56 protein-coding genes and 1 tRNA gene (1 of these 57 only partly in view) are annotated in these 55,557 nt (G+C 67.5%); 20 read left to right on the top strand and 37 right to left on the bottom strand.

The window, feature by feature from the left end; all coding sequences use genetic code 11:
• The 5 genes from soxB to AC1DEL_RS19875 form a co-directional block, all read left to right on the top strand.
• Positions 1-1,064 carry the 3' portion of a thiosulfohydrolase SoxB gene (soxB, locus tag AC1DEL_RS19895; protein ID WP_454757400.1) on the top strand. 658 nt of this gene lie to the left of the window's left edge, so the window shows 1,064 of its 1,722 coding nt (coding positions 659-1,722); the start codon falls outside the window, past its left edge; the stop codon is at positions 1,062-1,064.
• 91 nt (positions 1,065-1,155) lie between these two features.
• Positions 1,156-1,231: transfer RNA gene (locus AC1DEL_RS19890), tRNA-Ala, on the top strand.
• 142 nt (positions 1,232-1,373) lie between these two features.
• A complete protein-coding gene (locus tag AC1DEL_RS19885; protein ID WP_144202032.1) occupies positions 1,374-1,628 on the top strand; it encodes a FitA-like ribbon-helix-helix domain-containing protein in 255 nt (84 codons plus the stop codon).
• The gene (locus AC1DEL_RS19880; RefSeq protein ID WP_477105917.1) at positions 1,625-2,053 is read left to right on the top strand and encodes a PIN domain-containing protein; all 429 of its coding nucleotides are present in this window, start codon (positions 1,625-1,627) and stop codon (positions 2,051-2,053) included. Before AC1DEL_RS19885 ends, AC1DEL_RS19880 begins: the two co-directional genes overlap by 4 nt.
• Entirely contained in the window at positions 2,050-3,072 is a 1,023-nt protein-coding gene (locus AC1DEL_RS19875; RefSeq protein WP_477126158.1) for a cation diffusion facilitator family transporter, read from the top strand. The genes AC1DEL_RS19880 and AC1DEL_RS19875 overlap by 4 nt, the downstream gene beginning before the upstream one ends.
• Here the strand turns inward: AC1DEL_RS19875 and AC1DEL_RS19870 are convergent.
• From AC1DEL_RS19870 to AC1DEL_RS19855, 4 genes are all read right to left on the bottom strand, one after another.
• On the bottom strand, positions 2,974-3,603 hold the full coding sequence (locus AC1DEL_RS19870; RefSeq protein WP_092300131.1) for a LysE family translocator: 630 nt from the start codon (positions 3,601-3,603) through the stop codon (positions 2,974-2,976). The two genes, AC1DEL_RS19875 and AC1DEL_RS19870, sit on opposite strands and share 99 nt — an antisense overlap.
• Positions 3,604-4,011: 408 nt before the next feature.
• Positions 4,012-4,638, bottom strand: coding sequence for a DNA-3-methyladenine glycosylase I (locus AC1DEL_RS19865; RefSeq protein WP_092300128.1), 627 nt, complete (start codon positions 4,636-4,638; stop codon positions 4,012-4,014).
• Positions 4,639-4,826: 188 nt separating this feature from the next.
• A complete protein-coding gene (locus AC1DEL_RS19860; protein WP_477159160.1) occupies positions 4,827-6,137 on the bottom strand; it encodes an MFS transporter in 1,311 nt (436 codons plus the stop codon).
• A 47-nt stretch (positions 6,138-6,184) separates the two neighbouring features.
• Positions 6,185-6,460 (bottom strand): hypothetical protein, encoded by a 276-nt coding sequence (locus tag AC1DEL_RS19855; RefSeq protein WP_369823533.1) that lies wholly within the window; start codon positions 6,458-6,460, stop codon positions 6,185-6,187.
• A 314-nt stretch (positions 6,461-6,774) separates the two neighbouring features.
• On the opposite strand from AC1DEL_RS19855, the gene AC1DEL_RS19850 reads away from it, so the two are divergent.
• Positions 6,775-7,659, top strand: a complete 885-nt coding sequence (locus AC1DEL_RS19850) for a dioxygenase family protein (protein ID WP_454757399.1) — start codon at positions 6,775-6,777, stop codon at positions 7,657-7,659.
• A 12-nt stretch (positions 7,660-7,671) separates the two neighbouring features.
• Here the strand turns inward: AC1DEL_RS19850 and AC1DEL_RS19845 are convergent, their stop codons facing one another.
• The 5 genes from AC1DEL_RS19845 to AC1DEL_RS19825 all read right to left on the bottom strand — a co-directional run bounded on the left by AC1DEL_RS19845 (position 7,672) and on the right by AC1DEL_RS19825 (position 11,405).
• Positions 7,672-8,823: an MFS transporter gene (locus tag AC1DEL_RS19845; protein WP_255370961.1), complete on the bottom strand. Its 1,152-nt coding sequence runs from the start codon at positions 8,821-8,823 to the stop codon at positions 7,672-7,674.
• Positions 8,820-10,061 (bottom strand): MFS transporter, encoded by a 1,242-nt coding sequence (locus AC1DEL_RS19840; protein ID WP_477126157.1) that lies wholly within the window; start codon positions 10,059-10,061, stop codon positions 8,820-8,822. The genes AC1DEL_RS19845 and AC1DEL_RS19840 overlap by 4 nt, the downstream gene beginning before the upstream one ends.
• A gap of 101 nt (positions 10,062-10,162) precedes the next feature.
• Complete coding sequence (locus tag AC1DEL_RS19835; protein WP_454757398.1) at positions 10,163-10,588, bottom strand: VOC family protein; 426 nt, start codon at positions 10,586-10,588, stop codon at positions 10,163-10,165.
• 16 nt (positions 10,589-10,604) lie between these two features.
• Positions 10,605-10,955 carry a GFA family protein gene (locus tag AC1DEL_RS19830; RefSeq protein ID WP_092300112.1) on the bottom strand — a complete coding sequence of 117 codons (351 nt, stop codon included), beginning with the start codon at positions 10,953-10,955 and terminating at the stop codon, positions 10,605-10,607.
• A 30-nt stretch (positions 10,956-10,985) separates the two neighbouring features.
• Positions 10,986-11,405: a GNAT family acetyltransferase gene (locus tag AC1DEL_RS19825; protein ID WP_092300109.1), complete on the bottom strand. Its 420-nt coding sequence runs from the start codon at positions 11,403-11,405 to the stop codon at positions 10,986-10,988.
• A gap of 115 nt (positions 11,406-11,520) precedes the next feature.
• On the opposite strand from AC1DEL_RS19825, the gene AC1DEL_RS19820 reads away from it, so the two are divergent.
• The 5 genes from AC1DEL_RS19820 (at position 11,521) to AC1DEL_RS19800 (ending at position 16,382) form a co-directional block, all read left to right on the top strand.
• Positions 11,521-12,291: a DeoR/GlpR family DNA-binding transcription regulator gene (locus AC1DEL_RS19820; RefSeq protein ID WP_092300106.1), complete on the top strand. Its 771-nt coding sequence runs from the start codon at positions 11,521-11,523 to the stop codon at positions 12,289-12,291.
• A gap of 33 nt (positions 12,292-12,324) precedes the next feature.
• Positions 12,325-13,305: an ABC transporter ATP-binding protein gene (locus AC1DEL_RS19815; protein ID WP_092300103.1), complete on the top strand. Its 981-nt coding sequence runs from the start codon at positions 12,325-12,327 to the stop codon at positions 13,303-13,305.
• Between the two features lie 63 nt (positions 13,306-13,368).
• The gene (locus tag AC1DEL_RS19810) at positions 13,369-14,652 is read left to right on the top strand and encodes an ABC transporter substrate-binding protein (RefSeq protein WP_477159159.1); all 1,284 of its coding nucleotides are present in this window, start codon (positions 13,369-13,371) and stop codon (positions 14,650-14,652) included.
• 36 nt (positions 14,653-14,688) lie between these two features.
• Positions 14,689-15,573, top strand: coding sequence for a carbohydrate ABC transporter permease (locus tag AC1DEL_RS19805; RefSeq protein WP_092300402.1), 885 nt, complete (start codon positions 14,689-14,691; stop codon positions 15,571-15,573).
• Entirely contained in the window at positions 15,570-16,382 is an 813-nt protein-coding gene (locus tag AC1DEL_RS19800) for a carbohydrate ABC transporter permease (RefSeq protein WP_092300097.1), read from the top strand. Before AC1DEL_RS19805 ends, AC1DEL_RS19800 begins: the two co-directional genes overlap by 4 nt.
• Positions 16,383-16,424: 42 nt before the next feature.
• Here the strand turns inward: AC1DEL_RS19800 and AC1DEL_RS19795 are convergent, their stop codons facing one another.
• The gene (locus tag AC1DEL_RS19795; protein WP_454757397.1) at positions 16,425-17,900 is read right to left on the bottom strand and encodes a LamG-like jellyroll fold domain-containing protein; all 1,476 of its coding nucleotides are present in this window, start codon (positions 17,898-17,900) and stop codon (positions 16,425-16,427) included.
• Positions 17,901-18,127: 227 nt separating this feature from the next.
• A complete protein-coding gene (locus AC1DEL_RS19790) occupies positions 18,128-21,721 on the bottom strand; it encodes an indolepyruvate ferredoxin oxidoreductase family protein (RefSeq protein ID WP_477105921.1) in 3,594 nt (1,197 codons plus the stop codon).
• Positions 21,722-22,000: 279 nt separating this feature from the next.
• On the opposite strand from AC1DEL_RS19790, the gene AC1DEL_RS19785 reads away from it, so the two are divergent.
• A complete protein-coding gene (locus AC1DEL_RS19785; RefSeq protein WP_477126156.1) occupies positions 22,001-23,392 on the top strand; it encodes an NYN domain-containing protein in 1,392 nt (463 codons plus the stop codon).
• A 24-nt stretch (positions 23,393-23,416) separates the two neighbouring features.
• Here AC1DEL_RS19785 and AC1DEL_RS19780 read toward each other — a convergent pair whose 3' ends face one another.
• The 14 genes from AC1DEL_RS19780 to gspG all read right to left on the bottom strand — a co-directional run bounded on the left by AC1DEL_RS19780 (position 23,417) and on the right by gspG (position 36,663).
• The gene (locus AC1DEL_RS19780; protein ID WP_092300085.1) at positions 23,417-23,701 is read right to left on the bottom strand and encodes a hypothetical protein; all 285 of its coding nucleotides are present in this window, start codon (positions 23,699-23,701) and stop codon (positions 23,417-23,419) included.
• A gap of 7 nt (positions 23,702-23,708) precedes the next feature.
• The gene (locus AC1DEL_RS19775; RefSeq protein WP_441593542.1) at positions 23,709-24,158 is read right to left on the bottom strand and encodes a DUF2778 domain-containing protein; all 450 of its coding nucleotides are present in this window, start codon (positions 24,156-24,158) and stop codon (positions 23,709-23,711) included.
• Between the two features lie 453 nt (positions 24,159-24,611).
• On the bottom strand, positions 24,612-25,070 hold the full coding sequence (locus tag AC1DEL_RS19770; protein WP_477126155.1) for a DUF2778 domain-containing protein: 459 nt from the start codon (positions 25,068-25,070) through the stop codon (positions 24,612-24,614).
• 89 nt (positions 25,071-25,159) lie between these two features.
• The gene (gene gspF, locus AC1DEL_RS19765) at positions 25,160-26,377 is read right to left on the bottom strand and encodes a type II secretion system inner membrane protein GspF (protein WP_092300069.1); all 1,218 of its coding nucleotides are present in this window, start codon (positions 26,375-26,377) and stop codon (positions 25,160-25,162) included.
• Positions 26,378-26,393: 16 nt separating this feature from the next.
• A complete protein-coding gene (gspE, locus tag AC1DEL_RS19760; protein WP_255370960.1) occupies positions 26,394-27,950 on the bottom strand; it encodes a type II secretion system ATPase GspE in 1,557 nt (518 codons plus the stop codon).
• Positions 27,951-27,959: 9 nt separating this feature from the next.
• Positions 27,960-30,353: a type II secretion system secretin GspD gene (gene gspD, locus AC1DEL_RS19755; protein ID WP_454757481.1), complete on the bottom strand. Its 2,394-nt coding sequence runs from the start codon at positions 30,351-30,353 to the stop codon at positions 27,960-27,962.
• Between the two features lie 44 nt (positions 30,354-30,397).
• Entirely contained in the window at positions 30,398-31,216 is an 819-nt protein-coding gene (locus AC1DEL_RS19750; protein WP_441593809.1) for a type II secretion system protein N, read from the bottom strand.
• Positions 31,216-31,797, bottom strand: a complete 582-nt coding sequence (locus AC1DEL_RS19745) for a type II secretion system protein M (protein ID WP_092300063.1) — start codon at positions 31,795-31,797, stop codon at positions 31,216-31,218. Before AC1DEL_RS19745 ends, AC1DEL_RS19750 begins: the two co-directional genes overlap by 1 nt.
• Positions 31,794-33,287 carry a type II secretion system protein GspL gene (gspL, locus tag AC1DEL_RS19740; RefSeq protein WP_477105926.1) on the bottom strand — a complete coding sequence of 498 codons (1,494 nt, stop codon included), beginning with the start codon at positions 33,285-33,287 and terminating at the stop codon, positions 31,794-31,796. The genes AC1DEL_RS19745 and gspL overlap by 4 nt, the downstream gene beginning before the upstream one ends.
• 180 nt (positions 33,288-33,467) lie before the next feature.
• Positions 33,468-34,481 (bottom strand): type II secretion system minor pseudopilin GspK, encoded by a 1,014-nt coding sequence (gene gspK, locus AC1DEL_RS19735; RefSeq protein WP_477159158.1) that lies wholly within the window; start codon positions 34,479-34,481, stop codon positions 33,468-33,470.
• Complete coding sequence (locus tag AC1DEL_RS19730; protein ID WP_477110512.1) at positions 34,478-35,242, bottom strand: PulJ/GspJ family protein; 765 nt, start codon at positions 35,240-35,242, stop codon at positions 34,478-34,480. The genes gspK and AC1DEL_RS19730 overlap by 4 nt, the downstream gene beginning before the upstream one ends.
• Positions 35,220-35,639 (bottom strand): type II secretion system minor pseudopilin GspI, encoded by a 420-nt coding sequence (gene gspI / locus AC1DEL_RS19725; protein ID WP_092300051.1) that lies wholly within the window; start codon positions 35,637-35,639, stop codon positions 35,220-35,222. The genes AC1DEL_RS19730 and gspI overlap by 23 nt, the downstream gene beginning before the upstream one ends.
• Positions 35,636-36,154 (bottom strand): prepilin-type N-terminal cleavage/methylation domain-containing protein, encoded by a 519-nt coding sequence (locus tag AC1DEL_RS19720; protein ID WP_477126153.1) that lies wholly within the window; start codon positions 36,152-36,154, stop codon positions 35,636-35,638. The genes gspI and AC1DEL_RS19720 overlap by 4 nt, the downstream gene beginning before the upstream one ends.
• A gap of 29 nt (positions 36,155-36,183) precedes the next feature.
• The gene (gspG, locus tag AC1DEL_RS19715) at positions 36,184-36,663 is read right to left on the bottom strand and encodes a type II secretion system major pseudopilin GspG (RefSeq protein WP_092300045.1); all 480 of its coding nucleotides are present in this window, start codon (positions 36,661-36,663) and stop codon (positions 36,184-36,186) included.
• Between the two features lie 177 nt (positions 36,664-36,840).
• Between gspG and AC1DEL_RS19710 the strand changes: the two genes are divergently transcribed.
• The 5 genes from AC1DEL_RS19710 to AC1DEL_RS19690 all read left to right on the top strand — a co-directional run bounded on the left by AC1DEL_RS19710 (position 36,841) and on the right by AC1DEL_RS19690 (position 40,903).
• Positions 36,841-37,293: an RrF2 family transcriptional regulator gene (locus AC1DEL_RS19710; protein ID WP_092300042.1), complete on the top strand. Its 453-nt coding sequence runs from the start codon at positions 36,841-36,843 to the stop codon at positions 37,291-37,293.
• A gap of 103 nt (positions 37,294-37,396) precedes the next feature.
• Entirely contained in the window at positions 37,397-38,617 is a 1,221-nt protein-coding gene (locus AC1DEL_RS19705) for a globin domain-containing protein (protein WP_092300039.1), read from the top strand.
• An 80-nt stretch (positions 38,618-38,697) separates the two neighbouring features.
• Complete coding sequence (locus AC1DEL_RS19700; protein ID WP_255370959.1) at positions 38,698-39,396, top strand: general secretion pathway protein; 699 nt, start codon at positions 38,698-38,700, stop codon at positions 39,394-39,396.
• Between the two features lie 165 nt (positions 39,397-39,561).
• Positions 39,562-40,182 (top strand): EF-hand domain-containing protein, encoded by a 621-nt coding sequence (locus AC1DEL_RS19695; protein ID WP_092300036.1) that lies wholly within the window; start codon positions 39,562-39,564, stop codon positions 40,180-40,182.
• Positions 40,183-40,411: 229 nt separating this feature from the next.
• The gene (locus AC1DEL_RS19690) at positions 40,412-40,903 is read left to right on the top strand and encodes an Lrp/AsnC family transcriptional regulator (RefSeq protein WP_092300033.1); all 492 of its coding nucleotides are present in this window, start codon (positions 40,412-40,414) and stop codon (positions 40,901-40,903) included.
• 87 nt (positions 40,904-40,990) lie between these two features.
• On the opposite strand, the gene AC1DEL_RS19685 is transcribed toward AC1DEL_RS19690, so the two are convergent.
• Positions 40,991-41,698 carry a GNAT family N-acetyltransferase gene (locus AC1DEL_RS19685; RefSeq protein WP_092300030.1) on the bottom strand — a complete coding sequence of 236 codons (708 nt, stop codon included), beginning with the start codon at positions 41,696-41,698 and terminating at the stop codon, positions 40,991-40,993.
• 332 nt (positions 41,699-42,030) lie between these two features.
• Here AC1DEL_RS19685 and kefF point away from each other — a divergent pair, with 332 nt between their 5' ends.
• A complete protein-coding gene (gene kefF, locus AC1DEL_RS19680; RefSeq protein WP_255370958.1) occupies positions 42,031-42,627 on the top strand; it encodes a glutathione-regulated potassium-efflux system oxidoreductase KefF in 597 nt (198 codons plus the stop codon).
• Positions 42,624-44,438, top strand: a complete 1,815-nt coding sequence (gene kefC, locus AC1DEL_RS19675; protein WP_477126152.1) for a glutathione-regulated potassium-efflux system protein KefC — start codon at positions 42,624-42,626, stop codon at positions 44,436-44,438. The genes kefF and kefC overlap by 4 nt, the downstream gene beginning before the upstream one ends.
• Position 44,439: 1 nt before the next feature.
• Here the strand turns inward: kefC and AC1DEL_RS19670 are convergent, their stop codons facing one another.
• The 7 genes from AC1DEL_RS19670 to paaA form a co-directional block, all read right to left on the bottom strand.
• Entirely contained in the window at positions 44,440-45,081 is a 642-nt protein-coding gene (locus tag AC1DEL_RS19670) for a TetR/AcrR family transcriptional regulator (RefSeq protein WP_092300025.1), read from the bottom strand.
• 7 nt (positions 45,082-45,088) lie between these two features.
• Positions 45,089-45,886 (bottom strand): DUF1835 domain-containing protein, encoded by a 798-nt coding sequence (locus tag AC1DEL_RS19665; protein ID WP_092300022.1) that lies wholly within the window; start codon positions 45,884-45,886, stop codon positions 45,089-45,091.
• 150 nt (positions 45,887-46,036) lie between these two features.
• Positions 46,037-47,128, bottom strand: a complete 1,092-nt coding sequence (gene paaE, locus AC1DEL_RS19660) for a 1,2-phenylacetyl-CoA epoxidase subunit PaaE (protein ID WP_092300019.1) — start codon at positions 47,126-47,128, stop codon at positions 46,037-46,039.
• Between the two features lie 27 nt (positions 47,129-47,155).
• Entirely contained in the window at positions 47,156-47,767 is a 612-nt protein-coding gene (paaD, locus tag AC1DEL_RS19655) for a 1,2-phenylacetyl-CoA epoxidase subunit PaaD (protein WP_477126151.1), read from the bottom strand.
• A 20-nt stretch (positions 47,768-47,787) separates the two neighbouring features.
• Positions 47,788-48,639, bottom strand: a complete 852-nt coding sequence (paaC, locus tag AC1DEL_RS19650; RefSeq protein ID WP_477126150.1) for a 1,2-phenylacetyl-CoA epoxidase subunit PaaC — start codon at positions 48,637-48,639, stop codon at positions 47,788-47,790.
• 10 nt (positions 48,640-48,649) lie between these two features.
• Positions 48,650-48,964 carry a 1,2-phenylacetyl-CoA epoxidase subunit PaaB gene (gene paaB, locus AC1DEL_RS19645; RefSeq protein WP_092300010.1) on the bottom strand — a complete coding sequence of 105 codons (315 nt, stop codon included), beginning with the start codon at positions 48,962-48,964 and terminating at the stop codon, positions 48,650-48,652.
• Between the two features lie 21 nt (positions 48,965-48,985).
• Positions 48,986-50,008 (bottom strand): 1,2-phenylacetyl-CoA epoxidase subunit PaaA, encoded by a 1,023-nt coding sequence (paaA, locus tag AC1DEL_RS19640; RefSeq protein WP_477126149.1) that lies wholly within the window; start codon positions 50,006-50,008, stop codon positions 48,986-48,988.
• A 257-nt stretch (positions 50,009-50,265) separates the two neighbouring features.
• Here paaA and AC1DEL_RS19635 point away from each other — a divergent pair, with 257 nt between their 5' ends.
• Positions 50,266-50,733, top strand: coding sequence for a universal stress protein (locus tag AC1DEL_RS19635; protein WP_092300003.1), 468 nt, complete (start codon positions 50,266-50,268; stop codon positions 50,731-50,733).
• Positions 50,734-50,737: 4 nt separating this feature from the next.
• On the opposite strand, the gene AC1DEL_RS19630 is transcribed toward AC1DEL_RS19635, so the two are convergent.
• From AC1DEL_RS19630 to AC1DEL_RS19615, 4 genes are all read right to left on the bottom strand, one after another.
• Complete coding sequence (locus tag AC1DEL_RS19630) at positions 50,738-51,016, bottom strand: DUF1488 family protein (RefSeq protein ID WP_092300000.1); 279 nt, start codon at positions 51,014-51,016, stop codon at positions 50,738-50,740.
• Positions 51,017-51,113: 97 nt separating this feature from the next.
• The gene (locus AC1DEL_RS19625) at positions 51,114-53,225 is read right to left on the bottom strand and encodes an FUSC family protein (protein ID WP_477126148.1); all 2,112 of its coding nucleotides are present in this window, start codon (positions 53,223-53,225) and stop codon (positions 51,114-51,116) included.
• A gap of 382 nt (positions 53,226-53,607) precedes the next feature.
• On the bottom strand, positions 53,608-54,852 hold the full coding sequence (locus tag AC1DEL_RS19620) for a nucleoside recognition domain-containing protein (RefSeq protein WP_092299994.1): 1,245 nt from the start codon (positions 54,850-54,852) through the stop codon (positions 53,608-53,610).
• Positions 54,853-54,936: 84 nt separating this feature from the next.
• Positions 54,937-55,323, bottom strand: a complete 387-nt coding sequence (locus AC1DEL_RS19615) for a DUF488 domain-containing protein (RefSeq protein WP_092299991.1) — start codon at positions 55,321-55,323, stop codon at positions 54,937-54,939.
• Between the last annotated feature and the right edge of the window lie 234 nt (positions 55,324-55,557).

The raw sequence follows: 55,557 nt of genomic DNA, 5'->3' as shown, positions 1-55,557 counted from the left end.
TGAACGGCGTGCCGGTGGCCATCATCGGCCAGGCGTTCCCGTACACGCCCATCGCCAACCCGCGCTACCTCGTGCCCGACTGGACCTTCGGCATCCAGGAAGAGAGCCTGCAACAGGTGATTGACGACGTGCGCGGCAAGGGCGCCCAGGTGGTGGTGCTGCTGTCGCACAACGGCATGGATGTGGACCTGAAGCTGGCCTCGCGCGTGCGCGGACTGGACGCCATACTAGGCGGCCACACCCACGACGGCGTGCCGGCGCCGGTGCCCGTGAAGAACCCGGGCGGGACCACGCTGGTCACCAACGCGGGCTCGAACGGCAAGTTCCTGGGGGTGCTGGACTTCGACGTGCGGAACGGCAAAGTCGTCGATTTCCGATACAAGCTGCTGCCGGTCTTCGCCAATTTCCTGCCCGCCGACCCGGACATGGACGCGCTGATCCGCAAGGTGCGCGCCCCCTACGAAGCCAAGCTTGGCGAGGTACTGGCCGTGAACCGCGGCTTGCTATACCGGCGCGGCAACTTCAACGGCACCTTCGACCAACTGATCCTGGACGGCCTGATGGCGGTGCAGGACGCCGAAATCGCCTTCTCCCCGGGCTTCCGCTGGGGCACGACGCTGGTGCCGGGCGAGCCCATCACAATGGAAGCCCTGATGGACCAGACCGCCATCACCTACCCGTACACCACGGTGACGGCGATGACCGGCGAGACCATCAAGACCGTGCTCGAGGACGTGGCGGACAACTTGTTCAATCCGGACCCGTACTACCAACAGGGCGGCGACATGGTGCGCGTGGGCGGGCTGCAGTACACCATCGACCCGAACCAGCCCATGGGCCAGCGCATCAGCGACATGCGCCTGGCCGGCCGTCCGCTCGACGCCGGCAAGACCTACAAGGTGGCCGGCTGGGCCCCCGTGGCCGAAGAAGCCCGCCAGACCGGCGGCCCCCCGGTGTGGGACGTCATGGCGCAATGGCTGCGGTCCAACAAGGAAGTCAGCGCCCGACCGCTGAACCTGCCCACCGTGCGCGGCATGGACGGCAACCCCGGAATGATGGGCTGATTTTCGGGATTTGCTGCCCTTTCGCCGATGTGCAGTGTTGGGCGGACGCAATTGATACCCCGCGCGGAGTTCGGTTAGAATCGTCCGTCACGGGCCGATAGCTCAGCTGGGAGAGCGCTGCGTTCGCAATGCAGAGGTCGGGAGTTCGATCCTCCTTCGGTCCACCAGGATTTTCCTTACGAAACAACGCACTACGTCGAAAGATGTGGTGCGTTGTTTTGCTTTGGGCGGGCGTTTCCCTCCGATTTGCCCCAATGCTGTCACCATCCTATAATTGCATGCATTGAATGCAGTTTATAAGGAGTGCCTATGCCCATGCTAACCGTCAGAAATGTGCCAGACGAGGTGCATCGCGCCTTGCGCATGCGGGCTGCCGAGCACGGCCGCAGCACAGAGGCCGAGGTGCGGGAGATCCTGGAACGCGCGGTGAAATCCGAGCAGCGTGTGCGGATGGGTGACGCCCTGGCCGCGCTGGGCCAGCGCGCTGGCCTGACAAACGACGATTTCGCGGTGTTCGACACACAGCGTGACAAAGCGCCGGCGGAGCCGATGAAGTTCGAATGATCGTCCTCGATACCAACGTCGTCTCCGAGGCGATGAAGCCGGAGCCCAATCCGGCCGTGCGCGCTTGGCTGAACGCACAGGTTGCGGAAACGCTGTACCTGTCCAGTGTCACGCTGGCCGAACTGCTGTTCGGCATTGGCGCGTTGCCGGAAGGGCGCCGCAAGCACGGTTTGTCCGAAACCCTCGATGGCTTGCTCGCGCTGTTCGGTGATCGCGTGTTGATGTTCGATGCCGGCGCCGCCCGGCACTATGCCGAACTGGCCGTGAAGGCCCGGCTGGCGGGGAAGGGATTCCCCGCGCCCGATGGCTATATTGGTGCGATCGCCGCCTCCCGGGGCTACATTGTCGCCACACGGGACACCGCGCCGTTCGAGGCCGCCGGCCTGACCGTCATCAATCCCTGGAACCACTCTTCAATCCCGTGAACACCTTCGGCAAGGACTCACCCGATCGCACCGACCCCGCCGCCCGCGCCCAGGCCGGCCGGCGTAGCACCCTTGTCAGCGTGGCCGTCAATGTGGTCCTGACCATTGCGCAGGGGTTTATCGGCGTGGTGGCGGGTTCCCAGGCGCTGGTGGCGGACGCCATTCACTCCCTTTCCGATCTGGTTTCGGATTTCCTCGTGTTGTTCGCCGGGCATCACGGCAGCAAGGATCCGGATACCGATCACCCGTACGGGCATCAGCGCTTCGAGACCGCGGCGTCGCTGGCGCTGGGGGCCATCCTGCTGGCGGTGGGGGTGGGCATGCTCTGGGCGGCCATCGGCAAGATCCAGCATCCCGAAGGAGTGCAGCCGGTGAAGGCGATTGCGCTATGGGTGGCCATCGCCACGCTGATCTTCAAGGAACTGCTGTTCCGCTACATGCTCCGCGTGGCGGAGCGCGTGCGCTCGAGCATGCTGGTGGCCAATGCCTGGCATGCGCGGTCCGATGCGGCGTCATCGCTGGTGGTGGCGCTCGGCATCGGCGGGAACCTGCTCGGTTATCACATCCTGGACCCCGTGGCGGCCATCGTCGTCGGGCTGGTGGTGGCGCGCATGGGGCTGCAGTTCGGCTGGACGGCCCTGAGCGACCTGATGGACCGCGCCGCCGATGACGACGTGGTGGCCGCCCTGCGCGCCGCCATGCTCGACACCCCCGGGGTGCTCGGCCTGCACGACCTCAAGACGCGCAAGATGGGGGATATGGTGCTGGTTGATGTCCACCTGGAGATCCGCGCCGACCTGACCGTGGAGCGCGGTCACGCCATCGCTACCGAGGCCCGCCGCCGCGCCATGCTGCGCGACGATGTCCTTAACGTGATGACCCACGTGGACCCGGTGCCGGCCCCGGACCCGGCCCCCTCGTCAGCGCAGGTCGCTGCGGCGGTAGAGGCTCAGGCCGACCGCCAGGAAGGCGAGCATGCCGGCGCAACTGCGGTTGATCCACTGCACGGCGCGCGCTGACAGCGTGCGCATGGCGTGGCGCCCACCGTACGCGTAGATCGACATCATCAGGATATCCATCAGCGCGGCGATGACCGCCAGGATCGTGTATTGCAGCGCCACCGGCTTGTCCGCGTGGACGAACTGCGGCACGAAGGCCGAGGTAAACAGCAGCGTCTTGGGGTTGGAGAGCGCCACGAATAGCGCCCGGAAGAACGCCGCCCGGCCGCTGGCCGAGGCCGCGCCGGAGGTGGCCACCAGCGCCTGCGTTGGCGCGCGCCACATCCCCCACGCCAGGTAGAGCAGGTAGGCGGCGCCCATCCACTTGATGATGGTGAACCACTGCTCGGACGCCAGCAGCAAGGCGCCCAGCCCGCAGCCGACCGCGCCGATCAGGATCAGGTCGGCCAGCGCCGCGCCGGCGATGCCGCAGGCGGCCACCCGCATGCCCCGCGTGGCGCCGTTGCTCAGCGCGAGCAGCATGGTCGGGCCGGGCGTGACCATCACGGCGGCGACCGCAATCAGGTAGAGAAAGAGGGTAGTGGCATCCATCGCGGGGGCTCCTTCGGCAGCGAACCGCCAGTGTGCCCCGATCCCTGCCCGCATGCACGGGCCCTGTGGACATCTTCGCTACGCCTTGGGGACAACCACATGGATTGCCTGTGGCCTGCCTGGGGGCCGCATGTGGGCGGTATACGGATATCTCGGCGGCGTGGCGGGGGATGAAACCGGGCGCGAGGCGGTTGTCCACGTATACGCGGTGCGCCGCCCCTAGGGTTGTCTTTTTTCCAAGCCCCTGACGGGAAAGGGAAAAACCGGCTTATCAACGGCCAGGGGCGACGTTTACCTACTACTACTATTTATGTATACGTAAACAATATCTGTATACGTATACGCACCGTTGCCGAAACAGAAAAGCGCTGTGGATGGATCGGCTTCCAGCCAGCCTTCCGGCGAGGATCAGCGCGGCACCTTGAAGGCCTTGCGGGCCTTCAGCACCTCGGCGCGGGTCGCACAGCCTTCGAAATGATCGTTGACCAGGCCCATGGCCTGCATCAGCGCATACATCGTGGTCGGGCCGACGAACTTCCAGCCGCGCTTCTTCAGGTCCTTCGAGAGCGCCACGGACTCCGGCGACGTCGTCATCTCGCGCAGCACGGCCGGCGTGACTTTCTTCGGCCGCGACTTCGGGTCCGGCTCGAACTTCCAGAAATAGGCCGCCAGCGAGGGTTCGGTCTTCAGCAGATCCTGCGCGCGCTGGGCGTTGTGGATGGCGGCCTCGATCTTGCCCCGATGGCGGATGATGCCGGCGTCGCCCAGCAGCCGCTCCACGTCGCGCTCCGTAAACCGGGCGACCTTGTCGATCTCGAAATTGGCGAACGCCTTGCGAAAATTCTCACGTTTGCGCAGGATCGTCAGCCAGCTCAGCCCGGACTGGAAGCCCTCCAGGCACAGTTTCTCGAACAGGCGCCGATCGTTATCGACCGGGAAACCCCATTCGTGGTCGTGGTAGTGGCAATAATCCTCGATCGTCCCGCACCAGCTGCAGCGTACCCGGGGCTGCGAGGCGGTCTCTGTCGATGTCATGCGTGAAGCTCCTGATGGGGTGGACGGCGCGCGCTGGCGCTTTGGCTGGGATCATGCCCGCACCTGCGGATTTGCGGAAGCCGGAATCGGACATGTAAAGCGGACACAAAAAGCGGACACAAAAAGCGGACACAAAAAAGGCCAACCCGAGGGTTGGCCTTCTGACTTTCTACGACCCTGCAGCGCGCTCAGGCGAGCCGCTTGCCCGTGCGGTCGTGCATGAACGCCAGCGCCACGATGCTGATCATCGCGGCGGCAATCACGTAGTAGGCCGGCGCAAGCTTGTTTTGCGTCGACGTGATCAGCCACGTCACGATCAGGGGGGCGAAGCCGCCGAAGATCGTCACGGCGAAGTTATAGGCCAGCGAGAGGCCGGTGGAACGCACCTCGGTCGGGAACTGCTCGGCCAGCACGGCCGGGGCCGGGCCGGTGAACGCGGCCAGCAGGATGCCCAGCACGATCTGCACCTGGAGCAGCGTGGCCGTGGTCGGCGACACGTTGAGCCAGTGGAACAGCGGGTAGGCCAGCGCGCCGATGGCCACCGCCACCACGGTCAGCATGCGCTTGCGGCCGACGCGGTCGGACAGCATGCCCATCAGCGGGCACAGCACCAGGATGATGGCGCCGCAGATCGCGGTCGACTGGAACGTCGCGCCCAGCGGCAGGCCGAGCTGCTGCTTGGCGTACGACGGCATGTAGAACACCAGCACGTAGGTGCAGACCGTCCAGAGGATGGTCACGCCCAGGCCGGCCAGTACTTCGCGCGGATGGTCGCGCAGCACCTGCGAGAGCGGCGAGAACTTCACATTGTTCTTGCGACGTTCGGCCTGGCGCGCCTCGAACTCGGGCGGCTCTTCCAGATGCGAGCGGATGTACATGCCCACGGGACCGATCAGCAGCCCGAACAGGAACGGAATGCGCCAGCCCCAGGCATCGATCTGCTCCGGGCTCAGGCCATTGGTCACCAGCGCACCCATCGCCGCGCCGAGCATGAACGAGATGCCCTGGCTGGCCTGCTGCCAGCTGGCATAGGCGCCGCGCTCCTCGTCCGGTGCGTGCTCGATCAGGAACGCCGTGGCGCCCCCGACCTCGCCGCCGGCCGAGAAGCCCTGGATCAGCCGCGCCACCACGATCAGCGCCGGGGCCCAGAGGCCGATGCTGTCGTAAGTGGGCRCCAGGCCGATGATGGCCGTGCCGAGCGCCATCAGCAGGATGGTCAGCGTCAGCGCCGCCTTGCGGCCGACACGGTCGGCGTAGACGCCGAGCACGATGGCGCCCACGGGCCGCATGAAGAAGCCCACGCCGAAGGTGGCTACGGTCAGCAGGAACGAGGTGAGGTCGTCGCCGGTGGGGAAGAACAGCTTGGCGATGATGACCGCGAAGAAGCTGTAGACGGTGAAATCGAACCATTCCAGGCCGTTGCCGATGGTCGCGGCGAGGATCGCGCGTCGTCGGGTGGCTTTGGACAGGTCATTGGCAGTGGCAGCTGTGACGGACATTACACTTTTCTATGACGGTGAAAACAGCCGCCATCTTAAGCGAATCCTTACATTTGCCGGGTTTGCGTGTGCGGTTGGGAGGGATCAGGTACCGCCGTGACGGCGTCATTCTGCGCCGGCGGGGCCGGTTTCTTGCGCGTGAACCACAGCCAGAGCGCGCTGGCGATCCAGCCGGTGACGAAGACGGTGTCGCCGGCGTGGTTGAACAGTGCGGGGGCCAGCGGCGTGCCGAAGACGGCGGCCAGGGTGTCCGCCGGCAGCCGCGCCACGATCCACAACACCACGGCGGGCCCGCTGCCATAGACGCCCGGCTGCCACCACAGCGCGTGGGGCAGGGCGTGAAGGGGAGCGTGGGGCTTGAACACGATGTTCGCCGGTGGGCCGGTCCGAGGCAGCTTGGGGAGGCGATCCGGGGATCGCAGGCTTTTCGCCATCATAGGCCCAATCGCCATATGCCTGCCGTCAGGCGCGGGCCTACGCTGTCGGCCTGTGTGCGCTATCCAACGCGGTGGCGAGGCGGGTGTGACGCGCACGGTCCCATGTTCAGAAAATTTGCACGAGGTATCCGCAATCCGGGTGCGCCGGCGACGGCCATTGTTGCCAAACTTCATGCAGTTGGACAAAAGGATTGAAGGCCATGAGCACGCTTCCCGCCATTTATGTGTCACACGGATCGCCGATGCTGGCGATCGACCCCGGCCCCACGGGCGCCGCATTCGATGCGCTGGGCGAACGCCTGCGCGCGCGCCAGCCCAAGGCGGTGCTGGTGATCTCGGCACACTGGATCTACAGCACGCTGGTCGTCGGCACGCGCACGCGCCAGGAGGCGTGGCACGACTTCGGCGGCTTTCCGCGCGAGTTGTACGCGCTCCGCTACGACGCCCCCGGCGCCCCGGACGTGGCGGCCCGGGTCAAGGCGCTGGTCGAAGCCGCCGGCGTGGAAGGCGTCTGCTACGTGGCCGAGGACGCCGATCGTCCGCTCGACCACGGCGCCTGGATGCCGATGCGTCACTTTTTCCCGGACGCCGACCTGCCGGTCCTGCAGCTTGCGCTGAACCCGTACCTGAGCCCCGCCACGCAGATCGAAATCGGCCGTGCGCTGGCACCGTTGCGCGATGAAGGCGTGATCGTGATCGGCTCGGGCAGCTTCACGCATAACCTGCAGGAAGTGTTCGGCGGCGGGCGCAAGGCCCAGCACGGTCCGGAGACCGAGCCCTATGTCGATGCATTCCGCGATTGGATGAAAGACGCGCTGGACGAAGCGCTGGCCACCGGCGATACCAGCCGGATCGCCGGCTACCGGGACAACGCGCCATTCGCCCGCCGCGCGCACCCGACCGACGAACACCTGCTGCCGTTCTTCGTGGCGCTGGGCGCGGCGCTCGGCCCTGCATCGGCGACCGATGGGCAGGCCCAGGTCGATCGCATCGCGGATGAAGTCACCTACGGCGTGCTTGCCATGGACACCTTCGTGTTCGAGGGGCAGGGCGCGGGCAGCGCCCCCGCTCGGCAGGCCGCCTGATCTTCCTTCGGGCTAGCGCGGCGTGAGATACCGCCGCGCGGCGCGCGCCCCGAACAGCGCGATCACCCCCATCGTCACCGCCACCACCGCCAGCCCGAAGCGCAGGTTGGCCAGGTGCGCCACCCCGCCGATCAGCACCGGCCCCAGCAGCAATCCCACATAGGCGAAGCGCGCCACGCGCGCGATGCCCTCGGCAGCGGTCACGCCGGGCAGGCGCGACGCCGCCACGAAGAAGATCGGCACCATATTGGCCGCGCCCAGCCCCATCAGGCTGAAGCCGATCAGCGTCGGCACCGGCCACGGCGCCGCGATGGCCAGCGCGATGCCGGCAAAGCCGAGCCAGGCGCTGCCGGTCAGCGTGCGGGCATCGCCAAAGCGCGCGCGCAGCAGGTCGCCGCCGAAGCGCCCACAGGCCATGCCGCCCGAGAACGTGGCGTACCCGAAGCTGATCCAGCCGAGCGGGGCTTCCGCCACATCGCGCATATAGACCGCCGTCCAGTCGTACATCGCCCCTTCGCCGACCAGCCCGAGGAACGCCATCAGCCCAAGCAGCCAGAGCGCGCGGGAGGCGTGCGCGCGGTGGTGATGGTCGGTCGTCGGCATGGCCGGATGATCGGCCAGCAGCCCGCCCGCGACGCCCACGGCGGTCAGCGCCGTCATGGCCGCGATCATCGCCGCATGGGCCAGTGGCGGCACGCCCAGCGTCAGCATCAGTCCCCCGAATGCCGCCCCGGCCATGCCGCCTAGGCTGAACATGCCGTGCAGGGCCGACATCACGGGCCGGGGGCGGCTGGCCTCCACCGTGGCGGCCTGCGCGTTCATCGACACGTCGAACGCGGCGTTGGCCATGCCGAAGAGGAGCAGCATCGGCAGCAGCAGCGTGAAGGCAGGCATGGCGAGGATGCCGAGCGTGCAGAGCGCGAACGCCACGCCGCCCAGCATCGAGGCCCGCCCGCTGCCCAGCCGCGCCACCCAGCGGCCGACCGGGCCCATCGCCAGGATGGCGCCGCCGGCCACGGCCAGCATGGCGAAGGAGAGCATGGCGTCCGATAGCCCGAAGCGCGCCTTGATGGTCGGGATGTGGACGCCCCAGGTGGCGAAGGTGGCGCCGTTGACGAAGAACAGCGCCATGGTGCCGCGCGTGGCGCGGGAGACATCGCTCATGCGGCGGCCTCCGGGCGCAGCAGCCCGCGCTTGTGCAGGGCGAAGCCGAACGCCAGCAGCGCGCCCACGGCCAGCGTCACCATCACCCACAGCATCAGCCAGTAACCGCCGGCGGCGCGCCACAGCAGCGCGCCGAACCACGGCGCGGCGGCCTGCATGATCAGGACCGGCGTCATCATCAGCCCGTTCAGCGTGGCGTAGTGGTGGCGGGAGATCAGCTCGGGCATGGCCATCGCGCGCAGCATGGTGTTGACGCCATTGGCGCAGCCATAGAGCACGGCGGCCAGCATCAGCCAGTAGCCGTGGCCGAGCGCGAAGCAGAGCAGCCCGGCACCCATCAGGAAGTAGACCGGCATCGACAGCCGCACCGGATGGTGGATCGGCAGGCGCGCCATGGCCAGCCGGCCGGCCACCTGCGCGGGGCCGATCAGCGCCGCCACGATGAGCTGCTGTCCCACCGGCATGCCCTTCTCGGTCAGCATCGGGATCAGGTGCGCGCCGAGCAGCGAGGCGACTACGGCCGTCGCCGTGAAGGCCAGCACCACGGCCCAGAACACGGGCTGGCGCAGCGTCAGCCGCGCGATGCCGGGCCCGCCGGCGCCGGCAAGTGGCCCGCCAGCCTGCGCGGACGCGTAGGTGGCATGCGCCGTGTAGCGCAGCCGCGCATGCAGGGGCGCGCAGACGAACAGGTTCAGCGCGGCGAAGATCACCAGCGTGCCGCGCCAGCCCAGGTGCAGTACCAGCCACTGGCCGAGCGGGATAAAGATCGTGCTGGCGAAGCCGGCCAGCAGCGTCACGTGGACGATCGGCTTCTGGTAGCCATCGCCATACGCCTGGCGCAGCACCACGAAGGCGGGTTCATAGAGCGTGGACGCCATGGCCAGCCCGAGCGGAATCCACATTAGCAGGAACATCGTCGGCGAGGGCGACCACGCCCACAGCAACAGGCCGATGGCCGCCAGCACGGAGCCGCATCCCATCACGTTGCGCGCCGGCACGCGGTCCAGCAGCCGGCCCACGGCGAACGAGCACAGCGCCCAGACCAGCAGCCCGAGCGAGAACCCGCCGGCCAGGAACGGCTTGCCGAGGCCCAGCGACTGGTGCATCGGGTCGATGAAGACCGTGAACGTGAAATAGAGCGTGCCCCAGCTGATGATCTCGGTCAGGCCGAGCGTCCAGACGATATGGCGGGGCGGGGGCGCAGCGGTGGGTACGGCGGGGGCGTCGATGGTGGTCATGGCGCGCCCGGCGCAGGGCGGGGGCGCGCCGGTGGCGATGCGATGGATGAAGCGGGAATTGTATCGGCGTGACGGGCGAATGCCTACGTCAGTGCACTTGCTCAGGGACTGCCATCGCCGGGCAGGTTGGGCGGGCCTTTCAGTTCGACGGTATTGCCGTCCGGGTCCTTCACATAGATCGACGGACCGGTGCCTTCGGCCCCGTAGCGCTGTTCGACCGGCCCAGTATCAACGTGATGAATGCGCAGATGCTCAAATATCGCCTCCGCATCGAACGGATCGATACGCAGGCAGAAATGGTCGAGGTTGCGGCCCTCTGCCCCCGGCCCCGCGCCGCCGGCCCGGCCGATCGGGCCGTCCAGCGAAACGAGGTCGATCAGCCCGTTGCCGGCGCGGAGCTGCGTCAGGCCGATGGCGGTCTGCTCAAGCTCCAGGGTGCAGCCGAGCACATCGATATAGAACCGCACGAGGCGCGGCACGTTGGCGGTGCGCAGTACGAGGTGGTCGATGCCGGCGATGCGGAGCATGGGCGGTCAGCCAGGATCAGGCGTGGAGGCCGTCGTACTCGATGACCTTGAGGCTGCCCAGATCGACGTTATCCACACAGCGCACGTTCACGGCGGCGGTGGGATTGCCCTTCGGGTCGGTCGCCTCGGCGTAAGGGCCGCAGCCGCAGACCGGGCAGAAGCGATGCGCGATCTTCATCGTGTTGAAGCGGTAGGTGGTGGCGTGCTCGTCCGGCGTCTTGAGCCGGAACTGCGCCTTGGGCACGAACCAGAGCAGATGCCCGCGCCGGCGGCAGATGGTGCAGTTGCACTGCAGCACCTGCGTGATCTCGCCATCCGCCTCGAAGGCGACGCGGCCGCAGTGGCAGCTTCCTTGATACGTGGTCATGGGGTCTCCTTGTCGGGGTCTTCCGCCCGATCACTGGTCCGGAATCAGCCGCTTGCCCAGGCTGACGGCCGCATCCCGGCCATAGCCGAGCTTCGCGTAGAACGCCATCACGGCGTCGTTGCCTTCGCGCACCTGCAGGTTGATCTTGGGGCAGCCGCGCTCGATCAGCAGCGCCTCGGCGCGCGCCATCAGCATACGCCCATAGCCGCGCCCCTGGCAGGCGGGCGCGACGGCGAGGTAGTAGACCCAGCCGCGATGCCCGTCGAAGCCGATCATCGCCGTGGCCACCACGTGGGCATCGACCTCGCCGACGAGGAACAGCTCGGGCTGCTCGGTCAGCTTGCGCGCGATGTCACGGTGGGGATCGTTCCAGGGGCGGGTCAGGCCGCAGGCTTGCCACAGGGCAACCACGGTGGATTCGTCGGCGGGGCGGTAGGGGCGGATCTGCATGAGCGGAAGTAGAGAACAGGGGAAGACAGGGTGAACCCCAGTGTACCGAAAGCGACAGTCATCTACCCGACACACTTCCGGTTTAAATTTTCATTCGAACATCTAACATGATCGAATGAGCCTAACTCCGCGACAACGTGAAATCCTCGACTGGCTGCGCGATGCCAGCGAACTCAGCACCGACCAGCTTGCCGATCGCTTCCAGGTCAGCACGCAGACGATCCGGCGTGACATCAACGACCTGAGCGAACAGGGCCTGGTGCGGCGGCTGCATGGCGGGCTGAGCCTGCCGGCGGGCCAGCGCAACCTCAGTTTTTTGCAGCGCAGCACGGCGCAGATCGAACGCAAGCGGCGCATCGCCCATGCGGCCATCGCACTCGTGCCGGACAACGCCACGCTGTTCCTCGGCTACGGCACCACGGTGGCCGAGTTCGCGCGCGCGTTGCCGGCCGACCGGCCGCTGCGCGTGGTCACCAACAACCTGGACGCCGTGCACGCGCTGGCCGAGAAGCCCGCCATCGAGACCTGGGTGGCCGGCGGCCGGCTGCGTCCCGGTGACCGCGACGTGATGGGCAGCGCCACGCTCGACTTCATCCGCCGCTTTCGCGCGCATCTGTCGATCTGCGGCGCGGGCGCGGTGGATGCGGACGGCAGCCTGTTCGAGTTCCACCCGGACGAGGCGGAGTTCACCCAGGTGCTGTTCGCCAACAGCCACGTCCGCGCGGTGCTGGCCGACAGCAGCAAGTTCCTGCGCGACGCGCCGTGCCGCGTGGCCACGCTCGCCCAGATCGACCATTTCTTCACCGATGAGGAAGCCCGCACCGACGCCGGCGCGGACCTGCCCGCGCTGTGCGAACGCGCGGGTGTCTCGCTTCATATCTGCTGACGCAATCGACGACCCATACGCTGATAAGAACCCATGGCCTACCTGCGACTCGACAACCTGCAGCAGCGCTTCGGCGAGCAACACGTGCTCCGCGGCATCGACCTCGACGTGGCGCGTGGCGAGTTCATCGCGCTGCTCGGCGCCTCGGGCTGCGGCAAGACCACGCTGCTGCGGCTGATTGCCGGATTGGACCGGCCGAGCGGCGGGCGGATCTGGTTCGATGGCGCGGACGTGACCGACGTGGACCCCGCCGCGCGCCACCTGAGCATGGTGTTCCAGTCGTACGCGCTGTTTCCGCACTTGAGCGTGGGCGAGAACATCGTCTTCGGCCTGCGCGCGCGCAAGCTGCCGCGCGAGGAGCAGGCGGCGCGGCTCAAGCAGGCCGCCGACATGCTCGGGCTGGACAAGCTCCTCGCGCGCAAGCCGGGTGAACTCTCGGGCGGGCAGCGGCAGCGCGTGGCGCTGGCACGCGCCATCGTCTCGCATCATCCGGTCTGTCTGATGGACGAGCCGCTCAGCAACCTCGACGCCCAGCTACGTGCCGAGATGCGCGCCGAGCTGCGCAAGCTTCAGCGCGCGCTCGGGCTGACGGTGATCTACGTCACCCACGACCAGGTGGAAGCCATGAGCATGGCCGACCGCATCGTGCTGATGCATCAGGGCGAGATCGCCCAGGTCGGCACGCCCGAACAGCTCTACGAGCAGCCAGCCACGCCGGTCGTCGCCCGCTTTATCGGCCAGCCGCCGATGAACCTGTTGCGCGTGCCGGGGCTGGACGGGCTGGTGGGCATTCGTCCCGAACACATCGCGCTGGCGGCGACGGGCACCGCCGGCACGGATATTCACGATGGCGTCGTCGCGCGCAGCGAATATCACGGCGCAGACACGCTGATCGAGGTGCAGGTCTACGAGCAGCCCGTGCTGGTGCGCCATCCGGGCCGGCTTGCGCTGCAGACCGGCAGCCGGCTGGCGCTGGAATGGCCGGCCGCACGCGCCCACCGGTTTGCCGCGTGAGGGGCCTCCCTCCATCCCCATGACTTTCCCGATGTTTTGATTCGTCTTTCACCAGGAGCCTTCATGTCGTTCAAATCCCGTGGCCTCGCCCTCGCGCTGGGCGCCGTTCTCTCGATGGCCGCGCTCGGCGCGGCGGCACAGACGCAGGTGACCATGTACTACCCGGTCTCGGTCGGCGGCCCGCTGACGCAGGTGGTAGACAAGCTGGTCGACCAGTTCCAGCAGGCCAACCCGGACGTCAAGGTCAACGCCATCTACGCCGGCAACTACGACGACGCCCGCACCAAGGCGCTGGCCGCCCTCAAGGCCGGCACGCCGGTGCAGACCTCGGTGCTGTTCTCGATCGACCTGTTCGAGCTGAAGGACCAGAACGTGATTCGCCCGTTCGATGACTTCGCCACCACGCCGGAAGACAAGGCGTGGCTCCAGAGCTTCTACCCGGGCCTGATGGACAACGGCCGCGCCGACGGCAAGACCTGGGGCATCCCGTTCCAGCGCTCGACCATCGTCATGTTCTACAACAAGGACGCCTTCAAGCAGGCCGGCCTGGATCCGAACAAGCCGCCGCGTACCTGGACCGAGATGCGCGAGGCTGCTGCCAAGCTGGTGAAGCAGGACGGTGGCGCCACGTCGCGCTGGGGCGTGATGATTCCGTCGACGGGCTACGCCTACTGGATGTTCGGCGCGCTGGCCAAGCAGAACGGCGCCACGCTGATGAACGCCGCCGGCTCGCACACCACCTTCGACACGCCCAAGACGGTGGAAGCGCTCCAGTACTGGACCTCGCTGGCCAAGGACGGCCTGAGCCCGAAGGGCCTGATCGAATGGGGCACGCTGCGCCAAAACTTTGTCGAGGGCAAGACGGCGATGATGTGGCACTCCAYGGGCAACCTGACCGCCGTGCTCAAGGATGCCAAGTTCGACGTGGGCGTGGCCCCGCTGCCGGGCAACCCGACGGGTGGCTCGCCCACCGGCGGCGGCAACTTCTACCTGTTCAAGAGCGGCAGCGAAGCCGAGCAGAAGGCCGCCTACCGTCTGGTGCGATTCCTGACGGCGCCGGAACGTTCGGCCGAATGGAGCGTGGCCACCGGCTACATGGGCGTGAGCCCGGCCAGCTACGAGACGCCGACGCTCAAGAGCTACGCGGCCAAGGTGCCGCAGACGCTGGTCGCGCGTGACCAGCTCCAGGTGGCGACGGCGGAACTGTCGACGCACCAGGCGGGCCGCGTGCGCAAGGTGCTCGAGGACTCGCTCCAGTCGGCCATCACCGGCCAGCAGGAGCCGAAGGCCGCGCTGGCCGGCGCCCAGGCGCAGGCTGACCGCATCCTGAAGCCTTACCAGCGCTGACGCGGCGGGCCCACCGTGAACGACATCGGCCACGCCATGACTTCCCGATCCTTCGTCTCCAGGCCGGCCGTCCATGCGTGGCTGATGTTGCTGCCGGCGCTGGTGCTGCTGGCGGCGTTCACCTACTGGCCCATCGCGGGCAGCGTCTGGGAGAGCCTGCACACGCAGGCGCCCGGCGTCGCTCCGATGTTCAGCGGCGCGGACCAGTTCGCCGCGCTGCTGGACGACCCGGTGTTCCTGCAGGCGCTGCGCAACAACTTCTGGTACGCGCTGGTCACGGTGCCGGTCTCGGTAATGCTGGCGCTGGCGATGGCGCTCTGGGTCAACGAGCGCTTCGCGGGCCGCGGCCTGCTGCGGCTGGCCTTCTTCACCCCGACCATCCTGCCGATGGTGGCCGCCGCCAACGTCTGGCTGTTCTTCTACGCGCCCGACATCGGCCTCTTCAACCAGTTGCTCGGCGCCGCCGGCATCGCCGGCCGCAACTGGCTGGGCGATGTGGAGACCGTGCTGCCCGCGCTGATGGTCATCACCATCTGGAAGGAGGCGGGCTTCTTCATGATCTTCTACCTCGCCGCGCTTCAGTCGATCTCACCCGAACAGCGCGACGCGGCGCGCATCGAGGCGCCGTCCGCCTGGTACCGGCTACGGCGGGTCACCCTGCCGCTGCTGGCGCCGACCACGCTGTTCGTGGTCGTCAACGCGCTGATCAACGCGTTCAAGCTGGTCGATCACCTGTTCGTGCTCACGCGCGGCGGCCCGAACAACGCCAGCACGCTGCTGCTCTACTACCTCTATGAAGTGGCGTTCAAGTTCCAGGACATCTCGTACGCCTCGGCGCTGACGCTGGTGCTGCTGGCGCTGCTGGCCCTGTGCTCGGCGCTCCAGTTCTGGTTCTCCCGCAAGCGGGTCCATTACCGATGACGATCGCTCCTCCCCGGTTGTTGCTTCCCGTGGCCGGCTGGCTGGCCGGCCTGCTGTGGATCGCCCCGTTGCTGCTGATGTTCTGGGCAGCCTTCCACCCCGATGGCGATGCGCTGCGCCTGTCCTTCGACACCCGCTGGGGCTTCGGCAACTTCCCCGCCGCGTGGCGCGTGGCGCCGTTCGCGCGTTACCTCGTCAACACGTTCTGCATCGTCACGCTGCTGCTGGTGCTCCAGCTGCTGGTGTGCACGCTGGCTGGCTATGCGCTGGCGCGGCTGCGCTTCCCGGGCCGGGGGCTGGTGTTCGCCATCGTCATGCTCCAGCTGATGGTGATGCCGGAGGTGCTGATTACCGAAAACTACGTCAGTGTGGCGCGGCTCGGGCAGGTGGATCACTACCTCGGCGTGGCGCTGCCCTACATCGGTAGCGCGTTCGGCATCTTCCTGCTGCGCCAGACCTTCATGATGGTGCCGCAGGAGCTGGAGGACGCGGCGCGCATCGAGGGCCTGGGCCGGCTGGCGATCCTGCTCAAGGTCTACGTGCCGCTGGCCCGGCCCACCTACCTGGCCTATGCGCTGGTGTCCATCAGCTATCACTGGAACAACTTCCTGTGGCCGCTGGTGATTACCAACACCGAGGCAAGCCGGCCGGTGACCGTGGGCATGGCGCTGTTCGCGGCGCCCGAGACCGGTGTGGACTGGGGCGTGCTGTCCGCCGGCACGCTGCTGTCGATTGGCCCGCTGCTGGTCGCCTTCCTGCTGTTCCAGCGCCAGTTCATGCAGTCGTTCATGAACGCCGGCATCAAGTAGCCCGACAAAACTGGCCCCGCGCGAGGCGGGGCCCGGGCGCGATCAGTGGTTGCGCCAGCGCTGCACCATCACCTGCTGGACCTTGCCCTTGAAGAAGTAGCGGCGGTCCGTGGCGCCCTGCGGGTCGGCGCCGATCACGATCGGGCTGGTGTTCAGGCCCACGCCGCCCGTCACCGAGACCGACGGGGTGCGCTCGACGTTGTTGACCCAGAGCCGCACCGCGCCGTCGCCGTCATAGGCGCCGACGATGAAGTAAGAATCCGTGCCATTGAGCGAGGACAGCGGCACGGTGGCGTACTGGTAGCCGCCGTTGACGTAGACGCCGAAGCGCAGCAGCGTGCCCGCCTGCTCCAGCGCGAAGCCGCCCGCGTCGCTCTTGGCAAGGATCGCGGCGGTGGCGCCCGAGGTCAGGTCGTCGAAGTTGACCACCGCGCTGACCAGGAAGCCGCCGTTGGTGTCGTTGTCGGCCTGCCAGGTCGTGACCGACTGCGCGCCGGCAAACACCATGCTGCCGCCCACGCGGTCCTCATCGGACGTGACCGACAGCACTTCCAGCGTCGGCGTGGTGCCGCTCTGGGCCACCGCGTAGTTCGTCGGGCCGGTGCGCTTGTAAGTCAGCGGGTAGGCGGTCTGCGTCAGCGTGTTCATGTGCACCAGCGACGTGGCTTCGGTGATCAGCGCCCGCGCCGAGGTAGCCAGCGGCGTGGCGCCCCGGTCGTAGTCCGAGGTGATGAAATCCACGTCCTCGCGCAGCGCCGACAGGTACAGCTCGCCCAGGCTGGCCGGCGTGGTGTAGACGCCCACGCCGAGGCCGAGCAGCTTGGCCTGATCGATCGCGCCGAACAGGCTCGCCATCCGGTATTCGAGTTCCACGCCCTGGAAGCCCAGGCTCTTGGCCGTGCGCATGCGGTTGCGGATATCGCTCTCGATCAGGGCATGGAAGCGCACATGGTCGCGGATGCTCGCGAATTCCGACTGTGCCAGCAGCGCCTGGGCGCGCACCAGATGCTGGTGGCGGTTATTGCCGTCCATAAACGCGCGCAGCATGACCGGCCGGCCCGCCGTGGCGTAGCCCCAGTCGCGGATCGTGCGTAGCACGCCGAGCATCAGCGTGTCGCTGGCGGCGGCCGTCGAGTAGCCCTCCTTGATTTCGAGGAACAGCATGCGGTCGCTCTGCTGCAGCGCGGTATTGGCCAGCGCGCTGGCGAAGGTGCCCACGGCGGACTCCGAGTCGCTGTGCTCGACATAGACCTGGCCATCGGCGTGCAGGGTCAGGTCGAACTCCACGAGGTCGAGCCCCCGGTTCAGCGCCATCGACACTTGCGTGGTCGTGGCGGCATTGCTGGCGCCGTAGCAGTTATGGCAGGACAGCGCGACCGTGTTGCCGAGCGGCGAGACGGGCAGGCTGCGGGACACGCCGGTCCAGTAGCCCGCGAACGCCGGCGAGAACACGGCCGCGAGCAACAGCCCGGAACATGCGCGAATGAAACGTCGAAACACCAGCGTAGTGGACGGCATGCGAACCTCGCTTTGAAGGTGGAAACGGCGATTGGAACTGCGAAAAGTGCCGCGTGATGCCCGGCTGGGCGGCGGCAATGCGGATTGTTCCGGCTGACCGTGTCAGCGCCGTGACGCTGTTGCGGTGGCGATACGCAAGTCGCCAAGATTCACTTGAACATTGATAGACGAAAAAAAGGGCAGGTGCCAGCGATTGCCGACACCTGCCCCTGCTTACCTCCGCGCGATCAGGCGGCTTGCTGCCCCGCCTCCGGATGCTTGAACTGCGCCAGCAGCTTGGCCCACCGGCCGCGCACCGCGTTGAGATTGTTCTCCTTCACGTGCCCGAAACCGCGGATATCGTCCGGCAGGTTCGCCAGCGCAATCGCGGTGTCGTGGTTCGCGGCGGACAAGCCTTGCGCCAGTGTGTCCAGCAGCGCCCGGTATTCGCCGATCAGCGCGCGCTCGGTGCGCCGTTCCTCGGTCTTGCCGAAGATATCGAGCGCACCACCGCGCAGCCCCTTCAGCTTGGCCAGCAGGCGGAACAGCGTCATCGTGGACGGGCCGAAGCGGCGCTTGACCAGATGCCCCTTGTCGTCGCGCTTGGCCATCAGCGGCGGCGCGAGCCAGAAGTTGAGCTGGTAGTCGCGGCCGGGCTCGCCTTCGAACTGGGCGCGCAGTTTGTCGAGGAACACCGGGTCGGTGTAGAGCCGCGCCACTTCGTACTCGTCCTTGTACGCCATCAGCTTGGCCAGATTGCGCGCGGCGGCCTCGGTCAGCGGCAGCGGCTTGCCGGCGCCCACCATGGCCGTTTCGGCCGCGCGCACGCGTTGCACGGCGTCGCGGTACTCGGCGGCATAGGCGGCGTTCTGGTACTGGGTCAGCAGGTCCACGCGGCTCGCGATCAGCTTCTCCAGCAGCGCGCCCGAAGACGTCGGCAGCTTCACCACGTCCGCCCCGTCCATGGCCGGCTTGAGCTTGCCGGTCAGCCCCAGCACCTGCGCCGGGTCGTGCGCCATGTGGCGGCCCCAGTCGAACGCGGCCTTGTTCTTGTCCACCGACACGCCGTTCAGTTCGATGGCGCGCTCCAGCGCCTCCAGCGTCAGCGGAATCCAGCCCTTCTGCCAGGCAAAGCCGAGCACCAGCGGGTTGGTGTAGATGGCATCGCCGATCAGCGCCACGGCCAGCGCGCTGGCGTTGATGAACTCGCACTGCTCGCCCACGGCGGTGCGGATGTCCTGCTCCGCCGACAGGCCCGGGAACTGCCACTTCGGATTCTTGATGAAGTCGGCGGTCGGCGTCTGCGCGGTGTTGACCACCGCGCGGGTGCGGCCCGCCTGCGTCTTCGAGATCACTTCGTCGTTGGCCGAGACGATGGCATCGCAGCCGATGACCAGATCCGCCTCGCCCATGGCGATGCGCGTGGCATGGAGGTCATCGGGCTTGGCGGCAATCTGCACGTGGGACAGCACCGCGCCGCCTTTCTGCGCCAGCCCGGCCATGTCCAGCACCGTCACGCCCTTGTTCTCGAGGTGCGCGGCCATGCCGAGCAGGCCGCCAATCGTCACCACGCCGGTGCCGCCCACGCCCGTGACCAGCACGCCGAACGGGTGGTCGAGCGATGGCAGCGTCGGCTGGGGCAGCACCGGCAGGCTGTCCATCGACAATCCCCGCTCCCGGGGCTTGCGCACCTGCGCGCCTTCGGCCGTCACGAAGGACGGGCAGAAGCCGTTCAGGCACGAGAAGTCCTTGTTGCACGACGACTGGTTGATCTGGCGTTTGGTGCCCAGCTCGGTCTCGAGCGGCTCCACCGACAGGCAGTTCGACTTGACCGAGCAGTCGCCGCAGCCTTCGCACACCGCGTCGTTGATGAAGGCGCGGCGGGCCGGATCGGGGAAGGTGCCGCGCTTGCGGCGCCGACGCTTCTCGGTGGCGCAGGTTTGGTCGTAGATCAGGATGGTGCAGCCCGGCACTTCGCGGAGTTCACGCTGGATGCGATCCAGCTCGTCCCGATGATGGACGGTGAGCCCCTCGGGCAGCTTGATCGCGCCGTTGTACTTCTCGGGCTCGTCCGTGACGATGACGATCTGCTTCGCGCCTTCGGCGGAGACCTGGTAGGCGATGTCGCGCACCGAGAGCTCGCCGTCGACGGGCTGGCCGCCGGTCATCGCCACGGCGTCGTTGTAGAGGATCTTGTAGGTGATGTTGACCCCCGCCGCGATCGACGCGCGGATGGCCAGCAGCCCCGAGTGGAAGTAGGTGCCGTCGCCGAGGTTGGCGAACACGTGCTTGTCGCCCGCGAACGGCGCCTGGCCGATCCAGGCCACGCCTTCGCCGCCCATCTGGCTGAAGGTGCTGGTGCTGCGGTCCATCCACACGGTCATGTAGTGGCAGCCGATGCCGGCCAGCGCGCGCGAACCCTCGGGCACGTTGGTTGACGTATTGTGCGGACAACCGGAGCAGAACCACGGTTTGCGCTCGGCGGTCACGCGCGGCGTGGCCAGCGCGCGCTCCTTGGCCTCGATGACCGCCAGACGGGCGGCGATGCGGGCGCGCACATCGGACGGCAGGTCGAACTTTTCCAGCCGCGTGGCGATGGCCTTGGCGATGATCGCCGGCGACAGCTCGTAGTGGGCCGGCAGCAGCCAGTTGTTCTGCGGGATCGACCATTCGCCGCCCGCGTTGTCGCGCTCGTCGAACTTGCCGTACACCTTGGGGCGCACGTCGTCGCGCCAGTTGTACAGCTCCTCCTTGAGCGCGTATTCCATGATCTGGCGCTTTTCCTCGACGACGAGGATCTCCTGCAGCCCCTCGGCGAACTTGCGCGCGCCGTGCGCCTCCAGCGGCCATACGCAGCCCACCTTGTAGAGGCGGATGCCCAGGCGCGCGCAGGTCTCGTTATCGAGGCCGAGGTCGGACAGCGCCTGGCGGGTGTCGAGGTAGGCCTTGCCGGCGGTCATGATGCCGAAACGCGCGTGCGGCGAGTCGATCTCGATCCGGTCGATCTTGTTGGCCCGCACATAGGCCAGGCCGGCGTACCACTTGTAGTCGAGCAGGCGCGCTTCCTGTTCCAGCGGCGGATCGGGCCAGCGGATGTTCAGGCCGCCCTGCGGCAGGATGAAGTCATCGGGCAGCACGATCTCCACGCGGTGCGGATCGAGTTCGACCGAGGCCGACGATTCCACCACGTCGGTCACGCACTTCATGGCCACCCAGAGGCCGGAGTAGCGGCTCATCGCCCAGCCGTGCAGGCCGTAGTCGAGGTATTCCTGGACGTTGGACGGGTAGAGCACGGGCAGGCCGCAGGCCTTGAAGATGTGCTCGGACTGGTGCGCCAGCGTGGAGGACTTGGCCGAATGGTCGTCGCCGGCCAGCACCAGCACGCCGCCGTGCTGGCTGGAGCCGGCGGAGTTGGCGTGCTTGAAGACGTCGCCGGTGCGGTCCACGCCCGGGCCCTTGCCGTACCACATGCCGAATACGCCATCGAACTTGGCATCCGGATACATGTTGACCTGCTGGGAGCCCCAGACCGAGGTGGCGGCGAGATCTTCGTTCAGGCCAGCCTGGAAGACGACGTTGTGCGCTGCAAGATGCTTCTTGGCTTTCCAGAGCGACTGGTCGAGCGCGCCGAGCGGCGACCCGCGATAGCCGGAGATGAAACCGGCAGTGTTCAGACCCGCGGCGCGATCCCGTTCCTGCTGCAGCATCGGCAGCCGTACCAACGCCTGCGTGCCGCTGATATAGATGCGGCCGCGTTCCAGCGTGTACTTGTCTTCGAGGGAAACGTTCTCTAGCGCGCGACGAATGGCGTCGCTGACCGGCGGGGTCAGGGGGGCATTCATAAGTGCTCCTCTATGGGCATGCTGTCGGGATCACCGACACATCAGTTGTGGGCAACCTTCCGGGGCCTCTTGTGGAGGCGTGGGAAGGCCGTGTCTCTGCGCGGCATGGTAGCACCCGCGTTGCGCGCGCGGTACCTTGCTATGCAGCATAAACCGGGCCAGCTACCCCCGTGATTTCCCGTAGGCACGGGCTTTCAGCGTGTACACTGCGTTGCATCCAGGCGGCCCCGACCGCCCGCTCCGGGCGGCGCCGGCTGCACCGCAACCCCCTATCGACACATGACAAATTCCCCTCGCCAGGGCGCGACCCTGGCTGTGCTGATCGACGCCGACAACGCGGCGCCCGCCATCGTGGAAGGCCTGCTGGCCGAAGTGGCCAAGTACGGCGTGGCCGCCGTGAAGCGGATCTACGGCGACTGGACCAAGCCCAACCTGGCCGGATGGAAGGAGCGGCTGCTGTCGCACTCGATCCAGCCGATCCAGCAGTTCCGCTACACCGTGGGCAAGAACGCCACGGACAGCGCGATGATCATCGACGCGATGGACCTGCTCTACACGGGCCGCTTCGACGGGTTCTGCATCGTCTCCAGTGACAGCGACTTCACGCGGCTGGCGTCGCGCATCCGCGAGCAGGGGCTGATCGTCTACGGCTTCGGCGAGCGCAAGACGCCCAAGCCGTTCGTGACAGCCTGCGACAAGTTCATCTATTCCGATGTGCTGCGCACGGACACCGATACCGACGTGGAAGCCGAAGGCGCCGTGGCCCCGGCACGCCGCCGCAACACCCAGGAGCTGCGGCAGGACTCGCGGCTGGTGCGCCTGCTGCAAAGCGCCGCGCAGGCGGTGTCGGACGAAGACGGCTGGTCGACGCTGGGCGGCATGGGCAACCACATCGCCAAGCAGGCGCCGGAATTCGACTCGCGTAACTATGGGTACGGCAAGCTGTCCGAACTCGTGGCATCGACCAACCTGTTCGAGGTGGAAACGCGCAACGGCGGGAACAACAAGACCATCTGGGTGCGGCTGAAGAAGCGCGCCAAGGGGGAGGGCGGCCAGCCGGGGCAGCAGTCGGGCCAGCAGGGTGGGCAACAGGGTGGGCAACAGGGTGGGCAACAGGGTGGGCAACAGGGTGGCCAGCAATCGGGCCAGCAGTCTGGGCAACAGTCGGGTCAGTCCGGCCAGTCCGGCCAGCAGCAGCGCCCGCAGCAAAACCAGTCGAACCAGCAGGAGCGCCGCCCGTCGCCGCCACCGCTGCCGGCCACCACGGTGGCCCAGGCTGTGCCGCCGGTGGAAACGCCCGCGCCAGTGGTCGAAATCGACGCCATCCCCGAGCCGGCCCCGGTCTTCTCGGCGGCCTCCGAGGACGAACCGGCCGGCTCCGCCTCGACCCTGATCCCGGAAGCCGTGGAACCCCCGGCCTCGTCACGCGGCAAGCGCGCCAAGCGCCCCGAAGTCGCCCTGAGCGACACCCCGTGGCCAATCGACCAGTCAGTCTTCGCCGCCCCGGGCACGACGGTGCTGTCCGCCCAGGTTGTCGAGGAACCCACCGAGCCCGCCCCGGCCCCCGCCGAGGAAGCCCCGAAGTCCGCCGACAAGAAAGCTCCCGCAAAGAAAGCCGCCCCGCGCAAGCGCGCGCCGGCCAAGAAGGCGGTGAAGAAGGCAGCGGAGTAAGGTAGTGAGGGGAGGGCGGCCGGCTTAACGAAGCCGGGCCGCTCGCCCACGCCGGTCCAGCATCCACCTGCGCGCCAGCCAGGTTCCGATCACCACCGCCACGAATGACAAGGCGAGGTGGACCAGGAGTTCCAGATCGTCGCCAGCTTCGCCGTCCCAGAATCCCGGGACATGGGTGAATATCCAGAACCAGAACGACTCCGGGAATGGGAAGATGGCCGCAAGCCAACGCAGCCAAACGAAGGTTAGCGCGAGCGTGGCAAAAACCGTCCACACGGCCAACAATAGCCACCGAGCCAAGGTCTTCATCTGACGATCACCCTGCCATACGCCTTGAGAGCGTCGTCCCCGGCACGGGGTGTTGTCGCTGGGCTTTGAGGAGCGAGCGTAGGTGGTGGTAGCCCATGTGGCTCTCGACGGTAATGCACCCTTTGCTGATGCCTTGGCCGCCCTTCGGATGGAGGCGGAATTCGCCGCGCCGTATGGCGTTGCAGAAGGCTTCGTCATCTATCTTGCCGTCAACAGCATAGAGAGCGAACCATTCGTTCTTGTTCCGAAGCGAATCTCTGATCGACCCGAGCATGCCTCCGGATTGCCGATCAACGACGTAGTAGGTTCCGCGGGGAATCGGACCTGTACTTGCATAGCAGGAAAATTCGGGTCGATTCTTATGGTGATCCAGGCCAGAAAACGCTGGAAAAGCCAGAGCGCCGCAGCGCAGCGCACTCATTGCCTTGCCATTCAGTTCAAAGGTGCATTCGAGCATGGTCGTTCTCCATCGAAGTCTCTCAACCGTGAGAGCACGAAGGAGGCTACGCCTCAGGCTTTGGCGCGAACATCGTACGAGTTCGAAACTCAGCGCACCAGCTGATTGATCTCGATAATCGGCATCAGCACCGCCAGCACGATGAGCGCTTACCGGCCGTCTAATGTCGGCGCAGTGATGTGTTGGATCGACGCAGGGACCGGAACCGTGCAAGGCGGCAAGCCGCCCACGTCCCGATAGCGACCACCACGAACGAGATGCCGAGGTAAATCAAAATGGCGAGATCGTAAGCCGATTCACCGTCCCAGAACCCAGGCGTATGGGCGAATACCCATACCCAAAAGGTATCGGGCAAATGGACATAGCGCCCAAGCTCGTGGATCCAGAGGTAAGTCACGCCCAAAGTCGCGATGAGCACCCAAAGTATCAGTAGAAGATAGCGCGCGAACCTTGTCATTTGACGACCACCTTTCCATATGCCAAATGTTTGGTTCCCGGAATGGGACTTAGCTTCTGTCCCTTCAGCAGCCCCCGCAGCCGGTAGAAATCCATTGGATTGTCTATCGTGATGCAGCCTTTGCTGATTCCGAGGTCGCCCTTGGGATGAAGCCGGAAGTTTCCCCGCTTCACGGCGTTGCAGTAGATGTAGTCGTCGATCTTGCGGTCTATTGCGTACAGGGCAAACCAGTCGTCTTTCCCGCTCCAAGCATCCCTGATCGGACCAAGCAGGCCTCCCGATTGCCTGTCAATAATGAAATAGGTGCCGCGTGGAATTGGCCCCGAGTCCAAGGTGCACATGAATTCCGGGCGATTTACGTGCGTCGCCAGGCCTGAAAACGCTGGAAAAGCCAGAGCGCCGCAGCGCAGCGCACTCCTTGCCTTGCCATTCAGTTCAAAGGTGCATTCGAGCATGGTCGTTCTCCACCGAAGTCTCTCAACCGTGAGAGCACGAAGGAGGCTACGCCTGGGGCCTTGCCGCGACCATCGTACGAGTTCGAAACTCAGCGCACCAGCTGATTGATCTCGATAATCGGCATCAGCACCGCCAGCACGATCAGCAGCACCACCACGCCCATCGTCAGAATCAGCAGCGGTTCCAGCAGGCTGGTCAGGAACAGCGTGCGGCGTTCCAGTTCCTGGCTTTCGCCGATGGCGGCGCGTTCCAGCATGATCGGCAGGTTGCCGGTGGCTTCGCCGGAGCGGATCAGGTGGACCAGCACCGGCGGGAACTGGTTCTGCGCGGCCAGCGCGCGGGCCAGCGAGGCGCCTTCGCGCACGCGGGTGGTGGCGTCGTCGACGTTGGTTTTCAGCGCGAGGTTGGTCAGCGTTTCGCCGGCGGCCTGCAGGCTGCGCAGGATCGGCACGCCGGCAGAGACCAGGATGGCCAGCGTGCTGGCGAAGCGCGCCGTGTTGTAGCCCCGGATCAGCTTGCCCAACAGCGGGGCGGTCAGCAGCCAGCGGTGCCAGGCCAGGCGGACGTCCGGCTGGCGYAGCACGCTGCGGATGACCAGCGTGGCCACCGCGATCACGGCCAGCGCCGCCCACCACCAGTTCCGTACGAAATCCGACAGCGCCAGCATGACGATGGTCAGCGTCGGCAACTTCTGCTTGGTGTTGGCGAACACGCTCACCACCTGCGGCACCACGTACGACAGCAGGAAGATCACGATGGCGAATGCCACCACCGTGACGATGGCCGGGTAGGTGAAGGCCAGCCGGATCTTCGAGGTGAGCTGGTTGCGCGTCTCGATATAGGTCGCCAGCCGTTCCAGCACCACGCCGAGGTGGCCGGAGTGCTCGCCGGCCGAGACCAGCGCGCGGTAGATATCGGGGAAGTCTTTCGGATGCTGGGCCAGCGCCACGGAGAGCGAGCTGCCGCCCATCACCTCGGCGCGGATGCCGGCCAGCAGTTCGTGCAGGTACTGGCGCTCGGCCTGATCGGCCAGCGCGCCCAGCGCCTCGTCGAGCGGCAGGCCGGAGACGATCAGGCTGGCGAGCTGGCGCGTGAACAGCGCCTGCTCCTGCGTGGAGAGCCGGCGCACCAGGACGCTGCTGCCGGTGCGCGGCGCCAGCCCGGCGCCGGCCAGCGGATCGACGGTGATCGGCGTCAGCCCGCGCGCGCGCAGTTGCGTGCGCGCCTGCTTGGGGCTGTCGGCCTCGATGACGCCGCGGTCGGCGCGGCCGGTGGCGTCGGCGGCTTCGTAGCGATAGGCGGGCATGCGGTGCGGCTCCCGGCTATTCGCGCGTCACGCGCAGCACTTCTTCGAGCGACGTGGCGCCGCTGTCGATCCAGCGCTGGGCATCGGCCCGCATGGTGTGCATGCCCTTGGCCAGCCCCACCTGCTTGATCTCGGATTCGGGCTGCTGGCGGTGGATCATGGTCTGGATGTCGGCATCCACGGTCAGCAGTTCATAGACGCCCATCCGGCCCTGGTAGCCCGAATGGCCGCACTTGTCGCAGCCCACGGCGTGCCACACGCGCTGGAGCGGCTTGCCCTGCGCGTGCAGGATCTCGGCTTCGGCGGGTGTCACTTCGATCACTTCCTCGCGCTTGCAGTGCGGGCACAGCCGGCGTACCAACCGCTGCGCCAGCACGCCGAGCAGCGACGACGACAGCAGGAACGGCTCGATCCCCATATCGACCAGACGCGTCACGGCCGAGGCCGAGTCGTTGGTGTGCAGCGTGGCCAGCACCAGGTGGCCGGTCAGCGAGGCCTGCACGGCGATCTGCGCCGTCTCCAGGTCACGGATTTCGCCGATCATCACCACGTCCGGGTCCTGCCGCAGGATCGCGCGCAGGGCCTTGCCGAATGTCATGTCGATGCGGGGATTGACCTGGGTCTGGCCGATGCCGTCCAGGTCGTACTCGATCGGGTCTTCCACCGTCATGATGTTGGTGGTGCGCGCGTCGAGCCGCGACAGTGCCGCGTACAGCGTGGTGGTCTTGCCGGAACCGGTCGGCCCGGTCACCAGCACGATGCCGTGCGGCTGGCGCACGAGGTGATCGAAGCCGCCCAGCGTATTGGGCGCCATGCCAAGCTTGGCGAGGTCCAGCCGGCCGGCTTCCTTGTCGAGCAGACGCAGCACCGCGCGCTCGCCGTGGCCGGTGGGCAGCGTGGAGACGCGCACATCCACCGGCCGGCCGCCCACGCGCAGCGTGATGCGGCCGTCCTGCGGCAGGCGTTTCTCGGCGATGTCGAGCTGCGCCATGATCTTGATCCGCGAGATCAGCGCGCCGTGCAGCGCCTTCTTGGGCCGCACCACGTCGCGCAGCGTGCCATCCACCCGGAAACGCACCACGGACGACGACTCGAACGGCTCGATATGGATATCCGAGGCCTGCTCGCGCGCGGCCTGGGTCAGCAGGGCGTTGATCATGCGGATGATCGGCGCGTCGTCCTCGGACTCGAGCAGGTCTTCCACGGCGGGAATGTCCTGCATCAGCCGCGACAGGTCGACTTCGCCCTCCACCTCGCCCACCACCTGGGCGGCGCTGCCGTCCTGGCGGTTGTAGGCATCGGAGATCGCCGCGATCAGCGCGTCCGGCTCCAGCACGCGCAGTTGCAGCGCGCCGTGCACGCGGGCCACCTCGGCCAGCGCCTGTGGCGCCGTGGCGCGGCTGACCCAGACCTCCACGCCATCGGGGCGCTGGTGGGCGATCAGCAGCGGCGCTTCGCGCGAAAACGAGTACGAGACCAGCCGCGCCGCCATCGGCGAGGGCGGCTCGAGTGGTGCAGGTGCCGGTGCCGACGGTGCCGGCAGGGCGGTGTTGTCGATAGTTTCGGTGGCCATGGTTAGCCTTTAACCGGCGCGTGGCGTATCGGTGGCTTGCGAGCCCTTGGAGATCGGGCGCGGCGCTGCCTGCGGGGCCGGCGACGGCGCGGCAGGCAGGGTCGGGTCCAGCGGCAGCGGGCTCTGCACCGGCCCGTTGTAACGCGGATCGACGAACGGCGCGCCCGGCGCGTCCGCCGGCGGCAGCACTGGGGTGTCCTTGTCGCGTACGAACATGTTAGGCGAGACGAAGCCCTGCTGCTGGCCGCGGATGTACTCGTAGCGGTCCTGCGTCAGGCGGTCGGTGGCCTGTGCCGTGCGCATGATGTACGGGCGCAGGAACACCAGCAGGTTGGTCTTCTTGCGGTTCTTGTTCTCGTAGCGGAACAGGGCGCCGAGGTAGGGAATGTCGCCCAGCAGCGGCACCTTCTGCACGCCGTCGCCGTAGCTGTCCTCGATCAGGCCGCCCAGCACGATGATCTGGCCGTCATCCACCAGCACGTTGGTCTCGATCGAGCGCACGTTGGTGGTCGGGCCCTGCGTGGCGTTGATCGTGTTGGCCACCACCGACGAGGACTCCTGGTAGATCTGCATCTTCACCAGCCCGCCGTCCGTGATCTGCGGCCGCACGCGCAGCGTGATGCCGACGTCCTTGCGGTCGAAGGTCTGGAACGGCGTGACCGAGGCCGAGCTGCCGGTCTGGGCGTAGGAGCCGGTCGTGATCGGAATGTTCTGGCCGATCAGGATCTTGGCTTCCTCGTTCTCCAGCGTGATCAGGTTCGGCGTGGAGAGCAGGTTCACGCTGTCGTTGCTGCCGAGGGCGCGCAGCAGCGCGCCGAGGCCGATGGCCTTGTTGACCACGCCCAGGTTCAGGCCGCCGATGTCCGGCACCAGCTGCGTGGCGGCCGCGATGCCCGCCGTGCTGTCGTTGTTGATGGCCGCGATGGCGCCGGTCAGGTTGATGATGTTCTTGCCGCCCGAGCCGAAGTTCGTGCCGGCGAAGCCGATGGCGTTGCCACCCGAGTTGATCAGGCCCTGCCACTGGATGCCCAGTTCGCTGGCCTGCGTGGCGGTCACTTCCACGATCATCGACTCGATGTAGACCTGCGCGCGGCGCGCGTCGAGGTCGTCGATCACGGCGCGCAGGTTGCGGTAGACCGGCTCGCTGGCGGTGATGATCAGCGCGTTGGTGGTCGGGTCGGCCTGGATCGTGCCGCCGGTGGTCGGCTGCTGGTTGACCGCGAACGACGACGAGAAGGCATTCGAGCCGCTGCCGCCGAAGCCCGAACCGCCCGACGAGCCCGAGCGGCCATAGCCGCCGCTGCTGGACGAGCCGCCGCCGTACTGGCCGCTCTGCGTTGACGCCTGGTTCTGGAACGCGCCGGACGTGGCGGTGTTGGCGCCCGCGCCGGCCGCCCCGCCCTGCTGCGTGGAGCTGGCGAAGCTGGTGTCGGCGGCGACGATGGCGCGCAGCGTGGCCGCCAGCTTCACCGCATCGGCGTTCTTGAGCGGCACCACCCAGATATTGCCGGGGCGGGCGTAGGGCTGGTCGAGCTTCTCGATCAGCTGGCGCGCCTGCTGCACGCGCGCGCGGCTGGAGGCGCGGATCATCAGCGAGTTGGTGCGTGGCTCGGCCACGACCGAGGTGCGCAGGCTGGCATCGCCCCCGGGGGCCGCGCCGCCGCCGGCGCCGCCGGAGGCCGACGGGTCGAGCAGCCGTTGCAGGACCACGGCGGCGTCGCTGGCGATGGCGTTCTTCAGCGGAATCAGTTCGACTTCGCCCGACGCCGGCGCATCCACGGCGGCGATGATGCGGGCCAGCCGGCGCAGGTTGTCTGCGTAGTCGGTAATGACCAGCGTGTTGTTGGCCGGGTAGGCGGTGATCGTGTTGTTCGGTGCGATCATCGGGCGCAGCACCGGCACAAGGTTGTTGGCGGACTCGTAGTTGAGCCGGAACACCTGCGTGACGACCTGATCACCCCGGCTCGAGCCGGCGCCGATCACGGTGGGCGAGCCCTGCAGCTTGGCGTCGGCCTCGGGCACCACCTTGGTGAAGCCGTTGCTCTCCACCATCGCATAGCCCTGCATGCGCAGCACCGAGCCCAGCGTCTCCAGTGCCTGCGCGCGCGACACCGGCTGCTCCGTCACCAGATTCACCGTGCCCTTCACACGCGGATCGATGACGAAGTTCTTGCCCGTGGCCTGGCCTACCGCCTTGACCACCGAGTCGAGGTCGGCGTTGACGAAGTTCAGCACCACCTGGTCACGGTTCTGCGTGCGCGGCGTGATGTCGTTGGGCTGCGGCGGCTGGCCCTGGCCCTGGGCCCACAGCGGGGCAGGGGCCAGCAGGGACAGGCCGCACAGCAGCGCGGTGGCGCGGGCGCAGGCGGTACGGAGAAAGCGGTGGTGTGCGTGCGTTGTCATCATGGTTCTAGGCGTGCTGCGCTCGGTCAAGGGCTAGTGGTGGCTCAGAAGCGCAGCCGTGTCACGTTGTTCTCATGTCTACCCAGCAGGCTCAACAGCCCTGCCAGTTGCGTGGCGGCGTCGGGGTCGGTACGGGCCGTGCCCTCGAAGCGTGCCTGCCGGCCCAGGGTGCCGCTGCCCTCCAGGTACAGCGGTCCGGCCGTGGTCTTCAGTTGCAGCTTGCCGTCCACGCCGGCCAGGTCCACTTCGGCGCGATAGCTGCCGAGTGGACGTAGCCGGCTCACGGCGGAGGACACCTGGTCGAACTGCAACGTCAGGTGCCCGAAAGTCTGGCTGCCGGTCTTCTTGTCGCCGAACTGGCCGCGCAGCGCGGACCAGTCGATCCGCATCTGGCCGTCCGGCCGCAACGTGTTGAACGGGGCGCCGATGCCTTCCAGCAGCGCGGCCGGCAGGCGGATGGCGCCGGCCTGCGCGGTCCAGCCGGTCGGTGTCACAGCCAGCGTCACCGGGGCCGCCATGGCCTCGGTGTGCGCCAGCGCCACGCGCAGCGTCCCGACCAACAGCGGCCAGCCCGCCACGTTCCATTCGAGCCGGCCCGGCAGGACCGTCGCGGTCTGGCTCCCCGCGCCGGCGGAGAGCGCCAGCGTGGCGCTGCCGTGCCAGATCGTGCCGGCCGCGTCGGCCAGCAGTACCCGGCGCTGCGTGCGGCTGGCCACGCTCTCGGCCAGCCATGCGGCGGGCGCGCAGGCCGCTACCGTCACGGCTACCGTGGCGACGCCCAGCAGCGCCCAGCGCACGCGCTTCCAGCCACGCGCCACGGGCGCGCGCCGGCGCGTCAGACGCAGCGATTCCAGCCGGACCATCAGTTTCGGCCGCCCGAGCCGGGGCCTTGCAGTGTGGCGGTCACGTTGACCAGCGCCGTCGCGCCCACGTAGGCGATACGGGCATCGACCACCTTGAGCCGCTGCTGCGCGCGTACGTCCTGGAGCCAGCCGGCCACTGCGCCGAACGGTACTTTATCGAGTTGAAGCTGCACGGCATTGTCGCCGGTCGGCGCCAGCCTGGTCGGCTTCAGACCATGCTGGCCCATGCTGTCCTGCAGCGCCTGGGTCAGGGCATCGCCGCGCAGCGTGGGGGCCGGGCTGGCGGCCAGGCCGCGTGCCTCGTGCGCCAGCGTTTCCATCTCGGCAAGGTCCGCGCGCATCTGCGGCAGATTGCGATTCAGGCGGGCGCGGCCATCGGCGGCCGGTTCCCACAGCAGCAGGTAGCCGAAGACGAGGACCAGCAACACGGCGCCGCCGCCGAGGATGGCCTGCTCGCGCGGGTTGCGGGCGTTCCAGAAGGCGTCGAAGCGTTCGCGCCAGCGTTCCGGCACACGCGGTTTCAGGCGCGCGAAGCGGGCGGAGAGGGCGCTGGGCCGGGCGGAGGGACGCGACATTTTCATGATGCGGCCTTCACGGTCCAGCGCGTGGCGCCCTGCGGGGGCGAGCTGCCGCCGCGCGCGGCGTCCGGCGGATTCTTGTCTTCTTCCATCTGCAGGCCGGTCTGGCGCACCGCGTTGCGCAGCGCGCCGGTGTTGGTGCCGGGTTTCAGCGTCACATAGAGCGTGCCCGCGCGGTATTCCAGCGCCAGCAGCGCATCGGGCGGCAACTGCTGGGCGCCGCGCGCGAAGCCATCGGCCAGCGGCAGGAAATCGCCCGGCACGCTACGCCCGCTCGCCGTGCGCAGCTGTTCCACCTGGCGGCGCATCAGCAAGGGCGGCTCGGCGATCTGCGGCACATTGGGGAAGGCGGTGTGGAGCAGGTCCGCCTGCGCGGCCTCGACCCGCTTCGCCTCGTTGCGCAGCAGCAGCCACTGGATATTCACGCCGATGATCTGCACCAGCAGCAGGCCGATGGCCAGCGCCACGGGCAGGCGCCACGCGCGCAGGTTCCAGCGATCCATGCGGCCCTGCGCGAATTCGAACTGGGCGAGGTCGAGCTGGGGATTCTGCAGGCAGTCTTCGGCGCCAACCAGCCAGAGGCGCCAGGCATCGGAAATCCGCGAGGCACGGGCGACCGGCGGCTGCGCGTGGAGTGCCGGCACCGGGGCGTGCGCGCGCGCCGTTGCGTCGCCATGCCATTGGCCGACCGGAGCCAGCGCCTGCCAGGCCGCCAGCGCGGCATCGCCCAGCATCAGGCCGAAACCCTCGTACTGGCCGGTGCGGGCCGTGACCTGCCACATGCGCGTCGCTTCCGACGTGGCGGTGGCCGTGACGTCGAGCAACGAGGCGGATTGCGAAAGTGCCGTGGCAGCCGCCTCCACGATCAGCGTGGCCGGCTGGACTGGGGCGGTGGGCTTCGATGCAGCCACGGCAGGCGCCGGTTGGGCAGCGCCGGCACCAGCCAGCACGGGCTCGGGCGCCTCGGCGTCGGCCGGCACCGCTTCGACCGGTTCCGGCAACGGCAGGCAAAGCTGCGCGGCCACCACGTGGCGGCGGCGGTGCTTGTGTTCGGCAAAGTTGTCGAGCGCGGCGCGCATCCAGGCGCGGTCCGTCACCATCAGCAGGCGGCGGCGCGCGCCACGGGCGGTCGCCGTCGGGTCCAGCGCCGGCCCGAGCGCGATATGGCAGGGGGCGGCGTCCGTCGCCAGCATGTCCTCGACCAGATTCGGCAGGGCCAGCCGCAGCCGCGCGGGCGGCAGCGGGGGCACCATCGCCGTGGTCAGCAGCACGTCTGAGGCGGCCACGATCAGCACCAGGCGGTCCGCCGCCGGCATGTCGGCGGCCAATGCGTGGCCTTCGCGCAACAGTTCGGGGGCGTGGGGCAGGCCCGGGCGGCGGCTCTTGTCCGCCACCGGCGTGCGGACCAATGCAAAAGCCATGGCGCCAAACTGCCACGGTTGCGGCTGGTCGTGCGGCCGTTGCGGCAGGCGGACGTAGAGGGTGGTGCTCAAGGGTTACCTAAATGGAATCGCTCGGTCGGGGTGGGGCGGCGCGGCAGGCCGCCCGGGTTCGGCGCAACAGCGTACCTTGCCTGTGTGACTAAAGCACGTCAATACAGTCCTGTCTGAATCTGGTCTCGACGTTTGTCCGACATTTATGGAGCATGCCGCACCCGGGGGTGCCCGCATGACTCAGGGCGCCTCCGGCAGGCGGTCGGTGTCGCGCACCCAGAGTACACGGGTGGTGTTGCCGCTCCCGAGCGTGGGCGCGCGCTGGACCAACGACACCTGCAGCCGCCGCGCGCGCTCGTGCCGCACCAGACCATACACCAGGAAATAGTGGGTGCTTACCTCAAGCGCTTCGCCGGCGGTGCTGCCGGCCTGCGGCGCGACGGCGCGCAGCTGCGTGCTGATGTCGCCCGTATTGCGGAAGTAGGCGCGGTCGCGCTGGCGCACCAGCTCGCGGGCGCGGTCCAACGGCAGCTTGTCGATGGCGGCGGCCAGTACCTCGGGCTCGGCCGTGTTGGCATTGATCTTGGTCCGTTCGGGCAGGAAGGCGATGAACGGGTCCAGCGCGGCCACCATCTCCGGGTTGTAGCCGGGAATGGCGAGCAGGTCGGCGGCGGTGTCGGGCGGGCGCGGCACGGGCTGGCCGTCGGGCGACGCCCCGCGTGCCGCGCGTACCAGATACTGCGCGGTCGGCTCTGCCAGCGACGGATTCATGCCGAGCGTTTGAAGCAGGCGGCGGTAAACCAGCAGCGAGGGCAGGTCGATCTCCACCACGCGCCCGCTGCCCGAGGCGTTCCAGATATAGAGGTTGTTGAGGTTGAAGCGCGCCTGGGCATCGACGATGCGGCCAGACAGGAACGAGGTCTCCCCGGCCTGGTCCGTGCGCAGCCCGGCGCCGAGGAAGTCGGACAGCCGCGTCTCCGCCACCGGCACCGACCACGGCTCGCCGAGATAGTCGACGTTGGAGCGGCGCTGGTCGTCGCGCAGGATCAGCCGCGCCCAGTCCACGGCCGCGCGCTCGATCCACGCGGCCTGCGCGGTCAGGCGCTGGTTCTCGATCGACCGGATCTGCACCTGTTGGCGCCACAGCATGCCGGAGACGATGACCACGGCAAGCGTCACCATCAGCAGGGCCGTGACCACGGCGGCGCCGCGCTGGTGGGTACGGTGGCGAGKGAGGGCAGGGCGCGCGTTCATAGGCCGGTCATGCAGACTTTCTGGAACCGGCGTGGCGCGTCACCATCGCCCATCTTTGCCAGCACGGTCAACTCCAGCGCGCGCAGCGTGGCGTTGCCGTTGATATTGGCGAGACCGGCGTCCGCGTCGCTGGCGCCAGCGGTGCCGGCTGCGGTGCCGGCGGCGGTTGCGGCCTGCGCCGCCGCGCTGTCGATGGCGCTCTGCTGCATCAGCGCGGCCCGCACCCGGCCGTTCTCGGCCTGCCAGCCGGCCGGCTCCACCCAGACCCGCGCGGCCAGTTCGGCCGTATCGGGCAGCAGTGGCCGCACCTGGGCGCCGCCGGGCGCGCCCTGGCGCAGGTTCACCATCGCACCCTGCACCGCGTTGCGTGAGAGCGCGGGGCGGCTGGCCATACGGACCAGCGTGTTGTTATCCACACGGTAGACCACCACCTGCCAGGCGGTGGGCTGGCCTTCGTCGCGGCGGTCGCGCACCAGCATCAGCTGGTTGGCGCCGAGTTCCACGGGGCTGGCCTGGAGCTGGGTGGGATTGGCCAGGTGCTCGCAATCGGACTGGAACTGGCCGTAGAGCACCTTCAGGGCGTCGAGGCGTGCGTCGTGGTCGGTCAGGCGTTCGCGGCTGCGCGTCAGGGAATCCAGCGCGCGCCAGCCAATCACGGCCATCACGGCCAGCAGGGTGATGGCGACGAGCATCTCCAGCAGCGTGAAGCCGCCACGCCGGCTGCGGGGGGAGGGCCGCTCAGAGGACGCCGCGCGTTTCATTGGGAACCAAAGTGACGAGCCAGGCCAGCCTGACCGATTTGTCGGTGGCCGACGGGTACACGGCAATTTCCACGCGCCGGAACGACGGATTGGGGGTGCCCGAGACCGATTCCTCGCACCAGAGCGGGGTGCCGCCCTGCGGGCAGTCGTAGCCGCGCGTGCCGGGTTCAGGCCAGGTCTTGGAGAGCCGCAGCGTGGCGAAATGGTTCTCGGCGCTGAATTCGGCCAACATGCGCGATTGCAGCGCGGCGCTCGACTCGGTCATCGAGCCCATCGCCCGCATGGCGGCCGTGAGCGCCACGGCGAGGATGGTCAGCGCCACCAGCACCTCGATCAGCGTGAAGCCGGATCGGTATTGCTGGCGGAGGGTCGATCGGGAGGCAGGGCGGCGGCTCATTGCGGCACCGTGGCCTGGTAGCGACCGCTGCCATCGCCGGTGATGTCCACGCGGATGTCGCCGCGCGTGAGGACCAGCCGCTGCGGCTCGTCCACCAGTTCGCGGCCGAATACCAGCCGCTGCGGGCCGGTGCCCACGCGCCGGCCGCCTTCGACGATCATCACGCTGTCCAGCCCCAGCCGCCAGTGGCCGGGCGCGAAAACATCGGCGCGCATCGGCACCCAGCCTTGCGGGGTGGATTCCAGGAAGCGCCAGCCGCCGGCATCGCCCTCCCAGGCCAGCGGGCGGGCGCCCAGTTGGGCGTCTTCCTGGGCGAGTTCGAACAGGCGGGCGATGCGCTGGCCGTCATCGAGCACACGGCCCCGCTCATTGGGCGAGGCATTGACGGCCACCAGGGAGATGACGATGCCGGCGATCACCATGACCACCAGCAGTTCGAGCAGCGTGAAGCCGGCGGGCCCGCGGCGCTGCGGGCAAGGGCGGCGCGGGAGCAAGGCGGGCGTCGCCGGGACCATGTCGATGAAGGGGCAGGAGGCGGGAGGACTTATTCCCAGTTGCCGATATCGGCGTCGTTGGCGCTGCCGCCGGCCTGGCCGTCGGCGCCAAAGCTGAACACGTCGATTTCGCCGCGCACGCCGGGGTTCAGGTACTGGTAGGCATGGCCCCAGGGGTCTTTCGGCAGCTTTTCGAGGTAGCCGCCGCCCTTCCAGTTGTTCGGCACCGGCTCGGTGGTCGGCTTGCTGACCAACGCCTGCACGCCTTGCTCGGTGGTCGGATAGCGGCCGTTATCGAGGCGATACAGCTTGAGCGCCTGCATGATCGACGAGATATCCTGGCGCGCGGCCACGATACGGGCTTCGTCCGGGCGGCTCATGATCTTGGGCACCACCAGCGCTGCCAGCACCCCCAGGATGACGATCACCACCATGATTTCGATCAGGGTGAAGCCGCGGGCACGGCGCTGGCCATGCGGGCGGGCAGTGGCGGGCGTGCGGGTGGAGGAGAAGTTGGCGAATCTGCGCATCGTGGTGTCTGGCCTTATCGGGATGGACATTCCGCGCCTGACGGGCAGGCACGGCCGGGTATGGCCAGAAAGTATAACCCCCATGGCGTGACTCTTTCGTGTGGGGTGTGGCGTAGCCGGCAGGCATGCATTTATATCTTGCATCTTCAATGCATCTTATCTAGTATTTCAACCACGATGCAACTGACCCGTTTTTCCGACTATGCGCTGCGCCTGCTGATGTATGTATCGCGGGCGGATGGCACCCGGCCGATCACGATTGCCGAGGTCGGCCAGCAATTCGACATCTCGCACAACCACCTCGTGAAAGTGGCCGCGCGGCTGTCGAAGCTCGGCTGGATCACGGCCACGCGTGGCCGCCACGGCGGCCTGCAGCTTGGGCCGGGTGCGGAACGGCTGTCGGTGGGCACGATCCTGCGCGAGCTGGAAGGGCACAAGTCGGTGGTCGACTGCGCTGATCCGCCGTGCGCGCTCAAGGGCAACTGCCGGCTGAAGCTGGCGCTGGACGAGGCCGAGGAGGCCTTCTACCGCGCGCTGGACGGCGTGTCCCTGGGCGATGTCATTGGCAGCCGTACCGCCGAGTCGATCATCACCCTGCATCGTAATTTCCTGAACCGGCGAGCAGCCTGACGGTTCCGGGACATCAGATCCCGGACCCCCGAGCCATGCGCCGGTTTTATTGTGCGATAAAACATGCATCTAGTATGCATGATAATTAATCGGAGTTTTCCAAATGCTGTCGGCAGCTTCCCGCCCCTACATCGATGCCAGCGTTCCCGTGCTGCGTGAGCACGGCCTTGCCATCACGACGCACTTCTATCGCGAAATGTTCGCCGCGCGGCCGGAACTGACCCGGCTGTTCAACATGGGCAACCAGGCCAATGGCGCGCAGCAGCAGTCGCTGGCCTCCGCGGTGTTCGCCTACGCCGCCAATGTGGATCGCGCCGACGTGCTCGCGCCCGTGGTGGAGCGCATCGTCCACAAGCACGTGGCCGTGGGTTTGACCTCCGCGCACTACCCGATCGTCGGCAAGCACCTGCTCGAAGCGATTGCCGCCGTGCTCGGCGACGCCGCCACGCCGCCGCTGATGGCCGCCTGGGACGAAGCCTACTGGCTGCTGGCCGGCGAACTGATCGCCGCCGAAGCACGCCTCTATGACCGCCACAACGTGAAGGCGGGCGAGCTGCAGGCCGTACGCGTGGTGCGCCGCGAAAACGAAGGCGATGCCGTGGTCGCGCTGACCCTCGCCGCCGAGGATGGCACGCCGCTGCGCGACTTCGCGCCGGGCCAGTACATCAGCGTGGAAGCCAATTTCCCCGATGGCGGCCGTCAGCTGCGCCAGTATTCGCTCTCCGCCGAACGTGGTGTGGCGACGTGGCGCATCTCGGTCAAGCGCGAGGCCGGCAATGCCGAGACCCCGGCCGGCGCCGTCTCCAACTGGCTGCATGACACCGCCCGTGTTGGCACGACGCTGAACGTGAGCACGCCGTGGGGCGACTTCGCGCCCGCGCTGGCTGGCAACACGCCGATGGTGCTGATGTCGGCCGGTATCGGCATCACGCCGATGATCTCGGTGCTGCGCACGCTGGCGCTGGAGAACCCGAACCGTCCGGTGTTGTTCGCCCACGCCGCGCGCCATGGCCGTCACCATGCCCATCGCAAGGACCTGGCCTGGGCGCGCGAACGCATGCCCAACCTGCGTACCCATATCAGCTACGAGACGCCCCAGGACGGCGACGTGGCGGGGCATGACTACGACCACGTCGGCACGCTGCCGATCCACGCGCTGCTGACCACCGAGGAAACCTCCGCGTTCCAGGACGGCCAGGTCTATATGTGCGGTCCGATCGGGTTCATGCAGGCCCAGCGCCTGGCGCTGATCTCGGCGGGGATTCCGGTGGGCCATATCCATCGCGAAGTGTTCGGTCCGGACCTGCTGGACGACCTGCTCTGACCCGCTGACTGACAGCCGACACACGCGTCTGGTACGCTAGGCGATCTTCTTTGATCGCCGGCGTGCCGGCGTACTGTCTCGTGGCCACCCTTTCCCGGTCTCCGCTTCGCTTCGACCTCTCCGCTCCCTGGCTGCCCCGCGTCGCGGGGCTGTTGCTATTTGTGGCGCTGTGCGCGCTGGTGACGCACTGGGTGCTCGCGTTCAGCGCGATGCGCACGATCCCGGTGCCCAAGAGCGCGCGTGTGGCGCAGACGGAGGCAGTAGAGACGGGCGCCGTGGCTACGCTGTTCGGCGGCAGCGCCCAGTCGGGCGTGCGTGACGTGCAGTTGATCGGCGTGGTGGCGGACCTCGATGGCGTGGGCCCGGCCGCCGCCATCCTTTCGCTCGATGGCGGGCCGGCCAAGTCCGTGCGCGCCGGGACGTCGCTGTCGCCGCAGATCAAGCTGACCGAGATCCATGGCCGCAACATCGTGATCGAACGCAACGGCGTGCGGCAGGAAATCGCGCTGCCGCTCCAGACCGGCGTCAGCGCCGGCAGCCGTGGCACCGCGCCGGCGGCCCCGCCTTCCGGGGCTGCCGCGCCGCTCTCCACGCCGCTGCAACCGCCGGCCAACCTCGCACCGCCGCCGTCCGTGACGGCTGGCGCGATGGCGCAACCGGCCCAGCCACCTCAGCAGCCCTATCAACCGCCGCCGCCGCAGACCATGCAGCCGCAGCCCCAGGTGGCGCCGGCCCAGATGGCTCCCGGCGGCATGCCGGATGCGCCTGGCGGCGGCTGACCCGCCACCGTTTCAAACCATTGCGCAATATTGGCCTGTCTTTCGCCTGTTTACGCGAGTCATCCTTTCTGTGAGGCCCGTAACATCGTATTAAAAGTGCCAACTTTGCGAGATCGTCTGCGTTCTAATCCGTACATGCCCAACATGACGAAAAGGAGCACAGACATGCAACGGACTCACACGACGCACATCCTGAAGAAGCTGGCGGCCGCCTCGGCCATGGTCGTGGTCGCGGGCGCCGCTTTCGCCCAGGCCACCACGCCGGCCCCGGCACCGACCACCCCGCCGGCCGCCCAGGGCCCGGCAGGCGCCCCGCGCGGCGACATGGGCCGTCACCACGGCGGCCCCGGCCACCATGGCGGCATGTGGCTGAAATCGGTCGATACGGACGGCGACGGCGCCATCTCGAAGGCCGAGGCCGACGCGATGTTCGCCAAGATCGATACCAACAAGGACGGCAAGCTCGACAAGTCGGAACTGGCGGCCTACCGCAAGGCGTCGATGGAGGAGCATCGCGCCAAGATGCGCGCCGAGTTCGAAGCCAAGTTCAAGGCGGCGGACAAGAACAACGACGGCGCGCTGACCCGTGACGAGTTCAAGGCCGCGTTCCCGCGCATGGCCAACCGCTTCGACACGATCGACGCCAACCGCGACGGCAAGGTGACTACCGCCGAAGTGGAGTCGAGCATGAAGAAGATGCGCGACGAACACATGAAGCACCACGGCGGCCCTGGCCGCAGTCCGGGCGCCTCGGCCCCGGCGGTGCCGTCGAGCAGCGGCGGCTAAGCCTTCGCCACCCTGCTGGAAAGCGCGACCTTCGGGTCGCGCTTTTTTTTGCCTCAGTACCTCGGAAAGTGCCGAAGTTGGCACCATCCTTGCCTCTCCGGGGCGCACCGCCGGCGCACGTCGAGGGCGGTTCAGGCGGATTCCTCATCAAATAAATTGCGTAGTTGTGCCTGACTTGCTAAATTTGCGCAAAAAAATTGCCGACAAATATACTGCGGAGCAACAAAACGTGAGCAAGGTGGAGCTGGACAAGATCGACCGCAAGATTCTGGAGGTCCTGCAGACCAACGGGAGGCTGACCAACCTGGAAGTGGCCGAGCGCGTGAACCTGTCGCCGAGCCCATGCCTGCGCCGGATCCGCCGCCTCGAGGAAATCGGGGTGATCCGCCAGTACGCGGCGCTGCTCGAGCCCAACAAGATCGGGCTGGGGCTGCTCGCCTATATCAATGTGCGGCTGGAGAAGCAGGGCGGCACGCCCAAGGGCAAGGCGCCGCTGGACCTGTTCCGCGCGGCCATCCAGAACTGGCCCGAAGTGGCCGCGTGCCACGCCATGACCGGCGAGATGGACCTGCTGCTCAAGGTCTATGTGCAGGATATGGAGCACTTCGCCCGCTTCATGCAGGAGCAGTTGCTGGCCCATCCGTCGGTGATCGATGTTCGTTCGAGCTTCGCGCTGGAGTCGATCAAGGACACCACCGCGCTGCCGGTGGCCGGCGACTGATCGACGAAATCGGCTCGTAAACGCAATCGACGCACCACCAGGGTGCGTCGATTCGTCTTGCGATTCGTGCGATAACGGGCCGAGCCGTCAGATCACGTGCTTCTGCGGCAGCAGCGAGCGCCAGAAGCGCAGGCCGAAGCGCCGTGCGTCGCGCAGGTTGCGGCGGACCATGTAGTCGAGGTCGGCCACCTGTTCGTCGAGCGCCTCGGTCAGGCGGCTCACGGTGTCGGCGGGCGGCAGTTCCAGGTAGGCATCGGCCTCGCCATAGGCGTATTGCACCTTCATGCCGGCCTTCTTGGCGATGTGCATCATCGCTGCATTGCGCGACAGGCAGTGCATGTACAGCGTGCGGACATTGGTATTGCGGCCATGCATTGCGGCACGCTCGAACAGCGCGCTGCCGATGCCCCGGCCCCGCGCGCTCTGCGACACCGACACGCCGAACTCGGCCACGCGGCCCTGGGCGTTGTCGCGCAGGTTGGCAAAGTGGCCCACGCCGATCAGCACGAGGTCTTCGTCATAGACGCCGAACACGGTGTCGTGGTCGAAGTCGATGCTGTCGACGTAGCCTTCGATCACATGGTCGCCAACGGACTGGCCAAAACGGAGCAGGCGATCTTCCTCGCCCAGGGCGAGAAAATGCTTGAGCAGGCGCGAGCGGTGATGCGCGGCCAACTCCCGCACCAGAACGGTGGGGCGATGTCCGGAGCGGCTGGCGGCACTGGCCTCGGCGGCACGGCGAAGATCTTCATCGGTTACGGCACCGACGGCCTTGCTCAGTTCGAGCGGGTTCACTTTGGTTTCCTCTTGCTGCGATCAGTATGAAAATAGCACCCACACAGTGAATGCCCAGCCACTTTTGGCGTATCTCGGGGCAAACACTAGGTTGCTGCAATGCGAAAAGTATTGTAGTGGATTTGTCAGGGTCGCGTAAGCTTTCGGGCGCAATGGTCGGCGCAGGAAATTGCATCAGACTGTGACGGCCAAGAAAATCCCGTAAAATCAAGCGGTTGCCGGAGAGGCCACAACGTCATATGGGTGACGGTGTGGATTTGCTGCAACGCCGCACACTTCCAGCGGTCTGTGGTGATCAGACGCTAACCGGAATCTTCGCCTTGCCACCCTCCATGCACGAGCCCCCCATCGTTGTGATCTATGCGCATCCCGCGCCCCGCCGTTCCCGCGTCAACCGTCCGCTCGCCGAGGCGCTGGCCGCCCTGCCGCACGTGGCCGTGCGCGAGCTTTACCGGCTTTATGTGGATTACGACATCGACGTCGTGGCCGAGCAGCGGCTGCTTTCCACCAGCGAGACGGTCGTCCTGCAATTCCCGGTCCGCTGGTACAGCGTGCCCGCGCTGCTGAAGCTCTGGATCGACGAAGTGCTCGAGCCCGGCTGGGCCTACGGGCCAGGCGGCACGGCGCTGCGCGGCAAGTCGATGCTGGTGGTGGTCAGCACGGGCGGCCACGCCGATGCCTACGGGCCGGACGGCTCCCACGGCCATCCGATTGCCGATTTCCTGCTGCCGCTCGAGCAGACCGCCGTGCTATGCGGCATGACCTGGCTGCCGCCGGTGGTGCTGCACGATGCCAACAACGCCGATCCGGAGGCCATCGCGCTGCATGTCGAGCATGTGGCCCGGCATCTGGCGCCGCCCGAGCCGGTACCGCCCGAGGTGGCCTCGGCCGATGAAGTGCCGTCCGAGGAGCCGGAGGACGCGCCATGAACCAGCATGACTTCCTGATTGCGCTGCTGGTGTTCCTGGTGGCGGCCGTGGTGGCGGTGCCACTGGCGCGGCGGCTTGGCCTCGGCGCGGTGCTCGGCTACCTGATCGCCGGCGCGGCCATCGGCCCGTTCGCGCTGCGGCTGGTCACCAATGTCGAGTCGATCCTCCATTTCTCGGAGTTCGGCGTCGTGATGATGATGTTCGTCATCGGCCTGGAACTGGAGCCGCGCAAGCTCAAGAACCTCAAGAAATCGATTTTCGGCTACGGGACGACGCAGCTCGCGGTCTGTGCCGTGGTGCTGGGTATCCTGGCCGCGCTGCTGGGCGCGCCGTGGCAGGTGGCGCTGGTGGCGGGGCTTGGCCTGGCGCTGTCTTCCACGGCCATCGCGTTCGCCACGCTGGCCGAGCGGAACCTGATGGGCACCCCGGCTGGCGCGGCCAGCTTCGGCATTCTGCTATTCCAGGATATCGCCGCGATCCCGATGATCGCCTTGCTGCCGCTGCTGGCCGCCGATGCCGTCGGCGCGGTACCGCATGGCCCGCCAGCCTGGCAGACCGCCGGCAAGGCGGTGGCCGTGATGGCGCTGCTGGTGGTGGTGGGCCGCTACCTGGTGCGCCCGGTGCTGCGCTTCATCGCCCGCACGGACATGCGCGAGATGTTCACTGCGTTCGCGCTGCTGCTGGTGGTTGGCATCGCGCTGATGATGGATGCGGTGGGCGTTTCCATGGCGCTCGGCACCTTTGTGGCCGGCGTGCTGCTGGCGGATTCGGAGTACCGCCATGCGCTCGAGGCCGATATCGAGCCGTTCAAGGGCCTGCTGCTGGGGCTGTTCTTCATGGCAGTGGGCATGTCGATCGACTTCGGCGTGCTCAGCGAGTCCCCGGGGCAGGTGCTGGGCCTCGTGCTGGGCTTCGTCGCGGTCAAGACGCTGATTCTGGCGCTGCTGGCGCGCCGTTTCGGCATCTCGCGCGGCCAGTGGCTGCTGTTCGGGCTGCTGATCTCGCAAGGCGGCGAGTTCGCCTTCGTGGTGTTCGGCGTGGCCGCCCACGCGGGCCTGCTGCCGCCGCATATGGAGGCGCTGCTGGTGCTGGTCGTGGCCTTGTCGATGGTGGCCACGCCGTTGCTGCTGCTGGTCTTCGACCGCCTGATCGCGCCGCGCCTGCATGCGCTGTCGCGCCGTAAGGACGACGCGATCCCGCCGCAGCACAACCCGGTGCTGATTGCCGGCTTCGGGCGCTTCGGCCAGATCGTCGGCCGCCTGCTGTACTCGCAGGGCATTACGGCGACGATTCTCGACCACGACCCGGACCAGATCGAGTTCCTCAAGGGCTTCGGCTTCAATGTGTTCTATGGCGACGCCACCCGCGTGGACCTGCTCGAGGCGGCCGGCGCCGGCACGGCCCAGATCCTCGTGGTGGCCATCGAGGGCATGGAAGACAGCCTGGCGCTGATCGACCGCGTGCGAGCGCGCTTCCCGCACCTGAAGATCTACGCACGGGCGCGCCACGTCTCGCACGTGTACCAGCTCAAGGACCGCGGCGTGGAGATCTTCGAGCGGGAGATGTTCGAGGGTTCGCTGATGATGGGCCGCCGCGTGCTGGAGGGGCTGGGCATCGATCCGGCCGACGCGCGCAGCGTGGCCTTGCGCTTCCGGCGTCACAATATCCAGGCGATCGACCGTTTCTACCCGCACTACCGCGACCAGACCAAGCTGGTATCGCTGGCGCGGCAGGCGCGCGACGAACTTGAGGAAATGTTCCGCCAGGACCGCGAACAGCGGCAGAAGCAGGAAGACGCGGAGTGGTCCTGATTCAGGGCTGGGCCGGCGCGCTGCGTGCCAGCCCGTCGGCCAGCCCATTGGCCAGGCCGTTGTCGAGCAGGTCCACGACCATCTCGGCGAACTGGCCGTAAGACAGCTTGCCGCCCGGCTTGAGCCAGGTGAAGGTCCAGTTGATCATGCCGAACACGGTCATCGCCAGCGCGGTCTGGTTCTCGCGCGTGACGCGCGCCGGGTAGGCCAGCCGCAGCTTGCGGGAGAAGGCCGCTACCACGTCGCGCTCGCGCTTCAGGATCAGGTCGCGCTGTTCGTCGGCCAGGAACTTGACGTCGTTGATCAGCGCGATGTGCCGAGTTTGAGACGTTTCGTATTCGGCGAGGAAGGCGCGCAGCAGATCGCCGAAACTCTCGGCGTCGGTACGGCCCTGACGCTCGCTCTCGGCTTCCACCTGGGTGACGATCAGCATCAGCTGGCGCGTGTAGCGGTCCAGCAGGTCGAACAGGATCGCTTCCTTGCTCTCGTAATAGTGATAGAGCCGCGCCTTGGACGTGCCGCAGGCCGCCGCGAGGTCGGCCATCGACGTGCTCGGGTAGCTGCTGGCCGCGAAGGCGGCGGCGGCCAGGTCCAGGATCTGCTCGCGTTGTGCCTCGAAATCGGGCGCCTTGGTTCTTGCCATGGGCCGCTTATTCCGCGCTCGCGCTGAGGGGGTTGCGGCGCAGTTCGCAGGTCTGGAGCGAATCGGCGTTGCCGCGCAGCATGAGCTGCCCGGTGCTGATGAGCTCCCGGCAGCGCCAGAACACGAACCAGTCGCTCGCCAGCAGGCCTTCGATGGCGCCCATGACGCTGGCGACCACCTCGGCGGCCGGCTTCCAGTCCTCGGGCGCGCGCTCCAGGATCACGTCGTCGACGTTATGGTAGGCGGCCGGCACGAGCGTATTGCCCTTCCAGAGCCGCACGTCGGCGTTCTCCTTCACGTTCTGCTGCCACTCGTAGCCCAGCCGGCCCAGCCGCAGCACCGAGACCGGCGCGATGGTCGAGAACCGCCGCGCCAGCCGCGCGGCCGGGTACATGCCGATGGCGGCGAGGTTGCCCTGGGCGGGTACCTCCAGTTCGCGCAGGTCCATCGACACTTCATTGATCCGCTGGGGCGCCTGGTACAGGTGGAAGACCACCCGGCGCAGCATGAGCTGGTCGGAGGCGCTCTGGCCGTGCCAGATGGCGACCTCCAGGTCGTCGCGGCGTAGCGCCTGGAGCTGGTCCAGCGCCTGGCGCATCTCGGCCGCGAAGTCGATATCGGTATGGGGCGCCACCCGCTGCCAGAAGCCGGAGCGGATCAGGCCGGTGCTGTCCACATCCGCGATGGGGCCGACGGCCAGGTCGTCGCGCAGGACGACCACCGGATCGGGACGGGCCGCCTGGGCCAGGGCCTGGCGCAGCGTGTTGCCCGCAACATCGCCGTTGACGACATGGATATATTGCATGACCGTGATTGTATAGGGTGCGACGTGTCCCGGCGGAACCCCGGCCGCCATCGGTCCCGCCGTTGGCGAACGGCCCTGTGGCGGACGATGCGACGCATGGAGCGTGTCCCGCCATTGTAATCACGGCGACAGTCGTGCCACCAGCAACAACTAGCGTTCGTCGTAGCTGACCACCACCCGGGGCGTGAGCGCGCGCGCCTGGCAGGTGAGTACGAACCCTTTTTCCATCTCCCACGGCTCCAGCGTGTAGTTCTTCTCCATCTCGACCTTGCCCTCGAGCACCTTGGCGCGGCAGGTGCAGCAGACCCCGCCCTTGCAGGCGTAGGGCAGGTCCAGACCGGCTGCCAGCGCGGTGTCCAGCACATTGGCGTCCTCCAGCGGCAGGCGCATCTTGTGCTGCTTGCCGTCCAGCACGACCACCAGTTCGGCGGTGCCGGCGTGGCTCGCGTGGTGTTCCGTCGACGTTTTACGAGGCGCGGACGCTAGCGGCACGCCAAAGCGTTCGGCGTGGATCTGGTGCGGATCCAGGCCCGCTTCCTTCAGCGCCGCCTCCACTTCGTCGATCATCGAGGCCGGGCCGCAGACAAAGGCGGCGTCGATATCGTCGACGGGAATCAGCGTTTCCAGGAAGGCGGCCACCCGGGCGCGGTCGAGCCGGCCGTGCAGAAGATCCACCTCCTGTGGCTGGCGGGACAGCACGTGGTAGAGCGTGAAACGGGACAGATACTGGTTCTTCAGATCCTCCAGCGCCTCGGAGAAGATGATGCTGTCCACGCTGCGGTTGCCGTAGACCAGCGTGAAGCGGCTGCGCGGCTCGCGCGCCAGCGTGGTACGGATCAGCGACAGCACCGGCGTGATGCCGCTGCCGGCGGCAAAGGCCACGTAGTGGCGCGCGGCGGCGGTGTCCAGCGGCACGTGGAAGCGGCCATCGGGCGTCATCACCTCGAAGACCTGCCCGGGCGCCACGGTGTCGTGCAGCCAGGTGGAGAACACGCCGTCGTCCACCAGCTTCACGGCTACGCGCAGTTCGCCGCGCTCGTCGTAGTCCTGCACCCCGCAACAGATCGAATAGGAGCGACGCACGTCCTTGCCGTCGACGGGAGCCTTCAGCGTGAGGAACTGGCCCTGCGTGAAGCGGTAGGCGTCGCGCAGCGGCTCGGGCACCTCGAAGGCGATCGACACCGTGTCGGACGTTTCCGGGCGTACCTGCGCCACGCGCAGCGGGTGGAACTGTGGGGTCATCGCGTGTCTGCCTCTGGCTTTCTGGACTTAATACGGCTTGAAGTAGTCGAACGGCTCGCGGCAGTCCAGGCAACGGTGGAGCGCCTTGCACGCCGTGGAGGCGAAGCGCGATAGCTCCTCGGTATGCGTGCTGCCGCAATGGGGGCAGGCGATGGCCGGGGTTGCGTGGGGTAGGGCGCGTGGGACAAAGCGCAGCGGCCTGACCGTCGCGCTCGCGCCGATCTCGCTGTCTTGCGATCCGCAACGCCCCGGCGGGGCGATGCCGTACGCGCGCAGGCTGGCGCGGCCGGCCTCGGTGATCCAGTCAGTGGTCCAAGTCGGCGCCAGCACCGTGCGCACACGCCACGGCGCCAGTCCGGCGGCTTCGAGCGCGCGGCCCACGTCTTCCTCGATCTGGGACATGGCCGGGCAGCCGGAGTAGGTCGGCGTGATAACCGCCTCGAGCGTCGCGCCATCGTCGGCCAGCCGTACGTCTCGCAAAATGCCGAGATCGCGGATCGACACGACCGGGATTTCGGGGTCCGGCACGGCCTCCAGCGCGGCCCACGCGGCGGCGAGGCGTTCGTCGGCCGAGCGCGGGCCGGTCGCGGTGGCGACCGGGAAGGCCGGTGCGAAGGGGGAGGTGACAGTCGACGCCATCCGCATGACCGGACCCCCGCCTACCACTGCGCGCCGGGGTGGGCGCGTGCCAGCCCCTGCATTTCGGCCAGCAGGTAGCTCATGTGTTCCGAATGCACGCCGAGCTTGCCCGTGGAGACGAACGCCGAGGGCGCCGGCAGGCGCAGCGTGGCGTCCTCCAGGGTGGCGTGGACGATGGCCTCCCAGGCGTCGCGCAGGCTTGCCGTCGGCACGGCCACGCCCTGGTCGGCGGCGGCCTGCTCGACTGGATCGGGCGCGAAGCACTCGTTCATATAGGGCAGCAGGTGGTCCAGCGCGCGCTGCATGCGGACGTGGGACGCATCGGTACCGTCGCCCAGCCGCACCACCCATCCCGCCGCATGCTGCAGGTGGTAGCGCGCCTCCTTGGCCGATTTGGCGGCGATGGCGGCCAGCCCCGCGTCCTGGCTGGTCTCCAGCGCGGGCCAGAGTGCGGCCATCAGCGCCCCGTATAGGAAATTTCTCATGATGGTGACCGCGTAGTCGCGCTCGGTCCGGGCCGAGCCGGCCAGCGGGCCGGTGTGCGGCAGCTCCAGCAGCGTCCAGTTGCGGAACTCGCGTTCCTCGCGCCAGTACGCGTACTCGTCCTCCTGGCGCGCGCGGCCGGTGAGCCGGCCTTCGAGTTCGCCGGCATGGGCGTACAGCAGCCGCGCCTGGCCGATCAGGTCCAGGCTGATGTTGGCCAGCGCGATGTCTTCTTCCAGCGCCGGGCCATGGCCGCACCATTCGGCGTTGCGCTGGCCCAGGATCAGCGCGTTGTCGGCCAGCCGCAGCACGTACTGCAGCGGCGCGGTGCGGGCGAGGTCGTGGGAGCTGTTGAGGGCGCGATCGTCGGCGACGAGGGTCTGCGTCATGGTGCCGGCCTTACATATGGTTGACTTCGTCGGGGAGCTGGTAGAACGTCGGGTGCCGGTAGATCTTGTCGGCGGCCGGATCGAACAGCTCGGCCTTCTCCGCCGGCGCGCTGGCCGTGATGGCGGACGAGGGCACCACCCAGATCGACACGCCTTCCTGCCGGCGCGTGTAGACATCGCGAGCCATGTGCAGCGCCTGCTCGGCGTCTGCGGCGTGGAGGCTGCCGCAATGCTTGTGCTCCAGTCCCTGCTTGCTGCGGACGAACACTTCCCACAGCGGCCATTCCTTCTTGCTCGGGTGCGTCTCAGGTGTCGATTGCGCCATGTCTGTCTCCTTGGGCGGCGGTCAGGCGGCTTCGCGCTGCGGTCGTTCGGCGCGGCGGCGGGCGTGGGCCAGCGCGGCCTCGCGCACCCAGGCGCCGTCTTCGTGCGCCTTCACGCGCGTGGCCAGCCGCTCCTTGTTGCAGGGGCCGTCGCCATTGATCACGCGCCAGAATTCGTCCCAGTCGAGTGGGCTGTAGTCGTGGTGGCCGCGCTCGGCATTCCATTTCAGGCCGGGGTCGGGCAGCGACACGCCCAGCACCTTGGCCTGCTCGACGGTGGCATCGACAAATTTCTGGCGCAGGTCGTCGTTCGAGATCCGCTTGATGCCCCAGGCCATGGTCTGGCCGCTGTTGGTGGAGGCGGCGTCCGGCGGGCCGAACATCATCAGCACCGGGAACCACCAGCGGTTCACCGCGTCCTGGACCATCTCGCGCTGGGCATCGGTGCCGCGCATCATGGCCAGCAGGGCGTCGAAACCCTGGCGCTGGTGGAACGACTCCTCCTTGCAGATGCGGATCATCGCGCGCGCGTACGGGCCGTACGAGCAGCGGCACAGCGGAATCTGGTTCATGATCGCCGCGCCATCGACCAGCCAGCCGATCACGCCGACGTCCGCCCAGGTCAGCGTCGGGTAGTTGAAGATCGACGAATACTTGGCGCGGCCGGTGTGCAGGGCATCGACCAGATCATCGCGCGAGGCATTGAGCGTTTCGGCCGCGCTATATAGATAGAGGCCGTGGCCGCCTTCGTCCTGCACCTTGGCCAGCAGGATGGCCTTGCGCTTGAGCGACGGCGCGCGGCTGATCCAGTTGCCCTCCGGCAGCATGCCGACGATCTCCGAATGCGCRTGCTGSGARATCTGGCGCACCAGGGTCTTGCGGTAGGCGTCGGGCATCCAGTCCATCGGCTCTATCTTGCCGTCTTCCGCCATGCGCGCGTCGAACGCGGCCTGGCGCGCGGGGAGGCCGGCATCCTGCGGCCCGCCGAGCGGCGTGGCCGTGGGCTGGGCAGGCTGGCCGGGCAGGTCGAGACTCTGCGTATACATAACGTCTCCTTCTGATGGGTGGCCGCGCGGTGGTTGTTCTTGTCGAGGCTGGACGGCGGCGGCGGGTCTGCTCACTATATATATAAACCGACCGGTCGGTCAATTTAATGGCGTATGGATGGGTGCGCGTGATGGGTGATCCGCCTATCCCGTTTTCAGAATCGGCTCATCACGTGGGTTTGGCGCCACGTGTAGTATCGGATGTAGCGGTCGCGGCACGGCTGCGGCGCTTCTCTCTTCTATCGGAGGACAAGGCAATGACTAGCACGGCTTACAACCGGATCGTGGTGGCGGTGGATGGCAGCAGCACGTCCGACCTGGCCCTGCGCGAGGCCCTGCGGGTGGCCGGCGGCGGCTCGACGATCCTGGCGCTCTATGTGGTGGACAACGGCGTGATGCTGTTCGACGCGGGCTACTACGACCCCACGCAGATCGAGCGCGCCTTCGCGGACAGCGGCAAACGCGCGCTGGAGGCGGCCGGCAAGGTGCTGGGCGACGCCGGTGCGACGTTCGAGACGAAACTGGTGACGGAGCCTGCCGTGGCCGGCGACATCGCCGGATCGATCAATGAAGCCGCGCGCCAGTGGGGCGGGGACCTGCTGGTCATCGGCACCCACGGCCGGCGCGGCGTGCGGCGTATCGTGCTCGGCAGCGTGGCCGAGGCGGTGATCCGTCAGGCGACGATGCCGGTGCTGCTGGTACGCGGGCAGGCGGCCGAAGGCTGATCGATCAGTCCGCGAAGCGGAAATGCCCGCTGCGCAGGACGATCTCGCGCGCCTTGGTCAGCTCGAACAGGGTTTCCGCCAGATGCTCAATGCGCTGGCGGTGACTCGTGAACGCGGCGCGCAGGTCGTCTTCGCGCGGCGACTGGGCGCCACAATGGTTCTCGAGCGCCTCGGCGGTCACGGAATACTGCGATGAATTGCCATTGACCGTAGCGGGGCACGATAGCGTCAGACTGGCGGCGCAGTAAGACGGAACGCTGGTCGGGAAGGAGATTTGAGCCATGGCGCACCTCGTACTTGTCGGGAACGGGGAAACGGCGGATATCCAATCATTCTAGGATAGTTGCGAGCGCCTGCCCGAACGCCGAAATGCCGGGCTCTCATCCCGCCTTGACCCCGCGCAAGCGCGAGCGCGTCGCCAGCGCCTGTTCCGCCACCAGGGTGCGCAGCCTGGCGACCGTGTGATGCGCGGCATCGATATGGTTGTCCGCGTAGCCAGCCTGTTCCGCCAGAAATCGGTCAAAGGGCGGATCGGCGGGCGTTAGCGGTGCCAGCCGGGCCGGCGCCACCGCTGCCGTCACGCCGGTGTGACCCGGTCGGACGGCCACCTCGGCCAGTCGGGCCTCCAGATCGCCAAGCAGCGCCTGCACGGCCGGCACGGGCTTCGTGTAGATCTCCCCCGATTCGGTGCCGGCACGCAGCAGCCCCGCCAGTGCGGCCATTCGCCGCGCTGTGGCATGCAGGGTGCGATGAGTGACCGCCAGCGCCGGATCCAGTTCGGCCGCACATTGGGCGAGCGTGTCCTCGGCACGGGTGGAGGCGCGGCCGGCAGCCACGCGCAGCGCCTCGAGCCGGGCTGGCGCCGCCGACAGCGCGCGCGCCGCGCTGATCGAGGCGCGGAGGTAGACCGCGTTGACCGCGAGCGCATCCAGGCTGTGGCGGAACGCGCGCGACAACTCCGCACGTGGCGCCAGCACCACATAGCTGGCCAGCGCGATCAGGCAGCCGATGGCCGTATCGGCGCCGCGCAATGCCGCCACGTGGCTGCTGCTGGCGGCGGGCTCGCCGAGCCAGGAGAACAGGATGACCGCTGGCGTCAGGCAGAACGCGAACGCGCCGGCATTGCCGGCCAGCCGCGTCGCATAGGCGGCGGCGAGGAATACCGCGCTGATGCCGAGCGCCAGCGTCGGCGTGGGGTGCATCAGGCTGATGCCGCAGGCCAGCAGCGCACCGCCCAGCGAACCGGCAAAGCGCAGAAACGAGATCTGCCGCGTGGTTTGCAGGCGCGGGCTCAGCACCATGATCACGGTGACGGCCACCCAGTAGCTGTGATGGACCTGCCAGATCTGCGACGGCAACAGGCTCAGCCCGCCCGCCAGCGCCAGCCGGAGCGCGTGGCGCGACACCCGGGCATCGCGCGCGGCGAGGTCGGCCAGCGTATGCGCCAGGCGGTCGAGCATGGCCGTGACGCCGGTATTCGGCCAGACGAAGCGCTCGCGCCATCGATCGAAACCGGGGTGCTGGGCCAGCGCGGCCAGGGCGGATTGGTAAGGGGGCGGCGCGGAGGCATTGGGGCGCTGCGCCACGAGGCCACGCAGGTCGCGGGTCAGCATCGCGCTCAGTGCCGGCAGGTCCGGGGCATGACGGGCGAGGGCCTGGCGAACCTGCTCCTGCGTATCGGCGAGGCAGCGCGCGGCATAGGCCAGCGGCAGGCCGTGGGTGTCGCCGGCGCGCTCGCGCAGTTCGCCAGCGACGATCAGCAGGGCGAAGATGGCGTCGGCCACCGCCACGGCGTAGGCGTAGTGGAGCAATCCCAGCGGGTCTCGCAGGCCACGCCGGGCGGTCACGGCGGCGCGCGCCGCTTCGATACGAAGGCGGATTTCCTGCTTATGTGGCGTGCTGTCGTGGGCGGGCGCGGTAGTCGCCAGGAAATCGGCAAAGCGCAGCAGGGCGTCGTAGACGGCGACTACCTCCGTCCGCGGCCGGGTGTCGCGCTGGGAGGGAATCAACAGCAGGCAAACCAGGCAGGCAAAGACGCCGCCTAGCAGGTAGTCGACGCTGCTCGTCCACGCGTAGGTGGCGATCGGCAAACCTCCGGCCGGCTGCAGGCAGGCGGCGATGAGCACCACGTAGAGCAGCTTGAAGCACAAAGCGGCTGCGGGGCCGCGTAGCTCGACCAAACCGGCCACCAGCCCTGCGGCTAGCACCACGAGCAGTGCCAGCAGCGGCGACCCCGAAAGGCTCGCGCCCAGTGCGCTGGCCAGCGCGCCGCCGATGCCCACGGTGCCCAGCGCACGCATGCGGGCGGCCGCCGTGCCTTGGCGATCAGCCAGGCAGGTCCAGATCGATGCCGTTGCCGACCAGAGATAACCGTGTTCGCCAGTCAGCCAGCCGGTACCGGCCAGCGCCAGGAAAGACAAGGCGTAGACGATGCCACGCCGCAGGTAGGCGGTATCGGGCCAGTATCGGAGAAGGCGCGCAGCGGTAGGCATCGCAGGCAAATTAGGAGAGCGGCGGGGTGTCAGGGTTATTGCTGATGCCACTCTACGATGCTGATTGGTGCATCGCAACAAAGGTGTGGGTTTTCTGCGATTTGCGCGGCAACTGTGCGCGCTTGCACCACGACGGGGAAAAGTGACGCTGACCGGTGCAGATGTCACATTCGTGATGTAGACCGATCAAAAACCGCCTATCGATCAGAGGATTCCACAGATTTTGGGCAAAAAAAACCCGCGCAAGTGATGCGCGGGTTGGAATCCACCGAGGTGGTGGAGGAGACAGACTTCACTATACACAGGTTGTTGCGACGCACCAAGTCCCGCGTTCGAGAATGACTTCAAAAGCGCACAATCACGTTGCATTGGGACAACAGCGCTATCGAAAGAGGTAGGCGATCCACACGGCGGCGGTCATGCCGACCACATCGGCGAACAGCGCACAGCCTAATGCGTGACGGGTATTGCGCACATTGACGCTACCGAAATAGACGGCCATCACATAGAAAGTGGTCTCGGTCGAACCCTGGATGATCGCCGCGAGTCGGCCCTGGAAGGAGTCGACGCCGTAAGTGCTCATCACATCGACCATCAGCCCGCGCGCGCCGGCGCCGGACAGGATCTTCATCAGGCCGACTGGCAGCGCGGGAACGAAGTCGGTATTGAGTCCCAGCCACGCGAATCCGGCCGACAGGCCCTGCATGAGCACGTCCATGCACCCCGAGGCGCGGAACAGTCCGATCGCCACGAGGATCGCCACTAGATAAGGAATGATCTGCACCGCGACGCCGAAGCCTTCCTTGGCGCCATCGATAAAGGCGTCGTAGACATTGACCCGCCGCACCGCGCCGCAAACCAGGAACAGGGTGATCAGCGACAGGATGAAGGCGCTGCCGGCGAGCGCGGCCAACTGGCTCACCTGATCCGGCGGCGCCTGCCGCAGCCAGACGAACAGCCCCCCGACAGCCGCCGCCGTGATCGCGAACGCGGCCAGCACGGCGGGTTTGAGCAGGTTCAGTCGCTGCACCCAGGCCACGGCCAGCAGCCCGGCCAGGCAGGAGACGCCGGTGGCGAGCAGCGTCGGCAGGAAAATATCGGCCGCATTGAAGCCGGTGAGCCCCTGCTTGACGGCCATCGCCTGGCGGATGGCGATGACCGACGTGGGAATCAACGTCAGCCCGGCCGTGTTCAGGACGATGAACATGATCTGGGCGTTGCTGGCGGTGTCCGGCTTGGGATTCAGCGTCTGCAGCTCGCGCATGGCGTTGAGCCCGAGCGGGGTGGCGGCGTTGTCCAGGCCGAGCAGATTGGCGGACACATTCATCATCATCGCGCCCTGTGCCGGGTGGCCCTGCGGCACGCCGGGGAAGAAGTGACGCAGCAATGGGTTCATGGCCCGGGCGAAGAGATCGACCACGCCGGCCCGCTCGCCAATCCGCATGATGCCAATCCAGAGGCACATGACGCCGGCCAGCCCAAGAGAAATCTCGAAAGCGGTGCGCGCGTTGTCAAACAGGCTGGCGAGCATGGCCGGGAAGACCGCCGTGTCGCCGTGAGCCAGCCGCACGCAGGCGGCCAGGAAGGAAATCAGGAAGAATCCAAGCCAGACGAGGTTCAGTGCCATCGACGTATGAGAGGCCAGTGAGAAGCTTCGCCTTGCCTGCTTACTAATAAGGAGGCGGCGAAGCTTCGCATCATATCGTGCGGATTACGCCAGGTCGGCGCCGCGCTTGGCCAGCAGGTCGCGCAGGATGCTGCGGTGACAGTGAGATTCGTCCTCGCAATAGCAACCGAGCGAGAAGTTCGTCTGATGGGACAAGGCTGCAAGGAGATCTAGCGTGCGGCTGGCATCGGGCTCGGCCATCTCGGCACGGTACTTCTTCTCGAAGGCACGCCACGCCTTGCCGTCCGTGGCGGCCTGGGCCTGCGCGACGAGGTCCGTGGATGGTGCAAGCGCCGGGTACCAGACATCGTAATAGTCACGGCAGGCGAACTCAGCCTTTGGCACCCCGCGCGGCGGCCGTCGCACCGTGCCCATGCGCAGCCCCTCATCCTCGGCGCGCGGCGATCCTAATCTCACGATACGGATGGTCATGGTTTCCTCGTTTTGTGCTCTAAACGGCACCTGAGATGAACTTGAGAATTATTTTGCGAAATCGCTTGCCAGCCTGCCATCAGTCGCCTACTATTCGTCCCCTCGCAACACAAACCGCGCTGCAAACGCAGCAGCGACAAGGGTTGCGGGGTTGATGGGTGGTCGGGCTGAGGAGTTTTTCAGCGCTGACCGCGGCGAAAAAAACTTCGCTGACCTGTTGACGAAACGCAGGTT

This window comes from Cupriavidus sp. 10L43_2 (assembly GCF_056395265.1).
The sequence above is the reverse complement of the archived record's forward strand: the minus strand, read 5'-3'. Positions and strand labels throughout refer to the sequence as shown.

Bases quoted from the DNA above. Each gene is read 5' to 3' on its own strand.
- AC1DEL_RS19885 (WP_144202032.1), top strand. From the start codon at position 1,374: ATGCCCATGCTAACCGTCAGAAATGTGCCAGACGAGGTGCATCGCGCC.
- AC1DEL_RS19880 (WP_477105917.1), top strand. From the start codon at position 1,625: ATGATCGTCCTCGATACCAACGTCGTCTCCGAGGCGATGAAGCCGGAG.
- AC1DEL_RS19870 (WP_092300131.1), bottom strand. From the start codon at position 3,603: ATGGATGCCACTACCCTCTTTCTCTACCTGATTGCGGTCGCCGCCGTG.
- AC1DEL_RS19865 (WP_092300128.1), bottom strand. From the start codon at position 4,638: ATGACATCGACAGAGACCGCCTCGCAGCCCCGGGTACGCTGCAGCTGG.
- AC1DEL_RS19850 (WP_454757399.1), top strand. From the start codon at position 6,775: ATGAGCACGCTTCCCGCCATTTATGTGTCACACGGATCGCCGATGCTG.
- AC1DEL_RS19845 (WP_255370961.1), bottom strand. From the start codon at position 8,823: ATGAGCGATGTCTCCCGCGCCACGCGCGGCACCATGGCGCTGTTCTTC.
- AC1DEL_RS19840 (WP_477126157.1), bottom strand. From the start codon at position 10,061: ATGACCACCATCGACGCCCCCGCCGTACCCACCGCTGCGCCCCCGCCC.
- AC1DEL_RS19835 (WP_454757398.1), bottom strand. From the start codon at position 10,588: ATGCTCCGCATCGCCGGCATCGACCACCTCGTACTGCGCACCGCCAAC.
- AC1DEL_RS19830 (WP_092300112.1), bottom strand. From the start codon at position 10,955: ATGACCACGTATCAAGGAAGCTGCCACTGCGGCCGCGTCGCCTTCGAG.
- AC1DEL_RS19825 (WP_092300109.1), bottom strand. From the start codon at position 11,405: ATGCAGATCCGCCCCTACCGCCCCGCCGACGAATCCACCGTGGTTGCC.
- AC1DEL_RS19820 (WP_092300106.1), top strand. From the start codon at position 11,521: ATGAGCCTAACTCCGCGACAACGTGAAATCCTCGACTGGCTGCGCGAT.
- AC1DEL_RS19815 (WP_092300103.1), top strand. From the start codon at position 12,325: ATGGCCTACCTGCGACTCGACAACCTGCAGCAGCGCTTCGGCGAGCAA.
- AC1DEL_RS19805 (WP_092300402.1), top strand. From the start codon at position 14,689: ATGACTTCCCGATCCTTCGTCTCCAGGCCGGCCGTCCATGCGTGGCTG.
- AC1DEL_RS19800 (WP_092300097.1), top strand. From the start codon at position 15,570: ATGACGATCGCTCCTCCCCGGTTGTTGCTTCCCGTGGCCGGCTGGCTG.
- AC1DEL_RS19795 (WP_454757397.1), bottom strand. From the start codon at position 17,900: ATGCCGTCCACTACGCTGGTGTTTCGACGTTTCATTCGCGCATGTTCC.
- AC1DEL_RS19790 (WP_477105921.1), bottom strand. From the start codon at position 21,721: ATGAATGCCCCCCTGACCCCGCCGGTCAGCGACGCCATTCGTCGCGCG.
- AC1DEL_RS19785 (WP_477126156.1), top strand. From the start codon at position 22,001: ATGACAAATTCCCCTCGCCAGGGCGCGACCCTGGCTGTGCTGATCGAC.
- AC1DEL_RS19780 (WP_092300085.1), bottom strand. From the start codon at position 23,701: ATGAAGACCTTGGCTCGGTGGCTATTGTTGGCCGTGTGGACGGTTTTT.
- AC1DEL_RS19775 (WP_441593542.1), bottom strand. From the start codon at position 24,158: ATGCTCGAATGCACCTTTGAACTGAATGGCAAGGCAATGAGTGCGCTG.
- AC1DEL_RS19770 (WP_477126155.1), bottom strand. From the start codon at position 25,070: ATGCTCGAATGCACCTTTGAACTGAATGGCAAGGCAAGGAGTGCGCTG.
- gspE (WP_255370960.1), bottom strand. From the start codon at position 27,950: ATGGCCACCGAAACTATCGACAACACCGCCCTGCCGGCACCGTCGGCA.
- gspD (WP_454757481.1), bottom strand. From the start codon at position 30,353: ATGACAACGCACGCACACCACCGCTTTCTCCGTACCGCCTGCGCCCGC.
- AC1DEL_RS19750 (WP_441593809.1), bottom strand. From the start codon at position 31,216: ATGGTCCGGCTGGAATCGCTGCGTCTGACGCGCCGGCGCGCGCCCGTG.
- AC1DEL_RS19745 (WP_092300063.1), bottom strand. From the start codon at position 31,797: ATGAAAATGTCGCGTCCCTCCGCCCGGCCCAGCGCCCTCTCCGCCCGC.
- AC1DEL_RS19730 (WP_477110512.1), bottom strand. From the start codon at position 35,242: ATGAAACGCGCGGCGTCCTCTGAGCGGCCCTCCCCCCGCAGCCGGCGT.
- gspI (WP_092300051.1), bottom strand. From the start codon at position 35,639: ATGAGCCGCCGCCCTGCCTCCCGATCGACCCTCCGCCAGCAATACCGA.
- AC1DEL_RS19720 (WP_477126153.1), bottom strand. From the start codon at position 36,154: ATGGTCCCGGCGACGCCCGCCTTGCTCCCGCGCCGCCCTTGCCCGCAG.
- gspG (WP_092300045.1), bottom strand. From the start codon at position 36,663: ATGCGCAGATTCGCCAACTTCTCCTCCACCCGCACGCCCGCCACTGCC.
- AC1DEL_RS19710 (WP_092300042.1), top strand. From the start codon at position 36,841: ATGCAACTGACCCGTTTTTCCGACTATGCGCTGCGCCTGCTGATGTAT.
- AC1DEL_RS19705 (WP_092300039.1), top strand. From the start codon at position 37,397: ATGCTGTCGGCAGCTTCCCGCCCCTACATCGATGCCAGCGTTCCCGTG.
- AC1DEL_RS19695 (WP_092300036.1), top strand. From the start codon at position 39,562: ATGCAACGGACTCACACGACGCACATCCTGAAGAAGCTGGCGGCCGCC.
- kefF (WP_255370958.1), top strand. From the start codon at position 42,031: ATGCACGAGCCCCCCATCGTTGTGATCTATGCGCATCCCGCGCCCCGC.
- kefC (WP_477126152.1), top strand. From the start codon at position 42,624: ATGAACCAGCATGACTTCCTGATTGCGCTGCTGGTGTTCCTGGTGGCG.
- AC1DEL_RS19670 (WP_092300025.1), bottom strand. From the start codon at position 45,081: ATGGCAAGAACCAAGGCGCCCGATTTCGAGGCACAACGCGAGCAGATC.
- AC1DEL_RS19665 (WP_092300022.1), bottom strand. From the start codon at position 45,886: ATGCAATATATCCATGTCGTCAACGGCGATGTTGCGGGCAACACGCTG.
- paaE (WP_092300019.1), bottom strand. From the start codon at position 47,128: ATGACCCCACAGTTCCACCCGCTGCGCGTGGCGCAGGTACGCCCGGAA.
- paaD (WP_477126151.1), bottom strand. From the start codon at position 47,767: ATGGCGTCGACTGTCACCTCCCCCTTCGCACCGGCCTTCCCGGTCGCC.
- paaC (WP_477126150.1), bottom strand. From the start codon at position 48,639: ATGACGCAGACCCTCGTCGCCGACGATCGCGCCCTCAACAGCTCCCAC.
- paaB (WP_092300010.1), bottom strand. From the start codon at position 48,964: ATGGCGCAATCGACACCTGAGACGCACCCGAGCAAGAAGGAATGGCCG.
- AC1DEL_RS19635 (WP_092300003.1), top strand. From the start codon at position 50,266: ATGACTAGCACGGCTTACAACCGGATCGTGGTGGCGGTGGATGGCAGC.
- AC1DEL_RS19630 (WP_092300000.1), bottom strand. From the start codon at position 51,016: ATGGCTCAAATCTCCTTCCCGACCAGCGTTCCGTCTTACTGCGCCGCC.
- AC1DEL_RS19625 (WP_477126148.1), bottom strand. From the start codon at position 53,225: ATGCCTACCGCTGCGCGCCTTCTCCGATACTGGCCCGATACCGCCTAC.
- AC1DEL_RS19620 (WP_092299994.1), bottom strand. From the start codon at position 54,852: ATGGCACTGAACCTCGTCTGGCTTGGATTCTTCCTGATTTCCTTCCTG.
- AC1DEL_RS19615 (WP_092299991.1), bottom strand. From the start codon at position 55,323: ATGACCATCCGTATCGTGAGATTAGGATCGCCGCGCGCCGAGGATGAG.